This window comes from Pseudomonas sp. R3-57 (assembly GCF_051132065.1).
Taxonomy (GTDB): domain Bacteria; phylum Pseudomonadota; class Gammaproteobacteria; order Pseudomonadales; family Pseudomonadaceae; genus Aquipseudomonas.
The window spans coordinates 2,229,081-2,286,257 of record NZ_CP071655.1; the positions used below are offsets into that span (position 1 = coordinate 2,229,081).

Genomic DNA, 57,177 nt, shown 5'->3' on the forward strand with positions numbered 1-57,177 from the left:
CTGACAGATTTTTAGCGCCTGGCTGTTAAGATGCCGGCTCTTTGCAACAGAGCCGGCATTCATGCTTTCACCCCCCACCAACTGGCTACCCCAAGCCCCTCTCGAACACCTGCGCCTGGACTGGCTGACAACTGCCGGCATCGAAGTGGCGATCCTGCGCCTCGATCAGATCGACCCGCTGATCAGCGGCAACAAATGGTTCAAGCTCACCGAACACCTCAAGGCAGCGGAGCGCGCCGGCGCCGAAGGCATTATTAGCCTCGGCGGTGCGCACTCCAATCATTTGCACGCGCTGGCAGCGGCGGGCAAACGCTTGGGGTTCGCCACGGTGGGCCTGCTGCGCGGGCATGCGCAGCAAACGCCGACGGTGGAGGATCTGCAGGCGTTCGGCATGCAACTGCATTGGTTGGGTTACGGTGGTTATCGCGCTCGCCACAAGCCGGGATTCTGGCAACCGTGGCAAGCGCAATATCCGCAGCTCTACGCGGTGCCGGAGGGCGGCGGAGGATTGGCCGGGGCATGCGGCTGTGCTGACATCCAGACGCAGGCGCTAGCGCAGTTGGCGGCGTTGGGCTGGGGCGATTTTCACGCCTGGTGGCTGGCCTGCGGCACCGGCACGACACTGGCCGGGCTGGTGCTCGCCGAGGCCGGTGCGCGCCATGTCTATGGCGCGCTGGCGGTACCGGAAGATCACGGCGTGGCGGCGCAGGTCGAATCGATTCTGCACCAGGCCGGACAGGGTAGCGCTGGCTACAGCTTGATCGATGCCAGCCGGGGCGGTTTTGCCAAAATCGATCCGGCCTTGCTGGCGTTCATCGAGCAGACCGAGCAGGCCAGCGGTGTGCCGCTGGAGCCGCTGTACACCGGCAAGGCCTTGCTGGCGCTCAAGCAGCAGGTCGAAGCCGGGCGGTTCACGCCGGGCACGCGGCTGCTGTTCGTGCACAGCGGTGGGTTGCAGGGCCGGCGCGCCATGCTTGCCGGCCGCTGACGCTCAGCCGCGCCTGGGCATCATCCGCAGCAGGGTGTTATCGCGCACCACGTAATGGTGATAAACCCCCGCCAGCGCATGCAGGCCGATCAGCCAGTAACCGATGGTCGCGATCAGCACATGCCAGCCTTCGACCTGCTTGGCGAACGCCTTGTCTTCGCCGACCAGCAGCGGCAGGTCGAAGCCGTAGAACATCACTTGATGGCCCTCGGCGCTGGTGATCAGCCAGCCGAGGATCGGCATGCTGATCATGAACAGGTACAACGCCCAGTGCATCAACCGCGCCACCAGCGTTTGCCACGCCGGTGATGCGGGAAAGATTTTCGGTGCCGGGCCGAGGCTGCGCGCCAGCAGGCGAAACCACACCAGCACGAACACGGTCAGGCCGAGCAGGTAATGCATTTCGCGAACCAGCGTGCGGCCACCGCTGCCCTTGGGAAACAGGCCGCGAAACTCCATGCTGGCGTAAACCATCACCAACAGCACCAGCATCAGCCAGTGCAGCAGAACCGAGACGGTGCTGTAGCGCGATTCAGAACTTGTCCACGGCATAGGTGTTTCCTCATGGTGCATGGTTGACTGTGCCATCGATATCCGACGATCTGTATCAACTCTAACCTCAAGCGATGTTTCTTCCGAGCTATTTATGTTTTTTAGCCGGGGACAGGAAATGTCGCGAAAATCATTCTTGGTTGTTTTAGATTATTTCGATTAACAGTTATCGGCGTGTTTGTAATAAATGAATGTAACGGCTCGTTGTTTATATCTTGTGTTTACTGGGTGTTTGAGTTGGTTGAGCAGGCTGGGTACTGTTTGCTCCAGATTCATGAAGGTTTTCAAGAATCATGATTACCAACTTCAATTGCATGAGTTTAATAGCTATGAAGACGAACTTAGTTTCCCGCAAAGCAAACGGATATACCGTAAAAAAAGCGATGGCCAAGGCGCCTGTACCGCGGCCGCGGCCCTCCGTCACCTCACCCAAGCCTGTCACGCCGACCCGCCCGGTAACGCCGACCACGCCTGTCACGCCAACCCGCCCGACAACGCCGACCAAGCCTGTCACGCCGACCCGCCCGGTAAAGCCGACCGCGCCTGTCACGCCGACCCGCCCGGTAAAGCCGACCGCGCCTGTCACGCCAACCCGCCCGGTAAAGCCGACCACGCCTGTAGCGCCAACCCGCCCGGTGACGCCAACCAAACCTGTAGCGCCAACCCGCCCGCAGCCACCGACCAAACCCGAAGCGCCAACCCGGCCGGTGGCACCTACCAAACCTTTGACCCCGACCAGCCCGACTGATCCGGCCAGCACAAAACGACCGCCAATGCCGTGGCCGACAGTCAACGTCAATATTGATCCGGTAGCTTTGATCGCTTTGATCCAGACATTTGGCGCCACGACACATCAGGATGGCTCGACGACATTGTCGGACGGTAGCCTGATCGATGCGGATAAAACGTCGGTTACGCGTCCCGATGGCATCATTCAGCATGAGGATGGTCGGGTGCAGTACCCTGACGGACGAATCGTCTGGCCCGATGACACAATTGAATATGCTGATGGACTTATTGTCTGGGCAGATGGAACAACAAAGTTTCCGGATGGAAGTATCAAATATCCGGATGGACTGGCCTATGACGCCGCAGGAAACCTGATCTCTGAGTAAGTTCGGAAGTTAAAGTTTTTCTCATCGTTGAAATACAAAAACACCGCTGACTACCTAAACAGTCAGCCGGTGTTTTTTCGCGCAATCAATGTTGCTGCGGCATTTCACCCTTGGCCAGCCGCTGATTGATATCGGTGATCACCTCGGGCAGATCGCTGATGGTGTCGATCATGTAATGCGGGCGCGAACCGGCGAACAACGCGTGTATGCGCTTGCGCTCGCTGGCCAGTTCGTCGCTGCCCAAAGCGCGGAAACCGTCGTAATCCAGCCCCAGCTCGTTGCCCGAGCAGATCAGCGCCACGGTCCACATTCCGGCGCGGCGGCCTTCGAGAATGCCCGGCACGGTGTCGTCGATCTTCACGCAGGCCGCGACGTCATCGATGCCCAGCGCAATAACGTTGGCCAAGGCTTGCGCCGGCCATGGGCGACCGTTCGGCACTTCGTCGGTAGCGACCACATGATCGGCGACATAACCGTTGCGCGCGGCCAGTTCGACCACCTTGTCCATCACCTGTTTCGGGTATCCCGAGCAGGAGCCGATCCTGATGCCTTGCGCGCGCAGGCTGGCAATGGTCTCCAGGGCGCCGGGAATCAGCGCCGAGTGCTCGGCGATTTTTTCGATCTGCAGTGGCATGAAGCGGTTGTAGATGGCGGTGACGTCATCGTCGGTCGGCGTGCGCCCGAACGCTTTGCGATAGCGTTCGGCGACCTGCGGCTGATCGCACAGCGTGCGGATGTGGTCCCACTTGCCCATGCCCATCGGGCCTCGGGCTTCTTCGATGGACACCTGCACGTCGAACTCGGCAAAGGCCTCGACGAAAATCTGCGTCGGCGCGAACGAGCCGAAATCGACCACGGTGCCGGCCCAGTCGAGGATCGCGGCTTGCAGCCTGGTTGGTTGGGTGTAGTGCATGGCAACAGAACTCCTGAGTTTAAATGCGCTTCAAATGTAGGAGTGAGCCTGCTCGCGATGAGGTCGTGTCAGTCGACGAAGATGTTTAATGTACGACCGCTATCGCGAGCAGGCTCACTCCTACAGGGGATTTGTGTAGGGTTCAGATATCGAGCACTTCCATCTCGCGCAGCACCTCACCGACAGCCGCGACAGCCAGGCGCATGTCGTCCGGGGTGACGTGGCCGATGCAGCCGACGCGGAAGGTTTCCACCTGGGTCAACTTGCCGGGATAAAGGATGTAACCCTTGGCCTTGACCCGTTCGTAGAAATCCTTGAACTGATAACGCGGGTCATTCGGCGCATGGAACGTGGCAATGATCGGCGCCTGAATGGCTGCCGGTAAAAAGCTGCGCAAACCGAGTTTGGCCATCTCTTCCATCAGCGCCTGGCAGTTGGCGGCATAGCGCGCATGCCGCGCCGGCAGGCCGCCTTCTTCGTGGTATTGCTGCAAGGCTTCGTGCAGCGCCGCGACCACATGGGTCGGCGGGGTGAAGCGCCATTGCCCGGTTTTTTGCATATAGGCGTGCTGGTCGAACAGGTCCATCGCCAATGAATGCGAATTGCCGGCGGCAGCCGCCAGTGATTCTTTGCGCGCGAAGACGAAGCCCATCCCCGGCACGCCTTCCAGGCATTTGCCGGAGGCTGCGATCAGCGCATCGAACGGCACCTTCTGCGCATCCACCGGCAGCGCGCCGAACGAGCTCATGGCGTCGATGATCAGGCGCTTGCCGTGTTGCTCGACGACCTGCGCGATCTGCGCCAGCGGGTTGAGAATACCGGTGCTGGTTTCGCAGTGGATCAGCGCGACGTGGGTGATCGAGCTGTCGGCGCGCAGCAGACGGTCGACGTCGGCGGCTGTGGTCGGCTCGTCCTCGGCAGTTTCGAAGGTGCTGAACGAGCGCCCGAGCACTTCGCAGATTTTTGCCAGCCGTTTGCCGTAGGCACCGTTGATCAGCACCAGGATTTTGCCGTCACGCGGCACCAGCGTGCCGATGGCCGCTTCGACGGCGAAGGTGCCGCTGCCCTGCAACGGCACGCAGTGGTGGGTCGCGGCGCCATTGAGGATTGCCAGCAATTGCTCGCACAGGCTGACGGTCAGTTGATTGAAGCGGTCATCCCAGGAGCCCCAGTCGATCAGCATCGCCTGGCGAGTGCGGGCCGAAGTGGTCAACGGGCCGGGGGTGAGCAGGATGGGGTCGGCGATACTCATGCGGGTGTCCTCGGGTTGCGCTGGGGATGAAGCTACGGGGCATACGTTGCAATTCGCCGTTGCATCAATCAAATTGTTTGTTGTTATGCCAGCCATCAGTGAGGGTTATTCATGAACCTGTTCCAGCTGCGCGCCTTCGACGCCGTCGCCCGTGAAGGCAGCTTCACCCGCGCCGCTGCGCGCTTGTTCATCAGCCAGCCAGCGGTCACCGGGCACATCAAGGCGCTGGAGGAGCACTACCAGATCACCCTGTTGCGGCGCACCGCGCGTCGGGTGGAGCTGACCGAGGAAGGCACCCGACTCGCCGCGATCACCCGTGCGATGTTCGGCCTCGCCGAAGAGGCGCAGACGATGCTCGAAGCCAACCGGCAACTGCTCACCGGTCGGCTTGAGGTGGCAGCGGACGGCCCGCACCTGGTGATGCCGATGCTCGCCAGCCTGCGTGCGCGGTATCCCGGCATCACCGTAAATCTGCGCCTGGGCAACGCTCAGGAAACGTTGGCGGCGCTGTTGTCCGAGCATGCGGATGTCGCGGTGCTGACCGAGGTCGAGCCGCGCAAAGGTGTGCATTTGCAAGGCCTGAGCGAGTCGCGGATCTGCGCCTTGGTGCCGGCCGGGCATCCATGGGCACTGCGCGGCGGGGAGGTGCCGCTCAAAGAACTCGATCAGGTGATCATGGTATTGCGTGAGCCGAGCTCGATTACCCGGCGCACCTTTGACCGGGCCTGCTCGCAGGCGTCGATCCAGCCGCGCGTGCTGCTGGAACTCGACAGTCGCGAAGCGGTGACCGAAGCCGTCGCCGCCGAGTTGGGCGTGGGCGTGGTGTCCTCGGTGGAAGTCAGCCACGACCCACGGGTGGTAGCGGTTCCGATTGGCGGGCCAGGGCTGGTGAACCGGCACATGATCGGCTGCATGGAGCGAAGACGGGAGTTGCGCTTGATTCAGGCGTTTTTCGATCTGGCGCCAGCCTGAGCAGACCGCGGCGATTGCAATCGCCAGCAGGCTGGCTCCCACAGGTTTTGTGAACGACGCAATATCCCTTTGGGCAGCTAGCCTGCGGGCGATGGGGCCGGTGAGCGCGTCAGTCACGGTTCGGCGCGGTTGAGCAGCCAGTCGAGCAACAAGCCGTTGTCGCGGGCCGGCGGTGGCGGGCGGGGCGCCGGGTCGGGTGAATTGCCCAGGCACAGGATCGGCCGATCCGGATCGCCATCGAGGAAACTCACCCACACTTCACTGCCGGCGCAGGGCAGATCGGCCGACGTAAGGCGGCGCTGGGTGCGCGTCATGGCGACGGGCAGCCAGAGCGTGTCGCGATCGTGCATTGGCGCCTGCGCCGCCGGCCACAGGCTGATGGCGACGCGGCCGTATTCGTCCAGTTGCGCCGGTTGCCCGCTGCTGCCCACGACTCGGGCCAGATGAAAACCGGCAATGCTCGGCCGCGGTTGTTTGAGCGCCGGGCGAAAATCGCTCGACCACGGCTGCGCGCAGAAATCGTTGTGGTAGCGGTGCACGCTTGGGCTTGGGTCGAGAATCGAAGGATGCTGCCCGCGATGACGGATCGCAGTGATTCGCCATTGCTCGTTGAAATGGCTGAGCGGATGCGCCGAGACTTGCAGCAGGTCGCCGCTGAACAAACCGCTCTGGTCGCTGCGGCCGTTGATCGTGCGCTGCTGGCCGCGCTGACGTTGCAGATGACGGCGGCTGCGCTGTTCATGGTGGCGCTGTTCAGGTGCAGGTCTGGGCGGTGGATCGGCCATTCGTTGATTGGCCGCGGCGTCGCTGCTGGCCGGTTGGCCGCGATCATGCACCGTTCGCAGCGCGCAGATCGGTGCAGCGTGATGGTGCTGGTACAGGGCGCTGATGCACGGCGAAGGCGTCTGTTCGCCGGCCTTGAAACGCACTGATACCGGCGTTTGCGGCAGGCTCAGGCTGTCATCGGCGAACACCACGACATGGCCGTCGGCGCCATGTTCGAAGTGATAGTGAATGCCTTCTTCTTCGCAGAGCCGGTTGAGCAGCGCCAGATCGCTTTCCTCGTACTGGATGCAAAATGGCCGCAGCGGGTAATGACCGACCGTCATTTCGATCCGGTAATCGTCTGCGACCAAAGCGTTTTCAGCGAGCACCTGCTGAAAAATCTGCGGCACGCTCAATTGCACGAACACCCGCCGTTTTTGCGGTTGTGCCAACCGGTGCAGGTGCGGCACCAGGCTTAGTCGATAACCGATCCGGTGCGTGCCACGATATTCGAAACTGGCACTGTCGATCACGCCATGAATCCCGTGCTGCTCGTCCAGACGCAGAAAGGCCGGTTGCTGCAAAAGCGCGCCCGGTGCCATGGCGGGGGCGAGGCCGATCAGTTCAAGGTCGAAACGATAGGGCTGGTTGAGCGCTTCCTCGCCGTCGAAACCCACCACTGGCAGGCTCAGGCCACTGTCGGTCAGGGTCAGGGTAAAAGGACTTTCCTTGTCATTGAGCATTCGCACAGGCTCTGTCAGGCAATACGGGAGTCAGAGGGTACGAAACCGCAGAGCGGAATGGTCATGTCAAAGACGTTTTTCAGAATCCCCCTACAAGGTCTGATGAAGTTGTCGATTCGGCATTGCGTTTTTTTGGTCGATTGCCGACTTTAGGCCGTATAAACTTGCCGCCACGCGTCGGACAATAGATGTCTCGGCGCCACAGATCAAAGAGAGTGAGTAATGGGCGCACAGTGGAAGGTTAAACACAAAGAAGCGGCTGCCAACGCCAAGGGCAAGATCTTCGGCAAACTGGTGAAGGAAATCACCATCGCTGCCCGCAACGGTGCCGATACCGCCACCAACGCACATTTGCGTCTGGTGGTCGAACAGGCCAAGAAAGCCTCGATGCCAAAAGAAACCCTCGACCGCGCGATCAAGAAAGGCGCAGGTCTGCTGGGTGAGACCGTGCAGTACCATCGCGTGACCTACGAAGGGTTCGCCCCGCACCAGGTGCCGCTGATCGTCGAGTGCGTGACCGATAACATCAACCGCACTGTCGCCGAAATTCGTGTGGCTTTCCGTAAGGGCCAACTGGGCGCTTCCGGTTCGGTGGCGTGGATGTTCAACCACGTCGGCATGATCGAAGCTGCACCGGAGAGTCCGGACGCCGATCCGGAAATGGCCGCGATCGAAGCCGGCGCGCAGGATTTCGAGCCGGGTGAAGACGGCGCTACGTTGTTCCTGACCGATCCGACCGATCTGGATGCGGTGCAGAAAGCGCTGCCGGAGCAAGGTTTCACCGTGCTCTCGGCCAAGCTCGGCTACCAGCCGAAAAACCCGGTCAGCGGTCTGAGCGACGAGCAGATGGCTGAGGTCGAAGCGTTCCTCGAAGGCCTCGACAACCATGACGACGTGCAGGATATGTTTGTCGGTCTGGCAGGCTGATTTTTCTTCATCAGTCATGGCCTCATCGCGAGCAGGCTCACTCCTACAGGGGATTTGCGAACCACACAAATCCTCTGTAGGAGTGAGCCTGCTCGCGATTGACCGCGCAGCGGTCACAGTGTTTCCAGGCTCTCGATCACTTCACCGAACCCCGGCCGCCCCAGCACATCCGCCTGACAGCAACGCTGCTCCAGCGCCTCGAGCGCCAGCCGCTGCCGACCGCTCAACCCGCTATCGATGCGCGCGAGCAATTCCCCGAGCAAAACCCCAAAGGCACGTACCTCGATGCGTTGCAGCGCGCGGGTTTGCCGGTTGTCCTCAACAGCGTGGAACGACGCCGCACCAAAATCGCCGAGCAGGCAATCGCCGTGCTGATTCAACAGAATGTTGTGCCCATACAGGTCGCCATGGGTGATGCCTTGGCGATGCAGATGCTGCGCCGCCGAGGCGATGCCTTTGGCGATGTTCAGCGCGACCTCGGCGCTGAAGCGGCGATCAGCGGCGTAGACGTCGCGCGAGCAGGAATCAAGGCTCGGCAGATCGGCGAGGTTGGCAAACGACGGATCGATCAATTGCATCACCAGACCTTGCTGGCCGTCAGGGTGGCCACTGACGCGCCCCTCGATGCGGATCAGATTGGGATGCTGGCCGGCGGTGATGCAGGCATTCATTTCGTGTAGCGGCGAGCCGTCGCTGGTCATCTCACCTTTGTATAGCTTCACTGCCACCGGGGTCAGCGAACCGTCGTCACGTTGCCAGTCCGCGTGCGAGATCACCCCTGAGGCGCCTTCACCCAGTTGCTGTTGCAGATGCAGCGCCGACCAGTCGATTTTTGGCGTCGCCTCTAGCGCGGCCGCGTCCGCCTCGGTTTCCAGCGGATTGCCGGCGTAGGCCAGCCACGTCAGGCTCGGCAGGCTCAGCAACCACTGCGGCAACTCGGTGAGGCGGTTGGCGGCGATACGGATCAATTCGAGCCGATGGCATTGGCTCAGCGACGGCGGCAGCGCTTGCAAGCGGTTGCCGGCGAGCATGAGTTTCTGCAGGGCAGGGCGCTCACCGAGTTCGCTCGGCAGACGCTCGAGGCAGTTGTCAGTGAGAATCAGCCAGCGCAGCAGCGGCGGCAGGGCGGCGGCCGGTACGCTGGCGATGCGGTTGGCCTTGAAGCCGACCATGGTCAGCGCTGAGCACTGGCCGAGACATGCCGGCAGCTCGGTGAACTGGTTGTCGGAGCAGAACAGCACGCGCAGGTGCTTCAGGCGATGCAAGTCATCCGGCAGACGGCTCAAGGCATTGCCGCTGAGGTTGAGGATTTCGAGGGTGTCGGCAAGAGCGAAAATCTCGCGCGGAAACTCGGTCAGGCCACACGACAGGTCCAGACGAGTAATGCCCGACAGTTCGCCGGCGCGCAATTGAGCAAGGGTGTGCATGGTAGGTGTTCGCTTTCGATAAAGGAGCGGCGCGGGGCGACATGATAACGGCAAAGCGGTTTAGCACCACGAAACCTGTGGGAGCCAGCCTGCTGGCGATAGCTGACTCACTGTCGCTGATGTTCTGCCTGTCCCACCGCCATCGCCAGCAGGCTGGCTCCCACAGGGGATTAGTGGTGTATCAGTGCGGGTCGTGCATTGCTTGCAATTGCCCCAAACGGCTGCGGGTGCGGGCCAGATCGATGGCGTCGCCTTCGAGGCTTTCGCGCAGTGGCAGTCGCCCGATCAGTGTCAGATGCTTGTCCTGGTCGTAAAGCACGTCGATCAGGTTGATGAAGCGCTGTTGCGCGGCGATCGGGCATTCGCCCAGTTCGGGCAGATCCTCGATGACCCAATGATCGAAACGTCGACACAGTTCCAGATAGTCCATGACGGCGGTCGGCTGTTCGCACAGATCGTTGAAGGTGAAACCGATGTGTCGATCCGTGCAGAACCGTGCCTGAAACTGTCGGGTGCCGACGGTCAGCGCAACGGGCTGTGCGTCAGTCGGCGGTAGATCGAGTGCTGCGCATTGCGCGGGCGTGCCGGGCCATACGTAATGCCCGTGGGTAAACACTTGATGTTGAAAATGCCGCTGCTGGCTGCGGTAATCATGCGGCCCGCCGACTTCCATGACGTGCATGCGCGCATGGATCAGCTCGATTACCGGTTTGAAACGCGCGTGATACAGCGGGTTGGGCAGCAGGCCTTCGGGCGGGTAATTGGACGTCACCAGCAGCAGAATCCGCCGTTTGAACAGCGCTTTGAACAGCCGGGAGATGAGCATCGCATCGCCAATGTCATGCACATGGAATTCGTCGAAACACAGCACCCGACAATCTTCCAGCAGTTCATCGAGCGTGACCTCCAGCGCATCGTCCTGGCCGCGATGCCGGAACATGCCCGCGTGCAATTGCGCAAAGAACTGATGGAAATGCAGTCGGCGTTTCTCGCTGATCGGCAACGCCTGAAAGAAACCGTCGAGCAGCCAGCTCTTGCCGCGCCCGACCGCGCCGAACAGATACAGGCTCGGCGGCGTATGCGCGCTGGCGCCGAACAACAGGCTGGCCTGTTGCGCCATGCAATCGATGACGCGCTGCTGGCTGTGGCTGAGGGTGTAGCCCTGTTCATGGGCCTTGTTTCGAAAATGATCCCGGATGACCTGGGCATTGGCGTCATGTCCGGCGCTGGCCGGCACGCCCTTGCCGAGCCAGCGGCGCAATGCCGGCCAGTGCGCCAGCAGTTTTGAACGTTTCGGCGGTGGGGCAGGCACTCGCGGGGTCTCCGTGTTCGTCAAACCGGCGCCCGGAGGCGCGGCGGTTCAGTGTAACCAGAGGGCGGCTTGATCGGCCACGCTTTCGTTGGGGGTGACCGAGTGAGTGCAGGCTGTCGAAATACAACTTGTGGGAGCCATCAGGCTGGCTCCCACAGGAACTCGGTATCCCGTTCAGAAGGGTTGCGACGGTTTGAGCCGTTGCGCTGCCGGCAAATCTGTCGGGCTGACCATCGCATAGTTGTAACCATCACCCGACCAATATTCGGCCTGCAAATCTCCATCGCTGCGCCGGCCGCGCGGCAAAAAGGTGTTTTTCGGTCCCGGCGGGCGCACATAAAAGCTCACCTTGTGGCCGCTGCGATCTTCGTACATCACCATCGCCGCCGGCCCCTCATCGGTGCTCAGCAGACGTCCGCTGACCGGTTCGAACCCGGCCGCCGTCAGATCCGGCAAGCGGCTGGCCTGGGTGAAATAACGATCGAGCCAGCGCTGCATGTCACCGTCATTGTCGACCTGGTAATCGGCCGGAAGCAGGCCTTGCTGGGCAATCAGGCGATAGGCCTGCAAGGCATCGGTCATCGGTAGCACCGAAGAGCGCACGAGGGTCATTTCCCGTGCCTGCCAACCACTGAAACCACCGATGCTGACGGCGATCAGCAGCAGCGCCGCGCTGGCCAGATGGCGCCGTGACTGACGCTGGCGGCGCTGGCGAATCAATGCCGGATCAAGCGCCGGATTGGCCGGCTGCTGCAACGCACCGCTCAGCGCTGCGCGCAGTTGCTGGGCATCGTGTTGCCAGGCGCGAACCTGCGCCGCTTCGTCCGGGTGGCTGGCCAGCCAGGTTTCCAGCACACGCCGGTCGGCGTCGCTGAGCTGATGGTCGACGTAGGCGTGCAGATCACGCTCGTTGGGAGGCAGGCTGATCATTTGAGTATCCGCAAAGAAGGGCTGCTGATTTCGCCGTCGCTCAATTGGCGCAGGGCCTGGCGGGCGCGGGACAGGCGCGACATCACGGTGCCGAGCGGGACGCCGAGAATCTCGGCGACCTCTTTATAGGACAGGCCTTCGACCGAGACCATCAGCAGCAGCGCGCGCTGTTCGGTGGGCAAACGGTCGAAGGCTTGCAGGGTTGATTGAGCGATCACGGTGCGCTCCACCGACGGTTCGGTGTCGTCGCGACCGGTGAAAAACTCGAGCATCCGCGCATAGCGTCGAGAGCGGCGGTGCGCGTCGAGAAACTGCCGGTACAGGATCGCAAACAACCAGGCGCGCAGGTCTCCGTCGGCGCGTTTTTCACCCCAACTCGACAGTGCCCGTTCCAGACTGGCCTGGACCAGATCGTCGGCGCTGCTGCTGTTGCGTGTCAGTGACACGGCGAAGCGGCGCAATCGGGGAATGATTTCTCGCAGCTGTTCATCGAATTCGCTCATCAAGTGCTGCCATTCACTACGCTGTGGACTAGGAAGACGCCCGTCGCTGGAGGTTATTCCACGTTCGGAAAAATAAATACCGACGCGTGGAATAAATCCCGATGGGGTGCGTCTTGCTGATTCTTCCTACTTGCGGCCGCTGGCCCTGGAGCCTTTCATGGTTGATCGCTCTTCTCCCGATACTGCGCCGCCCGGCAAGCCGCGGCGCCCACCCTTGTCTGCCGCGAGCCTGATATTGCGCCTGGGCGGTATTGCCGTGGTTGTCGCCGCTGTGGCCGGGGCGTTTGCCTACGTGCATGGCAACCTTGACCCACAACGGCTAACGCCAAAAGCGCTGGTGGATGTGCTGGAAAAGAACAACGGTGTGCATCCCGGTTTTCGCCGCAACCACGGCAAAGGCGTGTGCGTGATCGGCCATTTCGAGAGCAGTGGCGAGGCGCGTGCGTTCTCCACCGCACAAGTATTCAACGAGGCGCAAACGCCGGTGGTCGGGCGTTTCGCACTACCGTCGGGCAATCCCTACGCGCCGGACAGCAGCGTGCCGATCCGCAGTCTGGCGTTGCGTTTCACCCAAGCCAACGGCCAACAGTGGCGTACCGGCATGAACAGCATGCCGGTGTTTCCGGTCGGCACGCCGGAGGCCTTCTATCAATTGCAGCAGGCGCAGTCGCCGGACCCGGCCACCGGTAAACCGGACCCGACAAAGGTCCCGGCGTTCTTCGCCGCGCACCCGGAAGCAGTGCCCTTTCTGACCTGGATCAAGACGGCCAAACCGTCGGCCAGTTACGCCACCGAAACCTATAACAGCGTCAACGCGTTTTATCTGGTCGACGGTAACGGCAAGAAACAGGCGGTGCGCTGGAGCATGGCCCCCGTTGCGCGCGACGCTGCCGGTGCTACCGCGCCCGAGGGCGGCGATTTCCTCGAAAAGGATCTGGTGCAACGCCTGGCATCGGGGCCACTGCGTTTTCAATTGAATATCACCCTCGCCAATCCTGAGGATCCGGTCAACGACGCCAGCAAGAACTGGCCCGCCGAGCGCAAAGTGTTGAATGCCGGCACGTTGGTGCTGGAGAAAACCCAACCGCAGCTGAGCGGCGAGTGCCGTGACATCAACTACGATCCGCTGGTATTGCCGGCCGGCATTCAAGGTTCCGACGACCCGTTGCTCGCCGCCCGATCGGCCGGCTATGCCGATTCCTACCTGCGCCGGACCAGCGAAGTCAGCCAGTTGCCCGCCGCCAAACAGGAGGCTCGCCCATGAGCACCCAACCGACCCATTTCGTTTTGCTGGCGCGGCTGCTGCACTGGCTGATGGCCGTGATGATCATCGCCATGCTGTTTATCGGTGCCGGCATGGTTACATCGGTGTCCGAGCGGCATGAATGGCTGATCCATCTGCACAAGCCGCTGGGCATTGCCATTCTGGCACTGGTGATCGTCCGTCTGTTGGTGCGCTGGAGCACCCGTCAGCCGCCGCTGCCGGCTGATCTGCCGGACTGGCAAGCGCTGGCGGCCAAGGCTTCACATTGGTTGTTGTATGGATTGATGCTGGTGTTGCCGTTGCTCGGCTGGGCGATGATCAGCGCCTCGGGCGAGCCGGTGATGCTCGGTACGGCGTTGCAATTGCCCGCCATCTTACCCGCCGATGCGCAGTTGTTTGCGCTGCTGCGCAAAGCGCACGGCTATCTGGCCTATCTGCTGTTTCTGACGGTGCTGGTGCATCTGGCGGCAGCGCTGTTTCACGGCTGGATACGGCGCGACGAAGTGCTCGACAGCATGTTGCGCGGTCGCGATCGCGGCTGATCTGCACGACTGGCGCATCGAGTCGATGCGCCTTGTTGCGGTCCCGCGAGGGCAGGGGATCAGCGCAGGATATCGACCATGTCGGCAACGGTCGTCAGCACATCCTTGCCCAATTGTTTCGAGCGCTTGCCCGACCAGCCGGTGATGTTGTCGGGGTGGTCGTCGTGATCCTTGAACGGCATTTCCAGTGTCAGCGACAAGCAGTCGTATTTCTGCCCGACGCTGTTGCAGGCCAGGGTCATGTTGGCCTGGCCCGGTTCGTCGCGGGTGTAGCCGTATTGGGTCTGGAAATCCCTGGTGGTGTGCTTGAGGTGCGTGCGGAAGTGCTCCTCGAGCTTTTCGAGGCGCGGCGTGAAGCCCGGATTGCCTTCGCAACCGGCGGTGAAGACGTGGGGGATTTCCTCGTCGCCGTGTACGTCGATGAACAGATCGACGCCATACTTTTCCATTTGCTGCTGTACGAAAAGTACTTCGGGGCTGATTTCCTGACTGGCGTTCTGCCAGGCGCGATTCAAGTCCTGGCCCATGGCGTTGGTGCGCAGATGACCGTGGAAGGCACCGTCCGGGTTCATGTTTGGCACCAGGTACAGATCGGCGCTGGCCAGCAGTTTGTTCAGCACCGGATCGTCGTGTCTTTCCAGGCGCTCGATCACGCCTTCCATGAACCACTCGGCCATGTGCTCGCCCGGATGCTGCTGAGCGATGATCCAGACCTTGCGCTGGCTTTCGCCGCCGTTGCCTTTGCGCAGTAACTGGATGTCACGGCCTTCGACGCTCTTGCCCGTGGCCAGCAATTGCGTGCCGGCCTTGCTCAGCGCCTGCTCGATCAGCCAGTCGTGGCGGCCGCGGCTGTAAGGTTCGAAATAGGCGAACCAGGCGTGGGTCTGGGTGGCTTCGAGGCAGAAACGCAAGGAGTCGCCTTCGAAAATGCTCGGAATGCGGAACCAGTTGACGTGATCGTAGGACGCCACGGCCTGGTAGCCGGTCCACGCTTTGTTATACGAAGACTGGCTGGCGTTGATCAGCCGGAACCAGTGTTCCTGACCGACATGCAGACCGCTGGCCTTGAAGTGGAACCATTGAAAATGTGCACTGCGGGTATCCGGGCGAATTGCCAGAACCGGGCTGAGCGGATTGCTGAGGTCGATGACTTGAATGTTGCCGCTGTCGAAATTGGCGCTGATGTCGAACGAGGATTTGGCCACGGGCATGATCGATTCCTGAATAGGATTTTTATGGCCGTCACTTTACACGCAGGCTGGGTTGAAACCGAGGGGAATTGCGGGGGGGTGTAGCGGGGGGCGTCCTCCGTGACGCGCAAGCAGCTTAGAGAGTGTGCGAGTGATTCTCAAGTGCTAATTGGCAAAGTTTGCCCCAATGTGGCCGGGCTTGGCTTGTCATCCGATATTCTTTTGATATTATCCGCGCCATCGAATACGCAACACCCACAGACTTCATTAGCCTGAAGCCATAAGCCCGAAAAATGGGCAAAAAAAGACCCGGCAAAAAGCCGGGTCAAAAACCGTGATTAGCCTGATGAGGAGATAGTCCAGAAGACCGACCTAAGGTCTCTGGTCCATCGACTGATCTCGCGACCAGCTGCTTGCAATAATAATCATTATCATTTGCAAGTCAAATGTTTTTATCCGCGCGATTGGAAAATTCTTTCCCGTCCGTCTCAGTCTGCGTTGCTCAGGCTTCTTCGCCATCGAGCGAATGGTCGACCATCGCCCGCGCCATATCCACCATGTGCACCACGGAAAACGCCAGGTCGCGACTCGCGCCTTGCAGGGTTTCTGCGGCCTTGAACGCCGTCGCCGCCGCACAGCGCAACAGGTCCGAAGCATGCACCAGGGCTTCTTCACCGCTGAGGTGACGTTTGACGTCGAAAAAACGCTCATCCGCGTCGGGTTCTGACACAGCCGGTTTCAAGTAATAGTCCAGCGCCCGCTGCGCTGCCGCGTTGCCTTGAGGCGAAGTAAACGTGGTGTCCATTTGCAGATCGGGCAAGTCTTTGCTGCTGATGGTCATGATGACGAGGCACTCCTTGTTCGATTGAGAATCCGTCCTTTCAGCATAGTACTGTGCGTAGTTGTGACTAGAATTTAAATACTACAATTTGTGTTTTGCCGGCCGAAGGCGCGGACAGTAAGGTGCTGCACATGGAAAAATGGATTGAGTTGGTCAAGGCCAAGATGAGTGAACTCAAAATCACTCAAACAGAGCTCGGAGAGCGCGTCGGCATGTCCCAGGGCGGGATCGGTCATTGGCTGAACAAGCGTCGCGAACCCGGTGTCACCGAGATGAACCGCGTGCTGCAGGCGCTGGGTCTGGATTTTCTCGAAGTGGTGCTGGTGATTCGTGAGCCGCAAGTCATGCCGGAGGACGAGATGCCGCTGGCGCAGAAGTACAACCCGTACTTCCGTTATCCGGTCAGCGACTGGCAGACGACATGCGAGGTGCGCGAAGGCGACCCGGCGTCCTACACGCAGGCGTCCGCTAAACAGCGCTTCGAACTCACCGATTACCACGCACGCGGCGCGGCGTTCTGGTTGACGGTAGCGGGGGATTCGATGACCGCGCCGACCGGCCAGAGCGTTGCCGAAGGCATGCTGATTCTGGTCGATCCGGCGGTTGAGGCGGTGCCGGGCAAACTGGTGATTGCCCAATGGCCCGACAGCCCGGAAGCGATTTTTCGCAAACTCGACGAACAGGGCGGCCAGCGTTACCTGGTACCGCTCAACCCGACGTGGCCAAAAGCCGTGTTGACCGACGAATGTCGAATCATCGGCGTCGTGGTGCAGGCCACGGCGCGTTACTAGTCAGATCGATCCTCGCCAGGCGTAGGATCGATCCTTTATTTACACAGCTTCAAGTTCCACCAGCGTGCTGCCTTCGCCGACCATTTCGCCTTCCTGGCAATACAGCGCTTTGATCACCCCGGCATGCGGCGCGCGAATGCTGTGTTCCATTTTCATCGCTTCGAGTACCACCAGTTGCGCGCCAGCTTCAACCGCTTGCCCGGCCTCGACCAGCACGCGGACGATGCTGCCGTTCATCGGCGCAGTCAGACCGCCCTGATGGCTGTGACTGGCGTCGACGGCGCTGATCGGGTCGTAGGTTTCGACACGTCGTAACTCGCCGTCCCAATGCAGGTACAGCGCATCACCTTGGCGAATGGCGCGCAATGCGCGGCGCACGCCAGCGTCGTCGATGATGAGTGCTTCGCCGCTCAGTCTGGCGTTGCCCGTGCCATCCAGCGTCACGGCTCGATCCTGACCTTCGCAACTCAGATGCAGGGTCGTTTCCGGTGGCAAGCCTGCGCGCAAACCGCTGTTGATTGACCACGGCGAAGCCAGGTCATCCTCACGCGTACGCTGCGGCAGACTCTGCGCCAGCGCTTGCGCGGCCGCGCTCCAGAACGCATCGCTCAACGGTTGCGGCGCTGGCAGCAGTTGCTCCTGGTAACGCGGAATAAACCCGGTATCCAGTTCAGCCGCAGCAAACGCCGGATGCGCAATGATCCGCCGCAAGAAGTTGATGTTGGTCTTCAAACCGCCGATGGCAAATTCGTCGAGCATACTCAACAAGCGCAATCTGGCCTGTTCGCGGTCCTCGCCCCAGGCGATCAGTTTGCCGAGCATCGGGTCGTAGAACGGCGATATTTCATCGCCTTCCTCGACCCCGCTGTCAACGCGACGTCCCGGTCCGGCGGCGGATTCGCGATACAGCGCCAAACGGCCGGTCGCGGGCAGAAAACCATTCGCCGGATCTTCTGCATACAGGCGAACTTCAATCGCATGGCCGTTGAGCGGCACCTGCTCCTGAGTGATCGGCAGTGCCTCGCCACGGGCGACGCGAATCTGCCAGGCCACCAGATCCAGACCGGTGATGGCTTCGGTAACAGGATGTTCGACCTGCAAACGCGTGTTCATCTCCATGAAGAAGAATTCGCCGCGCGCATCCAGCAAAAACTCCACGGTGCCCGCGCCGACATAACCGATCGCCTGCGCCGAGCGCACGGCCGCTTCGCCCATTGCCCGCCGCAGTTCCGCGGACAGACCGGGTGCCGGGGCTTCCTCGACGACTTTCTGGTGACGTCGTTGAATCGAGCAATCGCGCTCATTCAGATACAGGCAATGGCCATGCTGATCGGCGAAAATCTGGATTTCCACATGCCGCGGCTTGAGCAGGTATTTCTCCACCAGCATCCGTGAGTCGCCGAACGACGACTGCGCCTCACGCTGCGCCGAGGCCAGCGCCTCGGCCAGTTGACTGACGTCCTCGACCACTTTCATGCCTTTGCCGCCACCGCCGGCGGTGGCTTTGAGCAGCACCGGATAACCGATGCGCTCGCAGGCTGCGCGGAAAGTCTCGAGGTCCTGCGCTTCGCCGTGGTAACCCGGCACCAAGGGCACACCGGCCGTTTCCATCAGCGCCTTGGCGGCGGATTTGCTGCCCATGGCGTCGATGGCCGAGGCGGGTGGGCCGAGGAACATCAGCCCGGCCGCTTCGATGGCGCGGGCGAAACCGGCATTCTCGGAGAGAAATCCGTACCCTGGGTGAATCGCCTGCGCGCCGCTGGCCTTGGCCGCCGCGATCAGCTTATCGATCTGCAGATAACTGTCGGCCGCTTTGCTGCCGCCCAGATCGACGCGGATGCCCGCTTCACGGCTGTGCCGCGCTTCGCGATCGGTGGCGCTGTGCACCGCGACCGTGGTCAGGCCCAAGGCTTTGGCGGTGCGCATGACGCGGCAGGCAATTTCGCCACGGTTGGCCACCAACAGAGTGGTGAGAACGGGTGCGCTCATCAACGCGGCTCCTCGGTGGTGGTAATGGCTTGCCAGCTCGGCGGACGTTTTTGCAGGAAGGCGCGCAAGCCTTCCTGACCCTCGGGACTGACGCGAATGCGGGCGATGGCGTTTTCGGTATAGCGGCGCAGCGCCGGGGTCAGCGCGCCATGGCCGACTTCACGCAGCAAGTCCTTGCTGGCGCGCATGGCCGCCGGGCTGTTAAGAAGCAGGTTGTCGACCCACTGTTCAACCTGCTGCTCAAGCTCGGCTGCCGGATAACTTTCCGACAGCAAACCAATTTCCCGCGCCCGCTGCCCGCCGAAGCGTTCGGCCGTCAGCGCATAACGCCGCGCCGCGCGTTCGCCGATCGCCTGGACCACGAACGGGCTTATCACCGCCGGCGCCAGACCGATGCGCACTTCCGACAGACAGAACTGCGCATCATCGGCACCGATCGCCATGTCACAGCAGCTGATCAGTCCCAGCGCGCCACCGAATGCGGCACCTTGCACCACGGCCAAGGTGGGGATTTTCAGCTTGGCGAGGTTGTACATCAGCTCGGCCAGCTCGCGCGCGTCGTCGAGGTTGGTGTGGTAATCGAGCTCGGCCGATTGCTGCATCCACGCCAGATCAGCGCCGGCGCTGAAATGCTTGCCACGCCCGCGAACCAGCAGAAAACGCAGGCTGGCGTCGCTGGCAACTTTGTCCAGAGCGAGGATCAGCTCGCGGATCATCTCGGCGTTGAACGCGTTGTTTTTCTCGGCGCGGTCGAGCCACAGGGTGGCGAAACCACGCGGGTCGCTTTGCAATTCGAGGGTGTTGAAGTCGCTCATATTCATCCGTCTCCACGGCTTCTTGTAGGAGTGAGCCTGCTCGCGAAAGCGATGTATCAGGCGATGCATTCGCTACCTGATAAACCTGATTCGCGAGCAGGCTCGCTCCCACAAAAAAAGCATTACATCCGGAACACGCCGAAGCGGCTCGGTTCGATTGGCGCGTTCAGCGACGCGCAAAGGGCCAGGGCCAGCACATCGCGGGTCTGCGCCGGGTCGATGACGCCGTCGTCCCACAGCCGTGCGCTGGAATAGTAGGGGTGACCCTGCTCTTCGTACTGGTCGAGAATCGGCTGCTTGATCGCGCTTTCCTGCTCGGCACTGAAGGCCTGACCACTGCGTTCCGCCTGCTCACGCTTGACCTGCACCAGCACACCGGCGGCCTGTTCGGCACCCATCACGCCGATGCGCGCGTTCGGCCACATCCACAGGAAACGCGGGTCGTACGCACGCCCGCACATGCCGTAGTTACCGGCGCCGAAGCTGCCACCGATGATCACCGTGAATTTCGGCACCTTGGCGCAGGCCACCGCGGTCACCAGTTTGGCGCCGTGCTTGGCGATGCCACCGGCCTCGTATTTTTGCCCGACCATGAAACCAGTGATGTTCTGCAAAAACAGCAAGGGAATGCCGCGCTGACAGGCCAGCTCGATGAAGTGCGCGCCTTTCTGCGCGGCTTCGGCGAAAAGAATGCCATTGTTCGCCAGAATCGCGATCGGGTAACCGTGCAGATGGGCGAAGCCGCAGACCAGGGTGGTGCCAAACAGCGCCTTGAATTCATCGAACACCGAACCGTCGACCAACCGTGCAATCACTTCGCGCACCTCAAACGGCTGCTTGGCGTCGGCCGAGACCACGCCGTACAACTCATCGCTGGCGTACAGCGGCGCGATCGGCGTGCGCTGCTGCACTTCGCCGAGCTTGCGCCAGTTGAGGTTGGCGACGCTGCGGCGGGCGAGGGCGAGGGCGTGTTCGTCGCTCTCGGCATAATGGTCAGCCACGCCGGAGGTCTTGCAATGCACATCGGCGCCGCCGAGATCTTCGGCGCTGACCACTTCACCGGTGGCGGCTTTAACCAGCGGCGGGCCGGCGAGGAAAATTGTCGCCTGGTTGCGCACCATAATCGCTTCATCCGCCATCGCCGGCACGTACGCACCGCCTGCGGTGCACGAGCCCATGACCACGGCGATCTGCGGGATGCCCATTGCGCTCATGTTGGCCTGATTGAAGAAGATCCGGCCGAAATGCTCGCGGTCAGGAAACACTTCATCCTGACGCGGCAGGTTGGCGCCACCCGAGTCCACCAGGTAGATGCACGGCAGACGATTCTGCTGGGCGATGGTCTGTGCGCGCAGGTGTTTCTTCACGGTCAGCGGGTAGTACGAACCGCCTTTTACCGTGGCATCGTTGGCGACAATCATGCACTCGACGCCTTCGACCCGGCCGATCCCGGCAATCACCCCCGCCGCCGGCACGTCCTCGCCATACACCGCGTGAGCGGCCAACTGGCTGATTTCCAGAAACGGCGAGCCCGGATCGAGCAAACGGTTGATGCGCTCACGCGGCAGCAATTTGCCCCGCGAAGTATGCCGTTCCTGGGCCTTGGCGCCGCCACCCTGTGCGACTTGGGCGAGCAACGTGTGCAGGGCGTCGACCTGTTTGAGCATCGCCGCGCTGTTGGCGGCGAACTCGGCTGAACGTGGATTGAGCTGAGTGTGCAGGATAGCCATGATCAGCTCCGGTTAGCGGGTTTCATTGAACAGTTCGCGGCCGATCAGCATGCGTCGGATCTCGCTGGTGCCAGCGCCGATCTCGTACAGCTTGGCGTCGCGAAGCAGGCGGCCTGCCGGGAATTCGTTGATGTAGCCGTTGCCGCCGAGAATCTGGATCGCGTCCAAAGCCATTTGTGTGGCGCGTTCGGCGGTGTAGAGGATCACCCCGGCGGCGTCCTTGCGCGTGGTTTCGCCGCGCTCGCAGGCCTGCGCCACCGCATAGAGGTAGGCGCGGCTGGCGTTGAGCTGGGTGTACATGTCGGCGACTTTGCCCTGGATCAGCTGGAACTCGCCGATGCTCTGGCCGAACTGCTTGCGGTCATGGATGTACGGCACGATCAGGTCCATGCACGACTGCATGATCCCGGTCGGCCCGCCGGAGAGCACCACGCGTTCGTAATCGAGGCCGCTCATCAACACTTTCACGCCGCCGTTGAGCACGCCGAGAATGTTCTCTTCCGGCACTTCGACATCATCGAAAAACAGCTCGCAGGTGTTGGAGCCGCGCATGCCCAGCTTGTCGAACTTGTTGCTGCGGCTGAAGCCTTTCCAGTCGCGCTCGACGATGAAGGCAGTGATGCCGTGCGGGCCTTTTTCAAGATCGGTCTTGGCATAAATCACGTAGGTGTTGGCGTCAGGACCGTTGGTGATCCAGGTTTTGCTGCCGTTGAGGACGAAACGATCGCCGCGCTTGTCGGCGCGCAGTTTCATCGAAACCACGTCGGAACCGGCGTTCGGCTCGCTCATCGCCAGCGCACCGACGTGTTCGCCGCTGATCAGTTGCGGCAGGTATTTGCTTTTCTGTTCGTGGTTGCCGTTGCGGTTGATCTGGTTGACGCAGAGGTTGGAATGCGCGCCGTAGGACAACGCCACCGAAGCCGAGCCGCGGCTGATTTCTTCCATCGCCACCACGTGTGCGAGGTACCCCAGGCCAGCGCCGCCATATTCTTCCGGGACGGTGACACCGAGCAGGCCCATGTCACCGAACTTGCGCCACAGGTCGGCGGGGAACAGGTTGTCGCTGTCGATTTGCGCCGCACGCGGGGCGATCTGGTCTGCGACGAAAGACTGAACCTGATCGCGCAGCATATCGATGGTTTCACCGAGGGCGAAGTTCAGGGATGGATAGCTCATGCGGCACCTTTTGGCTTTTTTGTAGTGGCAGTGAAAACGGTCGGTCAGTTATCACCTTTACGTTAACGTAAGCCTGCGACGAATGACTGTCAATCACACTTTACGTTAACGTCAACTTGGGCGAGAGTAGGGCCATTCACGATTGAAAAGCGGAGTGCTTTCTGTAGGAGTGAGCCTGCCCGCGATGGCGTCAGAACAGTCATCATCACCGTCGACTGATAAATCGCCATCGCGAGCAGGCTCACTCCTACAGGGGTAACTTCGGTACACCCACTAATAAAGACAAGAAGGGGTCATCATGGATCAACCCATTGCCGCACCGCAGCGCAGCTACACCCGTGGTTCGCAGGACAAGGCCTTGCTCGCGCTGACCATCGGTCAGCAGTTCGACGCAACCGTCGCGCAACACCCGGACGGTGAAGCGCTGGTGGTCCGCCACCAGCAGTTGCGCTACTCCTGGCGGCAACTGGCCGAGGCAGTGGATGTGCATGCCCGGGCGTTGCTCGCGTTGGGCCTGCAAGCCGGCGACCGGCTCGGTATCTGGGCGCCGAACTGCGCGCAATGGTGCATCACCCAGGTGGCCACGGCGAAAATCGGCGTGATTCTGGTCAACATCAACCCGGCCTATCGCAGCGCCGAGCTCGAATACGTGCTCAAGCAATCCGGTTGCCAGTGGCTGGTTTGCGCCGGGGCGTTCAAGACATCCGACTACCACGGCATGTTGCAAGGGCTGCTGCCGGAACTGGCGGGGCACGCCACCGGCCAATTGCGCAGCGAGCGCCTGCCGGATCTGCGCGGGGTGATCAGCCTCGATGCGCAGCCGCCGCGAGGTTTTCTGCCATGGTCGCAATTACCTGATCTCGCACAGCGCGTCTCGCCCGAGCAACTGCGCGAACGCGGTAACAGCCTGCACTTCGATCAACCGGTGAACATTCAGTACACCTCCGGCACCACCGGTTTTCCCAAGGGCGCGACCCTCAGTCACTACAACATTCTCAATAACGGTTACATGGTCGGCGAAAGCATCGGCCTGACCCCGCGTGATCGGCTGGTCATCCCGGTGCCGCTCTATCACTGCTTCGGCATGGTCATGGGCAACCTCGGCTGCATCACCCACGGCAGCACGATGATCTACCCTAACGACGCCTTCGATCCGCTGCCGACCCTGCAAACCGTCGCCGAAGAACACGCCACCGGCCTCTACGGCGTACCGACGATGTTCATCGCCATGCTCGATCAGCCGCAACGCCGCGAATTTGATCTGTCGAGCCTGCGCACCGGGATCATGGCCGGCGCAACGTGCCCGATCGAAGTGATGCGCCGGGTCATCAGCGAGATGCACATGAGCGAAGTGCAGATCGCCTATGGCATGACCGAAACCAGCCCGGTGTCGCTGCAGACCGGGCCGAACGACGAGCTGGAATTGCGCGTGACCACCGTCGGCCGCACCCAGCCGCAACTGGAAAGCAAGATCATCGACGAGGCCGGCAACCTCGTGCCGCGCGGCACCATCGGCGAACTCTGCACCCGCGGTTACAGCGTGATGCTCGGCTATTGGAACAACCCGCAAGCCACCGCCGAAGCCATCGACGAGGCCGGCTGGATGCACACCGGTGATCTGGCGAGCATGAACGAGGCCGGCTACGTCAACATCGCCGGGCGTAACAAGGACATGATCATTCGTGGCGGCGAGAACATTTATCCGCGTGAGCTCGAGGAGTTTTTCTTCACTCATCCAGCGGTGGCCGACGTGCAAGTGATCGGCATTCCCTGCTCGCGCTACGGCGAAGAGATTGTCGCGTGGATCAAATTCCACCCCGGCCACAGTGCGTCCGAGCTGGAGTTGCAGGCCTGGTGCAAGGAACGCATCGCGCACTTCAAGACGCCGCGGCACTTCAAATTCGTCGAGGAGTTTCCGATGACGGTGACGGGGAAGATTCAGAAATTCAGGATGCGTGAGATCAGTATCGAAGAGCTGCGCGAACAGCAGCCCTGACACAAATCCCTGTAGGAGTGAGCCTGCTCGCGATAGCGGTGTGTCAGTCGATGCACTTATTGACTGACACACCGCTATCGCGAGCAGGCTCACTCCTACAAGGGATTTGGGGTGAATTCAGGAATCACAGAAAGCACAAAGGGGAGCCAAAGCTCCCCTTTAATTTGTCGTTGCGTGCTCTTTTTTATTATTGAGGGTCGGTCTGTTGTTGTTTTTGGCAACCGTGGCCCTTTACCGCTGTTTTTGGCGACCCCCATCCGGGGTCAAGAGCAAACGTATTTTTTTGAGCGCTGATCTGCTTTCTCGTTTAACGATCCAACCGATTCGGGAGCTACCTGAAGGTAGTTTTATTGTTCTCTGCCCGGTTGCGGGTCACTCCTGAGAGCACCCTGAAAAGCACACCTTCTCCAAAAAAATCTGTTAGCTGCGTCTCTGCCGTGTTGTTTTTGTTATGTCAGAGTCGTTTCGTCTTGTTTTTATTGGTTTGCGGCTTTTTATTCTTGTTATGCAATAGAGATAGCAGGTGTCGTGCCAACTTTTAAAAAACCTTTAAAATCAACAGCTTGAAATTTTCAGGTTTTTTCAGCGAGGGCAAAGCCAGACAATTTGTTTCCGTGTTACTCGCTTTTCCCCACACCAGGAACTCAGCGGTAACACCTCACTGTGCGCTGCGCGCCTTGGCCACGCGCGAACCACTCGGGCGGCCGAGTACCGTGCTGATCTGCCGGCCCGCGACAATCAAGGCGTCCAGGTCGATACCGGTCTCGATGCCCAGGCCGTTGAGCAAGTACACCACGTCTTCGCTGGCAACGTTACCGCTCGCGCCTTTGGCGTACGGGCAGCCGCCGAGGCCGGCGATCGAGCTGTCGAACACCGCGATGCCTTCGAGCAGGCTGGCGTAGATATTGGCCATGGCCTGGCCGTAAGTGTCGTGGAAGTGCCCGGCGAGTTTTTCTCGTGGCACCTGCGCCGACACCACTTCGAACAGGCGGCGAGTCGCGCCTGCGGTGCCGGTGCCGATGGTGTCGCCCAGCGAAACTTCGTAGCAGCCCATCGCGTACAGCTCGCGCGCGACCATCGCTACTTGCTCCGGCGCGACCGTGCCTTCGTACGGGCAGCCGAGCACGCAGGAAACGTAACCGCGCACGGTAACGCCGTGCTGCTGCGCCGCTTGCATGATCGGCGCAAACCGCGCCAGGCTTTCGCTGATCGAGCAATTGATGTTGCGCTGCGAGAACGCTTCGGACGCGGCGGCAAACACCGCGACCTCCTTGACCCCGGCTGCCAGCGCATCTTCGAAACCGCGCAGATTCGGCGCCAGCGCACCGTAGGTCACGCCGGGCTTGCGCTGAATCTGCGCGAACACCTCGGCAGAGCCGGCCATCTGCGGTACCCACTTCGGTGAGACGAAACTGCCGACTTCTATATAGCCAACGCCAGCGGCGCTCAAGGCATCAACCAGCTGCACCTTGTCGGCGACGCTGATCGGTTGGGCTTCGTTCTGCAGGCCATCGCGCGGGCCGACTTCGATCAAGCGTACTTGGGAGGGGAGGGACATGGACTCACCTGTTCTTTTGAATTCGAGGAGATTCCTGTAGGAGTGAGCCTGCTCGCGATAGCGGTGTGTCAGTCGGTATATTTTTTCACTGATACACCGCTATCGCGAGCAGGCTCACTCCTACAGGGGGATGTGGTGTTTGTCAGATCGCCTGCTGGCTCTTGAGTGTCTGCTCCAATGCCTGCACGCAGCGCTCTTCAGCGGTATCGAGTTCGAGCTTCATCTGTTCGATGTCCAGCAATTGCTGCTCGAGCTGTTCGCGGCGTTCGGCAATTTTTGCCAGCATGCTGTTGAGCTGTCTGGTGTTACCGCTGGACGGGTCGTACAGCTCGATCAGCTCGCGGCATTCGGCGAGGGAGAAACCGATGCGCTTGCCACGCAGAATCAGCTTCAGGCTGACCTTGTCGCGCGGCGAGTAGATGCGTTCCTGGCCACGGCGCTCGGGGCGCAGCAGGCCTTGTTCTTCATAAAAACGGATGGCCCGCGTGGTAATGTCCAGCTCGCGGGCGAGGTCGGAAATGCTGTAGGTCTGGCTGCTCATGAAAGCGCTCGGAGAAGGGGCATGGCGCTAAGCTAATGGCGTGTTGACGTTTACGTCAAGCGGGATAAGTTTGTGGTGGGGTTGATAGCCTCTTCGCGAGCAGGCTCGCTCCCACAGGGCCTGCGACATGCACAAAACCAATGTGGGAGCGAGCCTGCTCGCGAAGAACGATAACGCGGTCTAAAGCCCTACACCTTATCCAGCTTCTTCTCCTGCGCCGTGACCTGTTGGCATAACTCGATCATCTGCTCGCGCATCCAGCGATTCGCCGGGTCCTGATCGGTGCTCTCATGCCAATAAAGGTGCGTTTCCACCGACGGCACATCATTCACCGGCAAATTGAACGATTGCAGGTCATGGCGTCGGGCAAAGCGTTCCGGCACGGTCATGACCATGTCGGTCTGCTGCATCACTTGCGAGGCCATCAGATAGTGCTGCGAGCGCAGGGCGATCTTGCGTTGAATGCCCATTTTGCCCAGCGCCAGATCGACATAACCCAGCCCGCTGCGGCGGCTGGAAATGTGAATGTGGGTCAGCGACAGATAATCATCCAGCGAGAGTTTTTCCTTGCTCGCCATGGGGTGGCCCTTGCGCATCGCGCAGACGTAACGGTCGTCCATCAGCTTGACGTGGCGCACCTGCGGGTCAGTGTTGAGCGGTGCGTCGACGGCGAAATCCAGACGCCCGGCGGCCAGTTCCTTGGTGGTTTCCCGGCGTTTGGACAGAAAGCTTTCAATGATCACCGTCGGCGCCAGTCGGCGTAAGCGCTGAAACAAGGGCGGCAGAATGATCGCTTCTGTGAGGTCGGTCATGCTGATGCGGTAGGTCTTCACCGCTTGCGCCGGGTTGAAAATGCGGCTTTCCTGCACCGATACGCGCAACAGCGACAGGGCGTTGCGCACCGGGCCAATGATGTTCTGCGCCATCGGCGTCGGCACCATGCCCTGCGCCGTGCGCACGAACAACGGATCGTTGAAGGTTTCGCGCAACCGTGCCAACGCGTTGGACACCGCCGGTTGGGTGATACCGACAATCTGCCCGGCGCGGGTCAGGTTGGCTTCGGTGTAGATCGCGTCAAAGACGATGAAAAGGTTGAGGTCGACCTTGCTCAGATTCATAACGCGGCATCTCTTGTTATTTGGGCGATGTGAGGGCTGGCTATCAGCCGATCATATATCGGTGATGAATGTTTATACACGCCGAGAATAGGCTAGGTAAATTATCAGCGCTGTTCTAGCATCGATTGCATGACCTGAACAACCTCCACCAGAGAAGGTGCTGCCCATGGATTTCGCTTATTCGCCCAAGGTTCAACAACTGCGTGAGCGCGTGACCGCGTTCATGGACACTTACGTTTACCCGGCCGAAGCCGTGTTCGAGCGCCAGGTTGCCGAGGGCGATCGCTGGCAGCCAACGGCAATCATGGAGGAGCTCAAAGCCAAGGCCAAAGCCGAAGGCCTGTGGAACCTGTTCCTGCCGGAATCGGAACTGGGCGCCGGCCTGACCAACCTTGAGTACGCACCGCTGGCGGAAATCATGGGCCGTTCGTTGCTCGGGCCGGAGCCGTTCAACTGCTCGGCACCGGACACCGGCAACATGGAAGTGCTGGTGCGTTACGCCAACGAAGAGCAGAAACAGCGCTGGCTCGAACCGTTGCTGCGCGGCGAGATCCGCTCGGCGTTCGCCATGACCGAACCCGACGTTGCCTCTTCCGACGCGACCAACATGGCCGCCCGTGCGGTGCGCGATGGCGACGAGTGGGTGATCAACGGCAAGAAGTGGTGGACTTCCGGCGCCTGCGACCCACGCTGCAAAATCCTGATCTTCATGGGCCTGAGCAACCCCGATGCACCGCGTCATGCGCAGCACTCGATGATCCTCGTGCCGGTCGACACCCCCGGGGTAAAAATCGTCCGCCCGCTGCCGGTGTTCGGTTACGACGATGCGCCGCACGGTCACGCCGAAGTGCTGTTCGACAATGTGCGCGTGCCCTATGAAAACGTTCTGCTCGGTGAAGGTCGCGGTTTCGAAATCGCCCAGGGGCGTCTCGGCCCGGGACGGATTCACCACTGCATGCGTTCGATCGGCATGGCTGAGCGTGCGCTGGAATTGATGTGCAAACGTTCAGTCAGCCGTACCGCGTTCGGCAAACCGCTGGCGCGTCTGGGGGGCAACATCGACAAGATCGCCGACTCGCGGATGGAAATCGACATGGCGCGCCTGCTGACGCTGAAAGCGGCGTACATGATGGATACCGTCGGCAACAAGATCGCCAAAAGCGAGATCGCGCAGATCAAGGTGGTCGCGCCGAACGTCGCTTTGCGGGTGATCGACCGCGCGATCCAGATGCATGGCGGCGCCGGGGTCTCGAACGATTTCCCGCTGGCCTACATGTACGCCATGCAACGCACCCTGCGCCTGGCCGACGGCCCGGACGAAGTGCACCGCGCGGCAATCGGCAAGTTCGAAATCGGCAAATATGTGCCGAAGGAAATGCTGCGCAGCGAGCGCTGATCCGGGACCGCACCCGATCGTTCCCACGCTCTGCGTGGGAATGCATCCCGTGACGCTCTGCGTCACAGTGGACGCGGAGCGTCCATGGCGGCGTTACCACGCAGAGCGTGGGAACGATCAGTGCTGGTCAGTACACCCAAACCTCAACCCGCCGATTCCGGATCCGCCCCTGATCCGCATCATTCGCCGCCACCGGCATCAACGCACCGAAGCCGCGCACCTCGCGCAACACCACGCCGTTCTTGACCAGCTCGCGACGCACCGCCATCGCCCGCAGCTTGGACAGCAGGTCCGCACGCGCCGGGTCATCCTTGGCATCGCCGAAGCCGACCAACGTCACCGCACGCTCGCTCTTGTCGTGGCGCTTTATATAGTCGAGCACCCGCGCCATATCCTGGCGGGCCTTGTTGTCCAGGCTCGCGCTGCCTTCCTCGAAACGAAAATTCACCGTCAGACGCTGGGCATGCCGGCTCAGTGCCTGATAGCCCTCGGGCATCAGCGCATTCGGCGCCACGCTCATGGCGTGCACGGTCTGGCTGACAAAACCATTGGCCGCGACAATCTGCTGACCCTGACGACTTTGCGCAAAAATGACCAAGGCTTTCCCCCAGGGATTCTGGCTCTGTGGCGGCAGATAGAAGAACAATCGCCGCGACAACGGATAATCCTCCGTGGCAATCAGGCTGCCGAGGGGCAGCATCGGCAGTGATGCGCCGTCGCTGATGGCCACGGCTTTGGCCTGGCGCACATAAGGCAGACCGATAAAACCGATGGCCTGCGGATCGCTGCTGACCGCATCGGATAATTGCTCGCTGGATTCGAAACGTTTCGCTGCGCTGTTCAGACTTTTCCCACTATGGCTGAGGACCAGTTCCTTAAACGTGTCGTAGGTGCCGGACTGGTCATCGCGCGCATACAGATGTATCGCGCCGCCACGCCCGCCGAGCGCTTCCCAGGTTTTCACTTCGCCGGCAAAGATCCGCGCCAGTTGCTCGGTGTCCAGTTGCTGCAATGGATTGTCGGGATGAACGATGATTGCCAGGCCATCAATGGCGATGACCTGCTCGGCGCCCGGGCTTTTCAGATCGCCCAGTGCTTGCAGGGCCTGCAACTCGCTGTCCTTGATCTCGCGGGAAGCGGCGGCGAGGTCGGCGCTGGCGTTTTTCAGGGCGACGAAACCGGTGCTGGAGCCGTGCGCGGCCACTTCGATCACCACGCGCTGACCTTCGGCGGTCTGGCCGACGATGCGTAGTTCATTGGCGGCGTCCGGGGTTTCGCGGTGGATTTTCAACAGGCCTTGTTCCTGCAACAGACCTTCCACCAATGCCGGGCCGAGTTCGGCGCCGATGGTATTGGACCCCTGAATGCGCAGGGCCGGGCCGTTTTCCGGCAAGGGCAGGGCAGCGGCGCAGACCGGAAGCCAGGCGCTCAAGAGAAAAACGCACAGAACACGCAGGATCATGCCGGCACCGAATCAAGCCAAGGGGATTGCCGGGGAGATTAAGTCAGGCGCATGACCAAAAGATGACAGCGGACCCCTGTAGGAGTGAGCCTGCTCGCGATAGCGGTGAATCAGTCGACATAGATGTTGACCGGTACACCGCTATCGCGAGCAGGCTCACTCCTACAGGTATTGCGTAAGGCTTGGGATCAGGCCAGCTCGAGCCAGATCGGCGCGTGGTCCGAGGGCTTTTCCATGCCGCGCAGTTCGTAGTCCACGCCGGCATCCTTCACCCGCGGGAGCAAACCCTGGGAGGCGAGAATCACGTCGATGCGCAGGCCACGCTTGGGTTCATCCTCAAAACCACGGCTGCGGTAGTCGAACCAGCTGAACATGTCGGTCACGTCCGGGTTCAGGTGCCGGTAGCTGTCGGTCAGGCCCCAGTTTTTCAGGCGCGCCATCCACTCGCGTTCTTCCGGCAGGAAGCTGCATTTACCGGTTTTCAGCCAGCGCTTCATGTTGTCCGGGCCGATGCCGATGTCGCAGTCTTCCGGGGAAATGTTCACATCGCCCATCACCACCAGCGGCAGTTCGTTGTGAAACTGGCTTTCCAGCAACGCTTGCAGATCGCTGTAGAAACGCTGCTTGGCGGGGAATTTCGTCGGGTGGTCGCGACTTTCGCCCTGGGGGAAATAGCCGTTCATGATCGTCACCGGTACGCCATTGGCGTCGGCGAAAGTGCCCCAGATAAAACGCCGTTGGGCATCTTCTTCGTCGGTGGCGAAACCTTTGTGAATAGCGATCGGCTCTTGGCGCGAAAGCAGGGCGACACCGTAATGGCCTTTCTGTCCGTGGAAGTACACGTGGTAGCCGAGCGCGCGCACTTCTTCCAGCGGGAACTGGTCGTCGTGGACCTTGGTTTCCTGCAGGCCGATCACGTCCGGTTGATGTTTTTCGATCAGCGCCGCCAGCTGATGCGGACGGGCCCGCAGTCCGTTGATGTTGAAGGAAACAATCTTCATGGTCGGCAGTCCTGGCAAAAGGGCGATGCTAGCTGACATGGGGGATGGGGGCCAGTGTGGGAGAAATCATTTTGACCTGTGGGATTTGTAGCGCCTGTTCCGGCCTCATCGCTGGCAAGCCAGCTCCCACAGGTTTCTGTGTTGTGGGGGAATGTTGTGAACGGCACGGACATTGTGGGAGCTGGCTTGCCAGCGATGAGGCCGGAACAGTCGATGAAGATCCAGAGCTGGTCTAACCTGTCAGGGGAACCACACCACCCGCCCAAGGTTCGTACCAACAAGCGCGCCATCCTTCGAGCGCGTCCCGGGGAGAATCACCACCATGCCTGACACCCAGAACGCCATCGCCGACATCCACATGCTCGACCGCGGTTATTCCCGCGAAGCGCGTTCGCTGCTGTATCAGGCCTACCGTCACGAGCCGACCTTCGGCTACCTGTTCGAAGCCGAACGCCCCGGTTATGAGCAACGCGTGCGCGCGACGGTGCGCGAGCTGGTCAAGCAGCATTTTCTCCAGGACCTGCCGGCGATCGGTCTGCTGGTCAACGATCGGCTGATCGGCATCGCCCTGATCGCGCCACCACAACGGCGCCTGGGCGTGACGGAAAGCTGGGCGTGGCGCCTGCGCATGGTGCTCAGCACCGGTTTTCGCTGCACCCGGCGCTATCTGGAATATCACGATGCCGTCGCCGCGTGCGTGCCCGGTGACTCGGTGCACATGCTGCCGTTGCTCGGCGTGCATCCGCAATTTCAGGGCAAGCACTACGGCGAACAATTGCTCACCGCCGTGCACAACTGGTGCGCGGTGGATGAAACCTCGCAAGGCGTGGTGCTCGACACCGGTAACCCGCGCTACCTGGAATTCTATAAAAGGCAGGGTTATCAGGAGATCGGCGAGGTTGCCGTCGGGCCGGTGCGCGAGCACGTGTTTTTCCACGCCAATCCGCAGGTGTTACAAACAGCAACAGGGTAATAATCGAACTTCTTGGGAAATTTCCTGTTCTATCACGCTCCCCAGCCCTGATAGCATCCGCGCCTATGAAGTTTCCAGGAAGATTTACCAGTGGCGTGCTCATGCTGTTATCCAGCTGCGCGGCGCTGGCGCAAAGTGAATTGGATGTACGGATCAAACCGTCCAACGATGAACTCAAGGCCAATATAGAAGGCTATATCGGCAGCCTCGGCGATCGTGACGAAGAAGCCTTGCAGCGCTTCAGTCGCGGTGCCGAAGAACAGGCGCGCAAGGCCGCCCAGGCGTTGGGCTACTACCAGCCGCAGATCGACAGCGACGTCAAGGGCGGGGAAAAACCGCGTCTGGTGCTCAACATCGATCCCGGCGAGCCGATCCGCCTGCGCAACGTCACCGTGCGAGTCGACGGCCCGGCAGCCTCTCTCAAATCCTTTCGTGTGCCGAAAAGCGACCTGCTCAAATCCGGCGCGGTGCTCAATCACGGCCACTACGAAGACGCGAAAAGAGTTATTCAGAATCAGGCCTCGCGCTTCGGCTTCTTCAGCGGCCATTTCACCAGCCAGAAGCTGCTGGTCGACCCGCGCGCCGGCGTCGCCGATGTCGAGCTGATCTATGACAGCGGCCCGCGTTATGCGCTGGGCAAGGTGAAATTCGAGGGCGACACGCCGTTCGACGAAGACCTGCTGCAACGCATGGTGCCGTTCAAGGCCGGCGAGCCGTACGACTCCGAGCTGATCGCCGAGCTCAACCGCGACCTGCAGTCGAGCGGCTATTTCGAAGGCGTGCGCGTCGACGCGGCACCGACGGCGGCCAAAGATCAGGTGATCCCGGTCGACGTCAAACTCGACACGCGCAAACCGCGCACCATGGGCTTGGGCCTCGGTTATTCGACTGACGTCGGCCCACGCATCAAAGCCAACTGGACCCGTCATTGGGTCAATCCGCAAGGCGACAGCTATGGCTGGGAAGCCGAGCTTTCGGCGCCACGGCAAAACGTCGGGCTGTTTTACGACATTCCGCTCGACCCGCCGCTGACCGACAAACTGCGCTGGGCCGGTGGTTATCAATTCGAAGACATCGAAGGCTCCGACACGCGCAGCAAACTGCTCACCTTCGGCCCGGAATGGCACAGCAAGTTGCCCAGCGGCTGGCAGCGGGTGATCTCGCTGAAATGGCAGCGCGAGGAATACGAACTCGGCGACGACTCCGGCCTGAGCACCTTGCTGATGCCCGGCATCAGTTATTCCTACCTGAAAAGCGACAACCGCATCGACCCGCACAACGGTTATCGCCTGAGTTTCGAAAGCAAAGTGGCGAAGGAAGGCCTCGGTTCCGACAACAACCTGTTATATGGCACGGCGCTGGTCAAAGGCCTGACCACGGTGTTCGACAAGCACCGTTTGCTCGGGCGTGTGCAGGTCGGCGGCAGCGCCACCAACGGCTACAATTCGATCCCGCCGTCGCTGCGCTTCTTCGCCGGTGGCGATCAGAGTGTGCGCGGTTACGACTATCAGAGCCTGTCGCCGAAAAACTCCGACAATAAACGTATCGGTGGCCGCTATATGGTCGCCGGCAGCGTTGAATATCAATATTCAGTCGCGGAGAAATGGCGCGTGGCGACCTTCGTCGACCAAGGCAACTCCTTCAACAAACTTGAACTGCCGAACCTCAAGACCGGGGTCGGGATTGGCGTGCGCTGGGTCTCGCCGGTCGGGCCGATCCGCCTCGACCTCGCCCATGCGCTGGACGACGACGGCGGCATCCGGCTGCATTTTTCCATGGGGCCTGAGCTGTGAAGCGTGGTTTGAAAATAACGGCACTGACGCTGCTGGCGTTGCTGCTGTTGATTGTATTGACGCTCAGCGCCGTGCTCGGCACTCAGGCCGGCAGTCGCTGGGCGCTGGGGCTCATTCCGGGCTTGAGCGCGGAGAATTTCCAGGGTCGCCTCGGCGGGCAGTGGAGCGCCGATCATCTTCTGTGGCAGCAGGGCACTGGCCGTGTCGAGCTGAACAAGGCGATCTTCGCCTGGTCGCCGCTGTGCCTGACGCGCATGACCCTGTGCATCGATCAGCTCAAGGCCGATCAGGTCATCCTGCAATTTCCGCCAAGTGAAGAAACCACTGAGAGCGGCCCGATCAAACTGCCGGATTTGCAGTTGCCGGTGGCCATCGAACTGGGCGACGTGCGGGTCGGCAGCCTGCTGTTCAACGGCAGCGAGCAGCTTAAAGGCTTGCAACTGGCCGCGCACTGGAGTGCTCAAGGTCTGCAGATCGACAGCGTGAAATTGCAGCGTGACGAACTCAGCCTGAACCTGTCCGGCCTGCTGCAACCGACCGGCAACTGGCCGCTGACGATTCAGGGTGATTTGACGTTACCTGCGCCGGGCACTGAACCATGGACTCTGGCCCTGAAAGCCGAGGGTGATCTGCTCAAGACCCTCAACCTGCACGCCGAAAGTCGTGGCTACCTCGACGGCCAATTGACCGGCGAGTTGCAGCCGCTGGTGGAAAACCTGCCGGCCAAGGTGCGTATCACCAGTGAAGCATTCAAACCCAGCGCCGAACTGCCGGACACCCTCCAATTCAATCAGTTAGTGCTGACTGGCGAGGGCGATCTGCAAAACGGTTATCAGCTCAACGGCACCGCCACATTGCCCGCCGACACAGCCCCGGTGACGCTGCTGCTCAAGGGCAAAGTCGACGCCAACGGTGCGCAAATCGCCGGCCTTGATCTGACGGCCAACGACAAACAAAGCCTCAAACTCAACGGTAACGTCGACTGGAGCAAAGGGCTCAGCGCGCAAGCCAACATCAACTGGCAGGACTTCCCCTGGCATCGGCTCTACAACGAAATCGACGAGCCACAAGTCGCTTTGCGTACCTTCACGGGTGAAGTTTCCTACACCGACGGTCAGTACCTCGGCAACTTCGCCGCCGCACTGGATGGCCCGGCCGGCGCGTTCACCCTGAGCAGTCCGTTCAGCGGCAGCCTCGAACAGATCGCCTTGCCGCAACTGGTGATGGAAGCGGGGCAGGGCAAGGCCGAAGGCCACGTCAAGGTCAAATTCGCCGACGGCATCGCCTGGGACACCGCGCTGCAACTGTCGGCACTGAATCCGGCGTACTGGGTCGCCGAACTGCCGGGCACGTTGGCCGGGCCGCTGAAAAGCTCTGGCGAAATGAAAAACGAGCGCCTGAGCCTCAACGCCGATCTGGATCTCAAAGGCAAACTGCGCGGGCAACCGGCGATCTTGCAAGCCAAGGCTGATGGTGCTGGCGAGCAGTGGAATCTCAACGCCCTGCAAATCCGTCTCGGCGACAACAGCATCAGCGGCAAGGGCAGCCTGCAACAGAAGCTCGCCGGGCAGATCGACATCAAGCTGCCGCGTCTGGCCCAGCTCTGGCCGCAGTTGCGCGGGCAGGTCAACGGCCAGGTCAACGTCGCCGGCACGTTGAAGGCGCCACAGGGCAAACTCGACTTGCAGGGCTCGCAACTGGTGTTCCAGGACAATCGCCTGCAAAGCCTCAACCTCGACGCCCATCTCGACAGTGGGCAACGGGCGAAGATCGATCTGAAGGGCAGCGGCATTCAGGTCGGCGACACGTCGCTGGGCACGCTGACCGCCAGCGCCCAAGGGGATATCAAAAGCCAGAAGCTTAACCTTGATCTGCTCGGACCCAAGTTGAAACTGGCGCTGGGGCTGGACGGCAATCTGGATCAGGGCAACTGGCGCGGGCGTCTGGCCAGCGGCGATATTCAGGCCGGCGGGCAGGACTGGAAGTTGCAGAGTCCGGCGAAACTGGAACGCCTCGCCGACGGCAAGATCAACTTTGGCGCGCATTGCTGGACCTCCGGCAGTGCCAGCCTGTGCGGCGAAGATCAACGGCTGGTGCCCGAGCCGAAACTGCGTTATCACCTCAAGCAGTTTCCGCTGGAAAGTCTGGCGCAGTGGTTGCCGAAAGACTTCGCCTGGCAGGGCCGGCTCAATGCCGATCTACAACTCGACCTGCCGGCCAGCGGCCCCAACGGCGTGGTCAGCATCGACGCCAGCGGCGGTACCTTGCGCATGCGCGACCAGCAGCAATGGCTGGATTTCCCGTACCAGACGCTCAGGCTCACCAGCAAACTGACGCCGAAACGCGTCGACACCGAACTGAATTTCGTCGGCGGCAAGCTCGGCGAACTGCTGGTGCAGGCGCAGCTCAATCCGTTGCCAAAAAACAAACCGTTGAGCGGCTCGTTCCGCCTCTCCGGCCTCGACCTGTCGGTGGCGCGACCGTTTGTGCCAATGGTGGAAAAACTCACCGGCCGCCTCAACGGCAGCGGCACGATTTCCGGCGGCCTGCTGGCGCCGCTGGTCAACGGCACGGTGCAACTGAGCGACGGCGAAGTGTCCGGCGCCGAATTGCCGATGGAGCTGCAGAACCTGCAACTGACTGCGGCGATTGCCGGTGAATCGGTGCGCCTCGATGGCGGCTGGAACAGCGGCAAGAGCGGGCGCGGCAGTCTCAACGGTAATGTCGGCTGGGGCCAGGCGCTGGTGGTCGATCTGGCGTTGAAAGGCACGCAGTTGCTGGTCACCGTCGAGCCGTACGCCAAGCTTGAAGTGGCGCCGGACCTGAAGATTTCCATGGCCGGCGACGAGCTGAAAATCGCCGGCAAGGTGCTGGTGCCCAACGGTGAAATCACCGTGCGCGAACTGCCGCCGTCTACCGTGAAAGTCTCGGACGACACGATCATCGTCGGCGCACAGACCGAAGAGGGCAAAGCGCCGCTCGCGATGAAGATGGACATCGACGTGATCGTCGGCCAGAACAAGCTGAGCTTCGCCGGTTTTGGCCTGACCGCCAACCTGCAAGGTCAGGTGCACATCGGCGACAACATGGACACCCGTGGCGAGCTGTGGCTCAACGACGGCCGCTACCGCGCCTACGGCCAGCGCCTGACGGTACGGCGTGCGCGTCTGTTGTTCGCCGGCCCCATCGATCAGCCCTATCTGGACATCGAAGCGATCCGCCAGACCGACGACGTGATCGCCGGCATCCGCCTCAGCGGCAGCGCGGAACAGCCGACCACGCAGATCTTCTCGGAACCTGCGATGAGTCAGGAGCAGGCCTTGTCCTATCTGGTTCTCGGCCGTCCACTGAGCACCAACGGCGAAGACAACAACATGCTCGCCCAAGCCGCGCTGGGCTTGGGCCTGATGGGAAGCGCCGGGGTCACCAGTGGCCTGGCCAAGGATCTGGGGATTCAGGATTTCCAGCTCGACACCCAGGGCAGCGGCAACGACACCAGCGTCGTCGCCAGCGGCAACATCTCCGAAACACTCAGCCTGCGCTACGGCGTCGGCGTGTTCGAACCGGCCAGCACGATTGCCCTGCGCTATAAGCTGAGCAAGAAGGTGTATGTCGAAGCGGCCAGTGGTGTCGCCAGTTCGCTGGATATTTTCTACAAACGCGATTTTTAGATCGCGCTTGCGTTATTGATCGTTCCCACGCTCCGCGTGGGAATGCCTCAAGGGACGCTCTGCGTTCCAGCTCCCCGACAGGGACGCAGAGCGTCCCAAGCTGCATTCCCACGCGGAGCGTGGGAACGATCCCGTGTGCTCGGTCAGTGACTAATTACCAAGCCCCCTAACTATTACGTTGACATTCGCTGCCTAGGCAGTAACATCTCGACATACATTCACTGCCTAGGCAGTTATCAGGTGGACCGATGAAGCATTTCACCCCCGACGAATTCAAGCATTGCCATCTCGGCCTGTTGCTCGGCCGTGCCGCGCTGCTCAAGGACCGGATCATCGATACGCACATGGAACCCCACGGCATCACCGCCGCGCAGTTCAAGGTGTTGATCATCATGGCCCAGTTCGGCGTCGACACCCCGGCCGAGCTGTGCCGGCACCTGTCGCTGGACAGCGGGTCGATGACGCGCATGCTCGATCGTCTGGAGCAGAAAGGTTTTCTGCTGCGCCAACGCAGCGAAGATGACCGCCGGCAGGTGCAGTTGAAACTGACGGGACAGGGCCAGCAACTGACCGATCGCCTGCCGCAGATTGGTGCCGATGCGATGAACGAACTGGCCGGTGCCATCTCCCGCGAAGAGTTGAAAACTCTGGAATACATCCTCAAGAAAATCCTGCTGGCGGCCGGTGATCCGATCACCCTCCAGCGCTTAGGTGACCACAATGAGCGGTAAAACCTTGCGCAGCAGCCTGACGCTGCTGCTGTCGGCGATGATCCTCGCCGGTTGCGCCAACTACGGCGGCCTCGATACCGAAGGTCAGCGTCTTGACGCCGCGAACCTGAAGACAGCGCAATCTCTGGACGGCGTCAGCCTGTCGCCAGCGGCATGGCCGAAGAGCGATTGGTGGACCAGTCTCGGCGATCCGCAGCTCGACGGCCTGATCCGCGAAGCGCTGCACGACAGCCCCGACATGCAGATCGCCGCCGCCCGTGCCCATCAGGCCAGCGCCGCAGCGTATGCCGCCGATGCCGAGCGCTATCCGACCCTCGACGCCAGCGCCGGCATCAGCCGTTCGCGGCTGGCCCGTGATCAGGATCCGCTGGGGCAGGGCGGCGCCTATTCGACGGTGCGCAATGTCAGCGCCGGCTTCAATTACAACTTCGACCTGTGGGGCGGCCAGCGCGATGCCTGGGAAGCTGCACTCGGTGAGGCGCGCGCCGCCGAAGTCGATCGTCAGGCTGCGCAACTGACGCTGGCTGCCGACGTCGCCCGCGCTTACAGCGATCTTGGTCAGGCGCATATCGTTTACGACCTGGCCAACGAAGACCTAAAGCGCACCCGGCAGATGCTCGACCTGAGCCAGCGTCGCCTGAGTTCCGGGATCGACAGTCAGTACCAGTTTCAGCAAACGCAAAGTCTGGAAGCCAGTTCCCAGGCCAGCCTGATCGACGCAGAGAAACGCCTGCACAGCGCCAAAGTCGCGCTGGCGGTATTGCTCGGCAAAGGCCCGGATCGCGGCAACGAAATCGCTCGGCCAAAACTCTTGCAAGCCAGTGCCGTTGCCGTGCCGTCGGTATTGCCTGCCGAACTGCTCGGGCGGCGTCCCGATCTGGTCGCGGCGCGCTGGCGTGTCGAGGCGGCGAGCAAGGATATCGACGCCGCCAGGACGCGTTTTTATCCGAATCTCAACCTGAGCGCGTCGGCGGGTGCCGAATCGTTGCTGGGTGATGCGATGTTCGGTTCCGCCAGTCGCTTCTTCAACATCGCGCCAACCGTGTCGCTGCCGATTTTCGATGGTGGGCGCCTGCGCGCCAACCTCGATGCGCGTGATGCCGATTACGACCTCGCGGTGGCGCAGTACAACAAAAGTCTGGTGAAAGCCCTCGGCGATGTCGGCGACACGATCAACCAGTTGCGTGATATCGGCCGGCAGATCGCCGCGCAGCAGCACGCCACCGACATTGCTCAGGATTCTTACAACACCGCGGTCCAGCGTTACGGTTCCGGCATCGGCAACTACCTGGACGTGCTCAGCATCGAGCAGCAATTGCTCCAGGCCCAGCGTCAGCTGGCCACGCTCAATGCCGAGCAGATCGACCTGTCGATTCAACTGATGCAAGCGCTGGGCGGCGGCTTCCAGGGTGAAAACCTGACCGCGGCCAACGCCAGCCCAGCCCCGTCGCACCACTAATTCAAGGTATTTGTCATGGCCACTGCCGAAAACACTCAAGCTCAAGACAACACCCCGGACACCGGCAACCCGCGCAAACGCAAGGTGATGCTGCTGACGCTGGCCGTGGTCGTCCTGCTCGCCATTACTGGCGTGTGGGCGTATCACGAATTCATCGGGCGCTGGAGCGAAAGCACCGACGACGCCTACGTCAACGGCAACGTCGTGGAAATCACCCCGCTGGTGACCGGCACCGTGGTCAGCATCGGTGCCGACGACGGTGATCTGGTTCAGGAGGGCCAGGTGCTGGTCAACTTCGACCCCAACGACGCCGAAGTCGGCCTGCAAAGTGCCGAGGCCAAACTGGCGCGCACCGTGCGTCAGGTGCGCGGCTTGTACAGCAACGTCGACGGCATGAAAGCCCAGGTCAACGCGCAACAGGCCGAAGTGCAGAAGGCGCAGGACAACTACAACCGCCGCAAGAATCTGGCGCAGGGCGGGGCGATTTCCCAGGAAGAACTGTCCCACGCTCGCGACGACCTGACCTCGGCGCAGAACGCCCTGGCCAATGCCAAACAGCAACTGAAGACCACCAGCGCACTGGTCGATGACACCGTGGTGTCGTCGCACCCGGATGTGATGTCGGCGGCTGCCGATTTGCGTCAGGCCTACCTGACCAATGCGCGCAGCACCTTGATCGCGCCAGTCACCGGTTACGTCGCCAAGCGCACCGTGCAGCTCGGTCAGCGCGTACAGCCGGGCACCGCGCTGATGGCGGTGATTCCGCTGAATCAACTGTGGATCGACGCCAACTTCAAGGAAACCCAACTGCGTGACATGCGCATCGGTCAGCCGGTGGACATCGAAGCCGACCTGTACGGCAGCGACGTCAAGTACAGCGGCACCGTCGACAGCCTCGGCGCCGGCACCGGTAGCGCGTTTGCCTTGCTGCCAGCGCAGAACGCCACCGGTAACTGGATCAAGATCGTCCAGCGGGTGCCGGTGCGTATTCACATCAATGCCGAAGAGCTGGCCAAACATCCGCTGCGCGTCGGTCTGTCGACCAATGTCGAAGTGAACCTGCACGACCAGAGCGGCCCGGTGCTGGCGCAGCAGCCGCCGCAAAAAGCCTCGTTCAGCACCAACGTGTATGAGCGCCAACTGGCTGAAGCGGACGCGATGATTGCCCAGCTGATCCACGACAACAGCGCCGTGGCGAGCAAGACCGCACAGCGCTGATCCGCACGGACCCTGTAGGCCTTCGCCTGCTCGCGATAGTGGTGAGTCAGTCACCGACGATGTCGACTGTTACACCGCTATCGCGAGCAGGCGAAGGCCTACAGGGGTGCGGTGTCCATTAGGTTTCAAGGGATCCACCATGAGCAATAACGCTTCTTTCACGCCGCCCAGCCTGTTGCTCAGCACCATTGGCCTGTCGCTGGCGACGTTCATGCAGGTGCTCGACACCACCATCGCCAACGTGGCGTTGCCGACGATTTCCGGCAACCTGGGGGTGAGTTCGGAGCAGGGCACCTGGGTGATCACTTCGTTCGCCGTGAGCAACGCCATTGCGCTGCCGCTGACCGGCTGGCTCAGCCGCCGTTTCGGCGAGGTGAAACTGTTTCTGTGGGCGACGATGCTGTTTGTGCTGGCGTCGTTTCTCTGTGGTATTTCCACCTCGATGCCCGAGCTGATCGGCTTTCGCGTCCTGCAAGGTCTGGTCGCCGGGCCGTTGTATCCGATGACCCAAACCCTGTTGATCGCGGTGTATCCGCCGGCGAAACGCGGGATGGCCCTGGCGTTATTGGCGATGGTCACGGTGGTCGCGCCGATTGCCGGGCCGATTCTCGGCGGCTGGATCACCGACAGTTACAGCTGGCCGTGGATCTTCTTCATCAACGTGCCGATCGGGATTTTTGCGGTGATGGTGGTGCGTTCGCAACTGGCCAAGCGGCCGGTGGTCACCAGCCGCCAGCCGATGGATTACGTCGGTCTGATCACGCTGATCATTGGCGTCGGCGCGCTGCAGGTGATCCTCGACAAGGGCAATGACCTGGACTGGTTCGAGTCGAACTTCATCATCATTGGCGCGGCGATTTCCGTGGTCGCGCTGGCGGTGTTCGTGATCTGGGAAATGACCGACCAGCATCCCGTCGTCAACCTGCGCCTGTTCGCCTATCGCAACTTTCGCATCGGCACGCTGGTGCTGGTCTTGGGTTACGCCGGCTTCTTCGGCATCAACCTGATCCTGCCGCAATGGCTGCAGACGCAAATGGGTTACACCGCGACCTGGGCCGGGCTGGCCGTGGCGCCGATCGGTATTCTGCCGGTGCTGCTATCGCCGTTTGTTGGCAAATATGCGCACAAGTTCGACCTGCGCCTGCTCGCCGGGCTGGCGTTTCTGGCGATCGGCCTGAGCTGCTTCATGCGCGCCGAGTTCACCAACGAGGTCGACTTCCAGTCCATCGCGCTGGTGCAGTTGTTCATGGGTATTGGCGTGGCGCTGTTCTTCATGCCGACGCTGAGCATCCTGATGTCGGATCTGCCGCCGAGCCAGATTGCCGATGGCGCTGGCCTAGCGACATTCCTGCGGACCTTGGGCGGCAGCTTCGCGGCGTCGCTGACCACATGGATCTGGATTCGCCGGGCGAATCAGCATCACGCCTACATGAGCGAGAGCATCAGTACCTTCGAACCGGCCACGCGCGAAACCTTGCATGCGCTGGGCGGGGCGAGTCAGCCGGCATATGCGCAGATGGACCAGATCCTTTCCAGTCAGGCGTACATGTTGTCGACCGTGGATTACTTCACGCTGCTGGGGTGGGGGTTTATGGGGTTGATTCTGATTGTGTGGCTGGCGAAGCCGCCGTTTGCTGCCAAAGCAGGGCCTGCCGCCAGCGGTCACTGATCCGAAGCGCGATCAACTGTAGGAGTGAGCCTGCTCGCGATAGCGGTGGATCAGTCACAAAGATGTTGAATGTGATATCGCTATCGCGAGCAGGCTCACTCCTACAATTGTTTTGTATTTGCCTTTAAATCGTTGGGGCGGGCAGGGCTGGTGGCGGTGCGAAATCGAACGGTGCCAACGCATACCCGCTCTCATCCACCTGCAACGCCCAACCCTGACGATCCCAATCGCCCAGCACAATGCGCTTCGCTGCTTGCTCGCCCAGTTGCAGCTTATGGATGGCGGGGCGGTGGGTGTGGCCGTGGATCAGGGTGTTCACGCCGAACTGCTGCATGATCCGCGGAATCTCTTCCGGCGTGACATCAACAATGTCATTGGCCTTCATCCGCACCTGCGCGCGGCTTTCGCTGCGCAGCTTGCGCGCCAGTTTATGGCGCGTGCGCAGCGGCAGATTGCGCAGGATGAACAAGGTGATCGGGTTGCGCAGATAACGGCGCAGCTTCATATAGCCGACGTCGCGGGTACACAGGCTGTCGCCGTGCATCAGCAGCACCGGCTCGCCGTAGAACTGCACGACACTCGGGTCCTTCAACAGCGTGCAGCCGGCCTGTTTGCAAAAAGCCTTGCCGAGCATGAAGTCGCGATTGCCGTGCATGAGGAAAATGGCCGTGCCGCTGTCGCTCAAGTTGCGCAGGGCTTGGCAGATGGAACGCTGGAAGGGCGTCATGGCGTCGTCGCCGATCCATGCCTCGAAGAAGTCGCCGAGGATGTACAAGGCACTCGCCGAGCGGGCGCGTCCGGCGAGCAAATCCAGAAACGCCCGGGTAATGTCCGGGCGCTCCTCTTCCAGATGCAAGTCTGAAATCAGCAATATCACTCAATGATCTCGGCTTTCTCGATGATCACGTCGTCTGCTGGCACGTCCTGGTGGCCGGCCTTGGAAGTGGTCGACACGCCTTTGATCTTGTCGACAACGTCGGTGCCTGCGGTGACTTTACCGAATACCGCGTAGCCCCAGCCCTGCACGTTCTTGCCGCTGTGGTTGAGGAAAGTGTTGTCGGCGACGTTGATGAAGAACTGTGCCGAAGCCGAATGCGGCTCCATGGTGCGGGCCATGGCGACGGTGTACTTGTCGTTGGAAAGACCGTTGTCCGCTTCGTTCTGGATGCTTGGACGCTTGTCTTTCTTCTCTTTCATGCCTGGCTCGAAACCGCCGCCCTGGATCATGAAGTTACCGATGACGCGGTGGAACACGGTGTTGGTGTAGTGACCGGCGTTAACGTATTCGATGAAGTTGGCGACGGTGATCGGCGCCTTTTCAGCGTTCAGTTCGATGACGATGTCGCCATGGTTGGTGGTCAGTTTGACTTGAGTCATGATCGCTACTCTTCTGAGGAATTCGTGGTTTTGGGACCTTCAGCCCCGCAACCGGTTCAGCCTGCTTCGGCCAAGGTGCGCAGTTTAGCGTGACAGGCGCGAATTTCGAGGCGGTTTTTCATTTCCGCGCGATTAAATGCGCCGCTTTATGGAGCCTGCTCTGTCAGCCCCTTGACGGCATCGGCTATGATAGCGGCTTTGTTTTGTCTGGCCCGTTCTGCGGCCGCGCACATGTAAGTCAAGGATCCTATGAGCAAGCCCACTGTCGACCCTACCTCGAATGCCAAGTCCGGCCCTGCCGTGCCGGTCAATTTCCTGCGGCCGATCATCCAGGCAGACCTGGACTCGGGCAAGCACACCCAGATCGTCACGCGTTTTCCGCCCGAGCCCAACGGCTACCTGCACATCGGCCACGCCAAGTCGATCTGCGTGAATTTCGGTCTGGCCCAGGAGTTCGGCGGCGTCACGCACTTGCGTTTCGACGACACCAACCCGGCCAAGGAAGACCAGGAATACATCGACGCGATCGAAAGCGACGTCAAATGGCTGGGCTTCGAGTGGTCCGGTGAAGTGCGCTACGCCTCGCAGTATTTCGACCAGCTGCACGACTGGGCGGTCGAGCTGATCAAGGCCGGCAAGGCCTACGTCGACGACCTGACCCCGGAGCAGGCCAAGGAATACCGTGGCAGCCTGACCGAACCGGGCAAGAACAGCCCGTTCCGTGACCGCTCGGTAGAGGAAAACCTCGACCTGTTCGCGCGCATGAAGGCCGGTGAATTCCCGGACGGCGCGCGCGTGCTGCGAGCGAAGATCGACATGGCCTCGCCGAACATGAACCTGCGCGACCCGATCATGTACCGCATCCGCCACGCTCATCACCACCAGACCGGCGACAAGTGGTGCATCTACCCGAACTACGATTTCACCCACGGTCAGTCGGACGCCATCGAAGGCATCACCCATTCGATCTGCACCCTGGAATTCGAAAGCCATCGTCCGCTGTACGAGTGGTTCCTCGAGCACTTGCCCGTGCCGGCGCAGCCGCGTCAGTACGAGTTCAGCCGCCTGAACCTCAACTACACCATCACCAGCAAGCGCAAGCTCAAGCAACTGGTCGATGAAAAGCACGTCAACGGCTGGGACGACCCGCGCATGTCCACGCTGTCGGGCTTCCGCCGTCGTGGCTACACGCCGAAATCGATCCGCAACTTCTGCGAAATGATCGGCACCAACCGCTCCGACGGCGTGGTCGACTTCGGCATGCTCGAATTCAGCATCCGCGACGACCTCGACCACAGCGCACCGCGCGCCATGTGCGTGCTGCGTCCGCTGAAAGTGGTCATCACCAACTACCCGGAAGGCCAGGTCGAAAACCTCGAACTGCCACGCCACCCGAAAGAGGACATGGGCGTGCGCGCCTTGCCGTTCGCCCGGGAAATCTACATCGACCGTGACGACTTCATGGAAGAGCCGCCAAAAGGCTACAAGCGCCTGGAGCCGGCCGGTGAAGTGCGTCTGCGCGGCAGCTATGTGATCCGTGCCGACGAAGCGATCAAGGACGCCGACGGCAACATCGTCGAACTGCGTTGCTCGTACGATCCGGAAACCCTCGGCAAGAACCCGGAAGGGCGCAAGGTCAAAGGCGTGATCCACTGGGTTCCGGCCGCCGCCAGCGTCGAGTGCGAAGTGCGTCTGTACGATCGCCTGTTCCGTTCGCCGAACCCGGAGAAGGCCGAAGACAGCGCGAGTTTCCTCGACAACATCAACCCTGACTCACTGCAAGTGCTGACCGGTTGTCGCGCCGAGCCATCGCTCGGCAATGCACAGCCGGAAGACCGTTTCCAGTTCGAGCGCGAAGGCTACTTCGTCGCGGATCTGAAGGACTCGAAACCCGGTCAGCCGGTATTCAACCGTACCGTGACCCTGCGTGATTCGTGGGGCCAGTGAGACAGCGTCAAGGAAATTAACGTGCTGACGATCTACAACACGCTCACCAAGAGCAAAGAAGTCTTCAAGCCGCTGGATGGCAACAAGGTGCGCATGTACGTCTGCGGGATGACCGTGTACGACTACTGCCACCTTGGCCACGGCCGCAGCATGGTCGCGTTCGACCTGGTGACGCGCTGGCTGCGCTTCAGCGGCTACGACCTGACCTACGTACGCAACATCACCGACATCGACGACAAGATCATCAACCGCGCCAACGAGAACGGTGAATCGTTCGAAGCGTTGACCGAGCGCATGATCGCCGCGATGCACGAAGACGAAGCGCGCCTGAACATCAAGAAGCCGGACATGGAACCGCGCGCCACGGATCACATTCCGGGCATGCACGCGATGATCCAGACCTTGATCGACAAGGGTTACGCCTACGCCCCGGGCAATGGCGACGTGTACTACCGCGTCGCCAAATTCATGGGCTACGGCAAGCTGTCGCGCAAGAAGATTGAAGACCTGCGCATCGGCGCACGCATCGAAGTCGACGAGTCGAAACAGGACCCGCTCGACTTCGTCCTGTGGAAAGCCGCCAAGCCAGGCGAGCCGAGCTGGGAATCGCCGTGGGGCGCCGGGCGTCCGGGCTGGCACATTGAGTGCTCGGTGATGTCGACCTGCTGCCTCGGCGAGACGTTCGACATTCATGGCGGCGGCAGCGACCTCGAGTTTCCGCACCACGAGAACGAAATCGCCCAGAGCGAAGCGGCCACCGGCAAGACCTACGCCAACGCGTGGATGCATTGCGGGATGATTCGCATCAACGGCGAGAAGATGTCCAAGTCGTTGAACAACTTCTTCACCATCCGCGACGTGCTGGAAAAGTACCACCCGGAAGTCGTGCGTTACCTGCTGGTGTCGAGCCACTACCGCAGCGCGATCAACTACTCGGAGGACAACCTCAAGGACGCCAAAGGCGCACTGGAGCGTTTCTACCACGCGTTGAAGGGCCTGCCGAACGTGGCACCGGCCGGCGGCGAAGCGTTCGTCGAGCGTTTCACTGCGGTGATGAACGATGACTTTGGCACGCCGGAAGCCTGCGCTGTGTTGTTTGAGATGGTGCGTGAGATCAACCGCCTGCGTGAGAGCGATCTCGATGCAGCGGCCGGTCTGGCGGCGCGTCTCAAAGAGCTGGCGAGTGTGCTGGGTGTGTTGCAGCTCGAAGCCGATGACTTTCTGCAGGCGGGCGCCGAAGGGCGTGTCGATGCGGCTGAGGTCGATGCGCTGATTGCTGCGCGTCTGGCGGCTCGGGCCGCGAAGGACTGGGCCGAGTCGGACCGCATTCGTGATCAGCTCACGGCGATGGGCGTGGTGCTGGAAGATGGCAAGGGTGGCACGACCTGGCGGTTGGCTGACTGATTGCTTGATCCACTTCTTCATTTGATCGTTCCCACGCTCTGCGTGGGAATGCCTCAACGGACGCTCCGCGTTCGGCTCTGCAGGGACGCAGAGCGTCCCGGGCTGCATCCCCACGCAGAGCGTGGGAACGATCAATCTCTCGAATATCCTGCGGTCGGCCCCCTCTCCTGCGGGAGAGGGCTGGGGTGAGGGCAAGGGTTGTACTCAGTCGCCAATCTGCCGCAACCGCTTGTAAAGCGTATTCCGACTCACCCCCAACCGCCGCGCCAGATGCGAGATATTCCCCCCGGCCGCCTTCAACTCGCGATTCAACGCGTCAACATCATTCAAATCCAGCCCCAACGGCGCCGCCGTCTCCACCGGTTCCATCTCCAGATCGACAAAAAAATCATCCGGCAAGTGCTCCGGTCGTACCGGTTGCTCCTCGGCCATGGCCAGCGCCACCTGCATCACGCTGCTGACCTGGCGCAGATTCCCCGGCCATGGATGCCTTTCAAACAACTCCAGCACCTCCGAGCTCAAACCGGCCCATTGCGTCGGCTCACGATGCTGTTCCCACAGCCGCTTGAACAACGCCTGTTTATCACTGCGCTCGCGCAGCGGCGGCAATTCCAGGGTCAGCCCGCCAATGCGGTAATACAGATCCTCACGAAACCGCCCCAACTGCACCTGCTCGCGCAACGAGCGGTTGGTCGCCGAAATGATCCGCAGATCCACCGGGAACAACTCACTGCTGCCCACCGGCTGCACGCAACGCTCCTGCAATACCCGCAACAGGCGCGCCTGGGTTGGCAGCGGCATATCGCCAATCTCGTCAAGAAACAGCGTGCCTTTGTCCGCCTTGCGAATCAGGCCGATGCTGCCTTTCTGGTTGGCGCCGGTGAACGCGCCTTTCTCGTATCCAAATAGCTCGGACTCAACCAGTTCGGCGGGGATCGCCGCGCAGTTCACGGCGATGAACGCCTGTCTGCTCCGTGAGCTGGCCTGATGCAGGGCTTTGACGAACACCTCTTTGCCGACCCCGGTCTCGCCGTGGATCAGCAGCGGAATGTCTTTTTCCAGCAAGCGTTCGGCTTGGCGCACGGCTTTTTCCACGCGGCTGTCGCCGAAATGCAGGCTGTTGAGGCTGATCGCGCTGGATGGCGTGGGCTTGTCTTCCGTGACAAATACCCGGGCTTGAACCGGCGCCTGTTTCGGCCGTTTCAACAGACACTGAAAACGGTTGCGCCCGGAGGTCTGCAAGGCGAACGGCAAACCGTCCGGCTGATTGATCAGCTCCAGCAGAGAGACCTTGAACAGACTTTCAACACTGACCCGCGACAAGCGCACACCCAGCAAATTGTCCGCGCGACGATTGGCCGACAGCACCTGACCGCTCTCATCGAAGATCAACAACCCGGCCCACTGGCTGTCGAGGTTGTTCAACCCGGTGTTGAAAGTCAGTTGAAAGTGCTGACCGTGGAACAGATTGAGGATCAGCCGGTTCTCCACGGTCTGGCTCATCATCTTGACCATGCCCAAGGTGTGCGAGGGCGGCAGGTAGCTGTCGCTGGACACGTCGAGCACGGCGATGACCTTGCGCTCGGCGTCGAAAATCGGCGCGGCGGAGCCGGTCATGAAGCGGTTGGCCTTGAGGAAGTGCTCGTCATGTTCGATGTGCACGGCCTGTTCGCAGGCCAGCGCGGTGCCGATCGCATTGGTGCCGCTGCAGCGCTCCATCCAGCTCGCCCCGGCCTGAAAGCCGCGCGCCAGGTTCGGTTCGATAAAACGCTGGGTGCCCCACGAAGTCAGCACCTGGCCCTGATTGTCAGCGAGCATGATCAGGCAGTTCGAGTTGCTGAGGATGTTTTCGTAATAAGGCAGGACTTCCTGATGCGTGGTCTGCACTAGTGAATGATGGCGGTCGAGCAGTTGCGCAATGCCGGCGGCGGGCAGTTGATCGAAGGCCGGGGTGCTCTGGTGGTCGAGACCGAACGCGCGACAACGTTGCCAGGAGGTCTGGATGATCGCATCGTGGGACAGCGGCGAAGCAGGTGCGGCCATGGGGGCGAGCCTCTGAGTGCAGCGATTTTATTATTGTTATGAGCCCAATCTTTGAAACCAACACAGATCCCCTGTAGGCCTTCGCTTGCTCGCGATAGCGGTGTGTCAGTCAATGCAAATATGTCTGATAGACCGCTATCGCGAGCAGGCTCACTCCTACAGGGATCTTCGGCGTCCATGAGATCCGGGCAAAAAGCGTTCATAGAGTGTTGTTCACTATTGTTCATTGTCAATCACTCGATTGTTCAAAAGTGTTCAGCTGTGAACGGCGCTTGCCCCCGTAAACATTGGTTCTCGAGGCAAATCAAACACTTGCCATTTCTGGCACGAATGTCGCTCTGTTGCTCCGGTCGCTTGACTCAAAAAATAAAAAAGGCCGAGCCATGTCACTCACCCTGGAGCACGTCAGCCGTACCGTCGAGGGCCAGATCTGGATCGACGATGCGTGCCTGAAATTCGAACCCGGTTCCTTCAACGTTTTGCTCGGCCGCACGCTGTCCGGCAAGACCAGTCTGATGCGCTTGATGGCCGGGCTCGACAAGCCCGACAGCGGGCGCATCCTGATGAACGGCGTCGACGTCACCCAGCGCCCGGTGCGCCTGCGCAATGTGTCGATGGTCTATCAGCAGTTCATCAATTACCCGACCATGACCGTGTTTGAGAACATCGCCTCGCCACTGCGCCAGGCCGGTATTTCGAAAGAGATCATCCACAGCAAGGTGCAGGAAACCGCACGCATGCTGCGCATCGAGAAGTTCTTGCAGCGTTATCCGCTGGAGCTGTCCGGCGGGCAGCAGCAGCGCACGGCCATGGCCCGCGCGCTGGTCAAGGATGCTGAGCTGATCCTGTTCGACGAGCCGCTGGTCAACCTCGACTACAAGCTGCGCGAAGAGCTGCGTCAGGAAATGCGCGAGCTGTTCAAGGCCCGCCACACCATCGCCATCTACGCCACCACCGAACCCAACGAAGCGCTGGCGCTGGGCGGCACCACGACGATCTTGCATGAAGGCCGGGTGATTCAGAGCGGGCCGTCGACTTCGGTGTATCACCAGCCGCAAACCGTGCTGGCGGCGGAATTGTTCTCCGAACCGCCGATCAACCTGATGCCCGGGCGCATTGCCGGCAACGAAGTCAGCTTCGCCAATTTCGTCCACTTCCCGTTGAACGTCGATCTGCGGCCGGTGGGTGAGGGCGAATACCGTTTCGGCGTGCGCCCCAGCCATATCTCGCTGGTGCCGAGCAACGACGATGATCTGGAACTGGCGGTGACCGTCGAAGTCGCCGAGATCAGTGGCTCGGAAACCTTCCTGCATGTGCGCAACGAGCATTTCCTGCTGGTGCTGCACCTGCCGGGCGTTCACGAATACGACGTCGATGCGCCGATCCGCATTTACATCCCGACCCACAAACTGTTCGTTTTCGATGCGCAGGGCCGTCTGGTGCAAGCACCGGGCCGGCGTGTCGCGAGGGTTGCCTGATGGCCGAAATCCGTTTGCAGCACCTCGCCCACAGCTACAGCAAAACCCCGAGCGGCGCTGAGGACTACGCGATCCGCGAGATGGATCACATCTGGGAGCAGGGCGGCGCCTACGCGTTGCTCGGCCCGTCCGGTTGCGGCAAGTCGACCTTGCTCAACATCATTTCTGGCCTGCTCAGCCCGTCCCAGGGCCATGTGCTGTTCGATGGCAAAGCGGTCAACGACCTGACGCCGGAGAAACGCAACATCGCCCAGGTGTTCCAGTTCCCGGTGGTCTACGACACCATGACCGTGTTCGATAACCTCGCATTCCCCTTGAGAAATCAGGGCATGGCCGAGGCGAAAGTGCACAGCAAGGTGCAGGAAATCGCCGAAGTCCTCGACCTGCAAAACCTGCTGAGCAAGAAGGCGCGCAACCTCACCGCCGACGAAAAACAGAAAGTCTCGATGGGCCGAGGGCTGGTGCGCGACGACGTCTCGGCGATTCTATTCGATGAACCGTTGACGGTGATCGACCCGCACCTGAAGTGGAAACTGCGGCGCAAGCTCAAGCAGATCCACGAACAGTTCAACATCACCATGGTCTACGTCACCCACGATCAGCTCGAAGCTTCGACCTTCGCTGACAAGATCGCGGTGATGTACGGCGGCCAGATCGTCCAGTTCGGCACGCCACGGCAATTGTTCGAGCGGCCGAGCCACACCTTTGTCGGCTACTTCATCGGCAGCCCCGGCATGAACCTGATCGAGGTGCAGCCGCAACCGGGTGGCGTCGGTTTTTCTTCGACACACTTGCCGTTGTCCGACGCCTTGCAGCGCCATATCGAGCACGGTCAGTGGAAGAATCTCAAGGTCGGCATTCGTCCCGAGTTCATTCATGTCTGGGACGAGCCGTTCGATGACGCGATGCAGGCCGACGTCGTACACGTTGAAGACCTCGGCACCTACAAGATCATGACCCTCAACCTCGACGGTGCGCCGTTGAAAGTGCGCCTGGCCGAAGACAAACCGGTGCCCCAGGGCACGGCGTACATCAGTTTCCCGGCGCAGTGGCTGATGGTCTATGCCGATGAGTTCTTGCTGGAAGTCAGCGACGATGAGGTGCAGCCATGAACAAGGTGCAGAACAACAAGGCCTGGTGGCTGGTGTTGCCAGTGTTTCTGCTGGTGGCGTTCAGTGCGGTGATACCGATGATGACCGTGGTCAACTATTCGGTGCAGGACATCTTCGACCAGTCCAGCCGCTACTTCGTCGGCGCCGACTGGTACAAGCAAGTGCTGCTCGATCCGCGCCTGCACGACTCGCTGCTGCGCCAGTTCATCTATTCGGCCTGCGTGCTACTGATCGAAATCCCGCTGGGCATCGCCGTCGCCCTGACTATGCCGACCAAGGGCCGCTGGTCGTCGGTGGTGCTGATCATTCTGGCGATTCCGCTGCTGATTCCGTGGAACGTGGTCGGCACCATCTGGCAGATCTTCGGCCGCGCCGACATCGGTCTGCTCGGTTCCAGCCTCAACGCCATGGGCATCAGCTACAACTATGCGGCCAATACGATGGACGCCTGGGTCACGGTGCTGGTGATGGATGTCTGGCACTGGACTTCATTGGTGGCGCTGCTGTGTTTCTCCGGTTTGCGCGCGATTCCCGACGTCTATTACCAGGCCGCGCGCATCGATCGAGCCTCGGCCTGGGCGGTGTTCAGGCATATTCAACTGCCCAAGCTGAAAAGCGTGCTGCTGATCGCGGTGATGCTGCGCTTCATGGACAGTTTCATGATCTACACCGAGCCGTTCGTGCTCACCGGCGGCGGTCCGGGTAATGCCACGACCTTCCTCAGTCAGACGTTGACGCAGATGGCCGTAGGGCAATTCGACCTCGGTCCGGCAGCGGCGTTTTCGCTGGTGTACTTCCTGATCATTCTGTTGGTGTCGTGGCTGTTCTATACCGCCATGACGCACTCCGACGCCAACCGCTGAGGCCCGGCCATGAGCAAAAGAAAGCTTGTCCCGTTGCTGGTGTACATCCTGTTCCTGCTGGTGCCGATCTACTGGCTGCTGAACATGTCGTTCAAGAGCAACACCGAAATCCTCGGCGGCCTGACGCTTTTCCCACAAGCCTTCACGCTGGCGAACTACAAGGTGATCTTCACCGATCCGAGCTGGTACACCGGTTATCTCAACTCGCTGTATTACGTCAGCCTCAACACGGTGATCTCGTTGAGCGTGGCGTTGCCGGCGGCCTACGCGTTTTCACGCTATCGTTTCCTCGGCGACAAGCACCTGTTCTTCTGGCTGCTGACCAACCGCATGGCGCCGCCGGCGGTGTTTTTGCTGCCGTTTTTTCAGTTGTATTCGTCGATCGGCCTGTTCGACACACACATCGCTGTGGCGCTGGCGCACTGCCTGTTCAACGTGCCGTTGGCGGTGTGGATTCTCGAAGGTTTCATGTCCGGTGTACCCAAGGAGATCGACGAAACGGCCTACATCGACGGCTACAGTTTCCCCAAGTTCTTCGTGAAGATTTTCATCCCGCTGATCGGCTCCGGCATCGGTGTCACGGCGTTTTTCTGCTTCATGTTTTCCTGGGTCGAACTGCTGCTGGCGCGCACGCTGACCTCGGTCAACGCCAAGCCGATCGCGGCGGTGATGACCCGCACCGTGTCGGCGTCGGGTATCGACTGGGGCGTGCTGGCAGCGGCGGGGGTGTTGACCATCCTGCCGGGGATGCTGGTGATCTGGTTTGTGCGCAACCACGTGGCCAAGGGCTTTGCCCTCGGTCGAGTCTGAGGAGCTGATGATGGAATGGATGAGCTGGACGACACCGACCGCCGCGTTCTTCATCGGCATCGGTTTGATTCTGGTGGGCATGACCACCTGGGAATTGCGCTCGCCGAGCATTCTGCGGCGAGGGTTTCTGCCGATTGCCACCACCCGTGGCGATCGCTTGTTTATCGGTCTTCTCGGCAGCGCCTACCTGCACTTGCTGGTAATCGGCGTCACCGACTGGAGCATCTGGGTCGCGTCCGCGTTGTCCCTGGTGTGGCTGTTGGCTGTGATGCGTTGGGGCTAGTCGAATCGTTCGGCAACGCGGCTCCACAACTTAAACAGGAGGTCTCTATGTTCGATAAAAACAATAAGCTGCGACATAGCATTTCATTGGCAGCCATGCTGGCACTCAGCGGTTTGAGCGCATCCGCCTGGGCCGACGCCTACGAAGATGCTGCGAAAAAATGGATCGGCAGCGAGTTCAAGCCCTCGACCCTGACGGCCGAGCAGCAGCTGGAAGAACTGAAGTGGTTCATCAAGGCCGCCGAGCCGTTTCGCGGCATGGACATCAAGGTCGTTTCCGAAACCCTGACCACCCACGAATACGAGTCGAAAGTGCTGGCCAAGGCGTTCAGCGAAATCACCGGGATCAAGCTCACCCACGACCTGCTGCAGGAAGGCGACGTGGTCGAGAAAATGCAGACGGTGATGCAGTCGGACAAGAACATCTATGACGGCTGGGTCAACGACTCCGACCTGATCGGTACGCACTTTCGCTACGGCAAGACCGAATCGATCACCGACCTGATGGCCAACGAAGGCAAGAACTTTACCTCGCCGACCCTCGACATCAAGGACTTCATCGGCATCTCGTTCACCACTGCGCCGGATGGCAAGATCTATCAACTGCCCGACCAGCAGTTCGCCAACCTGTACTGGTTCCGCGCCGACTGGTTCGAACGCGCCGATCTGAAGGCCAAGTTCAAGGAAAAATACGGCTACGAATTGGGCGTGCCGGTGAACTGGTCCGCCTATGAAGACATCGCCAAATTCTTCAGCGAAGACGTCAAGGAAATCGACGGCAAACGCGTTTACGGGCACATGGACTACGGCAAGAAAGATCCGTCGCTGGGCTGGCGTTTCACCGACGCCTGGTTCTCCATGGCCGGCGGCGGCGACAAGGGCATTCCCAACGGGTTGCCGGTGGACGAGTGGGGCATTCGCGTCGAGGATTGCCACCCGGTCGGCTCCAGCGTGACCCGTGGCGGCGACACCAACGGCCCGGCGGCGGTGTTTGCCACCACCAAATACGTCGACTGGCTGAAGAAATACGCGCCACCGGAAGCAGCGGGCATGACCTTCTCCGAGTCCGGCCCGGTGCCGTCGCAGGGCAACATTGCCCAACAGATTTTCTGGTACACCGCGTTCACCGCCGACATGACCAAGCCGGGCCTGCCGGTGGTCAACGCCGACGGCACGCCGAAATGGCGTATGGCGCCGTCGCCGCGCGGGCCGTATTGGGAGGAGGGCATGAAGCTCGGCTATCAGGACGTGGGTTCGTGGACGTTCATGAAATCCACGCCTGAGAAACAGAAACTCGCGGCGTGGCTGTACGCGCAATTCGTCACCTCGAAAACCGTGTCGCTGAAGAAAACCATCGTCGGCCTGACGCCGATTCGTGAGTCGGACATCAACTCGCAGGCGATGACCGATATGGCGCCGAAACTCGGCGGTCTGGTCGAGTTCTACCGCAGCCCGGCCCGCGTGCAATGGACCCCGACCGGGACCAACGTGCCGGACTACCCGCGTCTGGCGCAACTGTGGTGGAGCCACATCGCCGAAGCGGCCAGCGGCGAGAAGACCCCGCAACAGGCACTCGATGGCCTGGCCAAGGATCAGGACCGCATCATGGAACGCCTCGAACGCTCCAAGGCCCAGGCCGTGTGCGCACCGAAAATGAACCCGGAACGCGACGCGCAATACTGGTTTGACCAACCGGGCGCACCGAAGCCGAAACTGGCGAACGAGAAGCCGAAGGGTGAAACCGTGAGCTACACCGAACTGCTGAAATCCTGGGCGGATGCGCGTAAGTAACAGCTGAAAATGCAGGAAGCGAACGGCACCGGAAGGTGCCGTTTTCTTTGCTGTCTGATTTACCGAGTCGTCAACAGGCTCCTGATTTTTCAGGTCAGCGATTCTGACTTTCAGCTCAGAGCCGCCAACTGTTCCATCGTCTGTGGAAAGCGTTCGACCAGACGAATCAGTGTCGTCGCCTGGGCATTGGGCGTAGCGCGTCCCTGCTCCCAGTTTTCGAGCGTGCGGGTGTTGGTGCGCAGGTACATCGCAAACACCGATCGGGAGAGGTTGAGCTGTTGACGGATGGCGACCACTTCTTCGGCGGTGATCGGCACCAGTTTGGGCAACTGGACCTTGTGGGTGCGCAGCGTGATTTTGCCTTGGCGCTCATCGGCCAGGGCGTCCAGGCCATCCATCAGTTCGGAAAAAATGTCACGTTTCATAGTGGGGTTCTCGTGTTGAGTTCTCGATCCAGCGTTTGCCTGAACAGTTTCTTTTGTGCGGGCGTCAGGTCGTCTTGATCGCTTTTGCTGTAGACGGTGAACAGCCAGAACTGATCGAAGCCTGACCACCAGTAATAAATGATGCGTAATCCGCTGCGCTTGCCTTTGCCTCTTCGTTGATCGCAGAAGCGGATTTTTCGTAGCCCTCCAGTTTCTTCGATGAGATCGCCTGCTTCGGGGTTTTTCAGCAATTCCAGCTGGAAGCTGAGAAAGAGGTCTTCGTCGAGGTAATCGTCGCGGTGCTTCTGAAACGCAGGAAGTT

Annotated in this window: 48 protein-coding genes and 1 pseudogene (1 of these 49 cut by a window edge); 24 read left to right on the forward strand and 25 right to left on the reverse strand. The window is 60.9% G+C overall.

All coding sequences use genetic code 11. From position 1 onward, the window contains the following. Window positions 1–61 precede the first annotated feature (61 nt). A complete protein-coding gene (locus tag J3P93_RS10210) occupies window positions 62–988 on the forward strand; it encodes a 1-aminocyclopropane-1-carboxylate deaminase/D-cysteine desulfhydrase (protein ID WP_434597068.1) in 927 nt (308 codons plus the stop codon). A 3-nt stretch (window positions 989–991) separates the two neighbouring features. Here the strand turns inward: J3P93_RS10210 and J3P93_RS10215 are convergent, their stop codons facing one another. Further along, a complete protein-coding gene (locus tag J3P93_RS10215) occupies window positions 992–1,540 on the reverse strand; it encodes a cytochrome b (RefSeq protein WP_434597070.1) in 549 nt (182 codons plus the stop codon). A 208-nt stretch (window positions 1,541–1,748) separates the two neighbouring features. Next, window positions 1,749–2,339 carry a hypothetical protein gene (locus J3P93_RS10220; protein ID WP_434597072.1) on the reverse strand — a complete coding sequence of 197 codons (591 nt, stop codon included), beginning with the start codon at window positions 2,337–2,339 and terminating at the stop codon, window positions 1,749–1,751. Here J3P93_RS10220 and J3P93_RS10225 point away from each other — a divergent pair. Next, window positions 2,314–2,655, forward strand: coding sequence for a hypothetical protein (locus J3P93_RS10225; RefSeq protein WP_434597074.1), 342 nt, complete (start codon window positions 2,314–2,316; stop codon window positions 2,653–2,655). The genes J3P93_RS10220 and J3P93_RS10225 overlap by 26 nt on opposite strands. 85 nt (window positions 2,656–2,740) lie before the next feature. On the opposite strand, the gene phnX is transcribed toward J3P93_RS10225, so the two are convergent. Together phnX and J3P93_RS10235 are read right to left on the reverse strand one after the other, a co-directional pair. Beyond that, window positions 2,741–3,568 (reverse strand): phosphonoacetaldehyde hydrolase, encoded by an 828-nt coding sequence (gene phnX / locus J3P93_RS10230; protein WP_434597076.1) that lies wholly within the window; start codon window positions 3,566–3,568, stop codon window positions 2,741–2,743. A 142-nt stretch (window positions 3,569–3,710) separates the two neighbouring features. Beyond that, window positions 3,711–4,820: a 2-aminoethylphosphonate--pyruvate transaminase gene (locus J3P93_RS10235; RefSeq protein ID WP_434597077.1), complete on the reverse strand. Its 1,110-nt coding sequence runs from the start codon at window positions 4,818–4,820 to the stop codon at window positions 3,711–3,713. Window positions 4,821–4,931: 111 nt separating this feature from the next. Here J3P93_RS10235 and J3P93_RS10240 point away from each other — a divergent pair, with 111 nt between their 5' ends. Next, entirely contained in the window at window positions 4,932–5,792 is an 861-nt protein-coding gene (locus J3P93_RS10240) for a LysR substrate-binding domain-containing protein (RefSeq protein WP_434597079.1), read from the forward strand. Window positions 5,793–5,905: 113 nt separating this feature from the next. On the opposite strand, the gene J3P93_RS10245 is transcribed toward J3P93_RS10240, so the two are convergent. Beyond that, on the reverse strand, window positions 5,906–7,300 hold the full coding sequence (locus J3P93_RS10245) for a type VI secretion system Vgr family protein (RefSeq protein WP_434597081.1): 1,395 nt from the start codon (window positions 7,298–7,300) through the stop codon (window positions 5,906–5,908). 222 nt (window positions 7,301–7,522) lie between these two features. Here J3P93_RS10245 and J3P93_RS10250 point away from each other — a divergent pair, with 222 nt between their 5' ends. Further along, a complete protein-coding gene (locus tag J3P93_RS10250) occupies window positions 7,523–8,227 on the forward strand; it encodes a YebC/PmpR family DNA-binding transcriptional regulator (RefSeq protein ID WP_203418660.1) in 705 nt (234 codons plus the stop codon). A gap of 113 nt (window positions 8,228–8,340) precedes the next feature. Here J3P93_RS10250 and J3P93_RS10255 read toward each other — a convergent pair whose 3' ends face one another. From J3P93_RS10255 to J3P93_RS10270, 4 genes are all read right to left on the reverse strand, one after another. Beyond that, window positions 8,341–9,654, reverse strand: coding sequence for a leucine-rich repeat-containing protein kinase family protein (locus J3P93_RS10255; protein ID WP_434597084.1), 1,314 nt, complete (start codon window positions 9,652–9,654; stop codon window positions 8,341–8,343). 181 nt (window positions 9,655–9,835) lie between these two features. Continuing rightward, window positions 9,836–10,966, reverse strand: a complete 1,131-nt coding sequence (zapE, locus tag J3P93_RS10260; RefSeq protein ID WP_434597085.1) for a cell division protein ZapE — start codon at window positions 10,964–10,966, stop codon at window positions 9,836–9,838. Between the two features lie 174 nt (window positions 10,967–11,140). After that, complete coding sequence (locus tag J3P93_RS10265; protein WP_434597086.1) at window positions 11,141–11,896, reverse strand: anti-sigma factor family protein; 756 nt, start codon at window positions 11,894–11,896, stop codon at window positions 11,141–11,143. Continuing rightward, window positions 11,893–12,399: an RNA polymerase sigma factor gene (locus J3P93_RS10270; RefSeq protein WP_434597087.1), complete on the reverse strand. Its 507-nt coding sequence runs from the start codon at window positions 12,397–12,399 to the stop codon at window positions 11,893–11,895. Before J3P93_RS10270 ends, J3P93_RS10265 begins: the two co-directional genes overlap by 4 nt. 157 nt (window positions 12,400–12,556) lie before the next feature. Here J3P93_RS10270 and J3P93_RS10275 point away from each other — a divergent pair, with 157 nt between their 5' ends. After that, a complete protein-coding gene (locus J3P93_RS10275) occupies window positions 12,557–13,663 on the forward strand; it encodes a catalase family peroxidase (protein WP_434597088.1) in 1,107 nt (368 codons plus the stop codon). Next, window positions 13,660–14,205 carry a cytochrome b gene (locus tag J3P93_RS10280; RefSeq protein WP_434597089.1) on the forward strand — a complete coding sequence of 182 codons (546 nt, stop codon included), beginning with the start codon at window positions 13,660–13,662 and terminating at the stop codon, window positions 14,203–14,205. The genes J3P93_RS10275 and J3P93_RS10280 overlap by 4 nt, the downstream gene beginning before the upstream one ends. Window positions 14,206–14,264: 59 nt before the next feature. Here the strand turns inward: J3P93_RS10280 and J3P93_RS10285 are convergent, their stop codons facing one another. Beyond that, the gene (locus J3P93_RS10285; protein WP_434597090.1) at window positions 14,265–15,416 is read right to left on the reverse strand and encodes a M14 family metallopeptidase; all 1,152 of its coding nucleotides are present in this window, start codon (window positions 15,414–15,416) and stop codon (window positions 14,265–14,267) included. Between the two features lie 481 nt (window positions 15,417–15,897). Beyond that, entirely contained in the window at window positions 15,898–16,236 is a 339-nt protein-coding gene (locus tag J3P93_RS10290; protein ID WP_434597091.1) for a DUF6124 family protein, read from the reverse strand. A gap of 131 nt (window positions 16,237–16,367) precedes the next feature. Between J3P93_RS10290 and J3P93_RS10295 the strand changes: the two genes are divergently transcribed. Beyond that, the gene (locus tag J3P93_RS10295) at window positions 16,368–17,027 is read left to right on the forward strand and encodes a LexA family protein (protein WP_434597092.1); all 660 of its coding nucleotides are present in this window, start codon (window positions 16,368–16,370) and stop codon (window positions 17,025–17,027) included. Window positions 17,028–17,066: 39 nt separating this feature from the next. On the opposite strand, the gene J3P93_RS10300 is transcribed toward J3P93_RS10295, so the two are convergent. From J3P93_RS10300 to J3P93_RS10315, 4 genes are all read right to left on the reverse strand, one after another. Beyond that, on the reverse strand, window positions 17,067–19,016 hold the full coding sequence (locus tag J3P93_RS10300; protein ID WP_434597093.1) for a biotin carboxylase N-terminal domain-containing protein: 1,950 nt from the start codon (window positions 19,014–19,016) through the stop codon (window positions 17,067–17,069). After that, window positions 19,016–19,831 (reverse strand): gamma-carboxygeranoyl-CoA hydratase, encoded by an 816-nt coding sequence (locus J3P93_RS10305; protein ID WP_434597095.1) that lies wholly within the window; start codon window positions 19,829–19,831, stop codon window positions 19,016–19,018. The genes J3P93_RS10300 and J3P93_RS10305 overlap by 1 nt, the downstream gene beginning before the upstream one ends. Before the next feature lie 122 nt (window positions 19,832–19,953). Then, window positions 19,954–21,561: a carboxyl transferase domain-containing protein gene (locus J3P93_RS10310; protein WP_434597097.1), complete on the reverse strand. Its 1,608-nt coding sequence runs from the start codon at window positions 21,559–21,561 to the stop codon at window positions 19,954–19,956. Between the two features lie 12 nt (window positions 21,562–21,573). After that, window positions 21,574–22,737: an isovaleryl-CoA dehydrogenase gene (locus tag J3P93_RS10315; RefSeq protein ID WP_434597099.1), complete on the reverse strand. Its 1,164-nt coding sequence runs from the start codon at window positions 22,735–22,737 to the stop codon at window positions 21,574–21,576. Between the two features lie 298 nt (window positions 22,738–23,035). Here J3P93_RS10315 and J3P93_RS10320 point away from each other — a divergent pair, with 298 nt between their 5' ends. Further along, window positions 23,036–24,733: an AMP-binding protein gene (locus J3P93_RS10320; protein ID WP_434597101.1), complete on the forward strand. Its 1,698-nt coding sequence runs from the start codon at window positions 23,036–23,038 to the stop codon at window positions 24,731–24,733. 658 nt (window positions 24,734–25,391) lie between these two features. Here J3P93_RS10320 and J3P93_RS10325 read toward each other — a convergent pair. The 3 genes from J3P93_RS10325 to J3P93_RS10335 form a co-directional block, all read right to left on the reverse strand. Continuing rightward, window positions 25,392–26,291 (reverse strand): hydroxymethylglutaryl-CoA lyase, encoded by a 900-nt coding sequence (locus J3P93_RS10325; RefSeq protein ID WP_434597103.1) that lies wholly within the window; start codon window positions 26,289–26,291, stop codon window positions 25,392–25,394. A gap of 142 nt (window positions 26,292–26,433) precedes the next feature. After that, window positions 26,434–26,832 carry a MerR family transcriptional regulator gene (locus J3P93_RS10330; protein WP_434597105.1) on the reverse strand — a complete coding sequence of 133 codons (399 nt, stop codon included), beginning with the start codon at window positions 26,830–26,832 and terminating at the stop codon, window positions 26,434–26,436. Window positions 26,833–27,020: 188 nt separating this feature from the next. Beyond that, the gene (locus J3P93_RS10335) at window positions 27,021–27,950 is read right to left on the reverse strand and encodes a LysR family transcriptional regulator (RefSeq protein WP_434597108.1); all 930 of its coding nucleotides are present in this window, start codon (window positions 27,948–27,950) and stop codon (window positions 27,021–27,023) included. Between the two features lie 166 nt (window positions 27,951–28,116). Here J3P93_RS10335 and J3P93_RS10340 point away from each other — a divergent pair, with 166 nt between their 5' ends. Then, window positions 28,117–29,346: an acyl-CoA dehydrogenase gene (locus tag J3P93_RS10340; protein WP_434597111.1), complete on the forward strand. Its 1,230-nt coding sequence runs from the start codon at window positions 28,117–28,119 to the stop codon at window positions 29,344–29,346. 127 nt (window positions 29,347–29,473) lie between these two features. Here the strand turns inward: J3P93_RS10340 and J3P93_RS10345 are convergent, their stop codons facing one another. Continuing rightward, window positions 29,474–30,808 carry a substrate-binding domain-containing protein gene (locus J3P93_RS10345; RefSeq protein ID WP_434597113.1) on the reverse strand — a complete coding sequence of 445 codons (1,335 nt, stop codon included), beginning with the start codon at window positions 30,806–30,808 and terminating at the stop codon, window positions 29,474–29,476. Between the two features lie 188 nt (window positions 30,809–30,996). Beyond that, window positions 30,997–31,809 (reverse strand): exodeoxyribonuclease III, encoded by an 813-nt coding sequence (gene xthA / locus J3P93_RS10350; RefSeq protein ID WP_434597116.1) that lies wholly within the window; start codon window positions 31,807–31,809, stop codon window positions 30,997–30,999. 322 nt (window positions 31,810–32,131) lie between these two features. Between xthA and J3P93_RS10355 the strand changes: the two genes are divergently transcribed. From J3P93_RS10355 to J3P93_RS10385, 7 genes are all read left to right on the forward strand, one after another. Then, entirely contained in the window at window positions 32,132–32,782 is a 651-nt protein-coding gene (locus J3P93_RS10355) for a GNAT family N-acetyltransferase (protein ID WP_434597119.1), read from the forward strand. Between the two features lie 65 nt (window positions 32,783–32,847). Beyond that, window positions 32,848–34,575, forward strand: a complete 1,728-nt coding sequence (locus J3P93_RS10360) for an autotransporter assembly complex protein TamA (protein WP_434597122.1) — start codon at window positions 32,848–32,850, stop codon at window positions 34,573–34,575. Continuing rightward, complete coding sequence (locus J3P93_RS10365; protein WP_434597124.1) at window positions 34,572–38,246, forward strand: translocation/assembly module TamB domain-containing protein; 3,675 nt, start codon at window positions 34,572–34,574, stop codon at window positions 38,244–38,246. Before J3P93_RS10360 ends, J3P93_RS10365 begins: the two co-directional genes overlap by 4 nt. 248 nt (window positions 38,247–38,494) lie before the next feature. Next, window positions 38,495–38,977 carry a MarR family winged helix-turn-helix transcriptional regulator gene (locus J3P93_RS10370; RefSeq protein WP_426159737.1) on the forward strand — a complete coding sequence of 161 codons (483 nt, stop codon included), beginning with the start codon at window positions 38,495–38,497 and terminating at the stop codon, window positions 38,975–38,977. Beyond that, window positions 38,967–40,436, forward strand: a complete 1,470-nt coding sequence (locus J3P93_RS10375; protein ID WP_434597127.1) for an efflux transporter outer membrane subunit — start codon at window positions 38,967–38,969, stop codon at window positions 40,434–40,436. Before J3P93_RS10370 ends, J3P93_RS10375 begins: the two co-directional genes overlap by 11 nt. 15 nt (window positions 40,437–40,451) lie before the next feature. Next, window positions 40,452–41,654 (forward strand): HlyD family efflux transporter periplasmic adaptor subunit, encoded by a 1,203-nt coding sequence (locus J3P93_RS10380; RefSeq protein WP_434597129.1) that lies wholly within the window; start codon window positions 40,452–40,454, stop codon window positions 41,652–41,654. A 139-nt stretch (window positions 41,655–41,793) separates the two neighbouring features. Beyond that, complete coding sequence (locus tag J3P93_RS10385; RefSeq protein WP_090284406.1) at window positions 41,794–43,323, forward strand: DHA2 family efflux MFS transporter permease subunit; 1,530 nt, start codon at window positions 41,794–41,796, stop codon at window positions 43,321–43,323. Window positions 43,324–43,447: 124 nt separating this feature from the next. Here the strand turns inward: J3P93_RS10385 and lpxH are convergent, their stop codons facing one another. Together lpxH and J3P93_RS10395 are read right to left on the reverse strand one after the other, a co-directional pair. Beyond that, window positions 43,448–44,200, reverse strand: a complete 753-nt coding sequence (gene lpxH, locus J3P93_RS10390; protein WP_434597132.1) for a UDP-2,3-diacylglucosamine diphosphatase — start codon at window positions 44,198–44,200, stop codon at window positions 43,448–43,450. After that, window positions 44,197–44,700 carry a peptidylprolyl isomerase gene (locus tag J3P93_RS10395; RefSeq protein ID WP_093100536.1) on the reverse strand — a complete coding sequence of 168 codons (504 nt, stop codon included), beginning with the start codon at window positions 44,698–44,700 and terminating at the stop codon, window positions 44,197–44,199. Before J3P93_RS10395 ends, lpxH begins: the two co-directional genes overlap by 4 nt. Window positions 44,701–44,949: 249 nt before the next feature. Here J3P93_RS10395 and J3P93_RS10400 point away from each other — a divergent pair, with 249 nt between their 5' ends. Together J3P93_RS10400 and cysS are read left to right on the forward strand one after the other, a co-directional pair. Then, entirely contained in the window at window positions 44,950–46,647 is a 1,698-nt protein-coding gene (locus J3P93_RS10400; protein ID WP_426159732.1) for a glutamine--tRNA ligase/YqeY domain fusion protein, read from the forward strand. 21 nt (window positions 46,648–46,668) lie between these two features. Continuing rightward, the gene (cysS, locus tag J3P93_RS10405; RefSeq protein WP_434597135.1) at window positions 46,669–48,051 is read left to right on the forward strand and encodes a cysteine--tRNA ligase; all 1,383 of its coding nucleotides are present in this window, start codon (window positions 46,669–46,671) and stop codon (window positions 48,049–48,051) included. A gap of 204 nt (window positions 48,052–48,255) precedes the next feature. On the opposite strand, the gene J3P93_RS10410 is transcribed toward cysS, so the two are convergent. After that, window positions 48,256–50,094, reverse strand: coding sequence for a sigma-54-dependent Fis family transcriptional regulator (locus tag J3P93_RS10410; RefSeq protein ID WP_434597137.1), 1,839 nt, complete (start codon window positions 50,092–50,094; stop codon window positions 48,256–48,258). Window positions 50,095–50,477: 383 nt separating this feature from the next. Here J3P93_RS10410 and J3P93_RS10415 point away from each other — a divergent pair, with 383 nt between their 5' ends. Genes J3P93_RS10415 through J3P93_RS10440 form a run of 6 tightly spaced genes read left to right on the forward strand, consistent with a single transcriptional unit; the run spans window position 50,478 to window position 56,430 of the window. Continuing rightward, window positions 50,478–51,572, forward strand: a complete 1,095-nt coding sequence (locus tag J3P93_RS10415) for an ABC transporter ATP-binding protein (RefSeq protein WP_434597140.1) — start codon at window positions 50,478–50,480, stop codon at window positions 51,570–51,572. Continuing rightward, window positions 51,572–52,684 (forward strand): ABC transporter ATP-binding protein, encoded by a 1,113-nt coding sequence (locus J3P93_RS10420; protein ID WP_434597142.1) that lies wholly within the window; start codon window positions 51,572–51,574, stop codon window positions 52,682–52,684. The genes J3P93_RS10415 and J3P93_RS10420 overlap by 1 nt, the downstream gene beginning before the upstream one ends. Next, entirely contained in the window at window positions 52,681–53,547 is an 867-nt protein-coding gene (locus J3P93_RS10425; protein WP_007912484.1) for a carbohydrate ABC transporter permease, read from the forward strand. Before J3P93_RS10420 ends, J3P93_RS10425 begins: the two co-directional genes overlap by 4 nt. A gap of 9 nt (window positions 53,548–53,556) precedes the next feature. Then, window positions 53,557–54,357: a carbohydrate ABC transporter permease gene (locus J3P93_RS10430; protein ID WP_208940615.1), complete on the forward strand. Its 801-nt coding sequence runs from the start codon at window positions 53,557–53,559 to the stop codon at window positions 54,355–54,357. Window positions 54,358–54,367: 10 nt separating this feature from the next. After that, a complete protein-coding gene (locus J3P93_RS10435) occupies window positions 54,368–54,640 on the forward strand; it encodes a DUF2160 domain-containing protein (protein WP_038861868.1) in 273 nt (90 codons plus the stop codon). A gap of 47 nt (window positions 54,641–54,687) precedes the next feature. Beyond that, window positions 54,688–56,430: an ABC transporter substrate-binding protein gene (locus tag J3P93_RS10440; RefSeq protein ID WP_434597145.1), complete on the forward strand. Its 1,743-nt coding sequence runs from the start codon at window positions 54,688–54,690 to the stop codon at window positions 56,428–56,430. A 110-nt stretch (window positions 56,431–56,540) separates the two neighbouring features. On the opposite strand, the gene J3P93_RS10445 is transcribed toward J3P93_RS10440, so the two are convergent. Beyond that, window positions 56,541–56,855, reverse strand: a complete 315-nt coding sequence (locus J3P93_RS10445; RefSeq protein ID WP_434597146.1) for a helix-turn-helix domain-containing protein — start codon at window positions 56,853–56,855, stop codon at window positions 56,541–56,543. Next, a pseudogene (locus tag J3P93_RS10450) lies at window positions 56,845–57,177 on the reverse strand (toxin) (it continues 19 nt past the right edge of the window). Before J3P93_RS10450 ends, J3P93_RS10445 begins: the two are co-directional and overlap by 11 nt.

Excerpts from the sequence above, each read along its gene's own strand:
- J3P93_RS10210 (WP_434597068.1), top strand. The coding sequence starts at position 62 with ATGCTTTCACCCCCCACCAACTGGCTACCCCAAGCCCCTCTCGAACAC.
- J3P93_RS10215 (WP_434597070.1), bottom strand. The coding sequence starts at position 1,540 with ATGCCGTGGACAAGTTCTGAATCGCGCTACAGCACCGTCTCGGTTCTG.
- J3P93_RS10225 (WP_434597074.1), top strand. The coding sequence starts at position 2,314 with ATGCCGTGGCCGACAGTCAACGTCAATATTGATCCGGTAGCTTTGATC.
- phnX (WP_434597076.1), bottom strand. The coding sequence starts at position 3,568 with ATGCACTACACCCAACCAACCAGGCTGCAAGCCGCGATCCTCGACTGG.
- J3P93_RS10235 (WP_434597077.1), bottom strand. The coding sequence starts at position 4,820 with ATGAGTATCGCCGACCCCATCCTGCTCACCCCCGGCCCGTTGACCACT.
- J3P93_RS10240 (WP_434597079.1), top strand. The coding sequence starts at position 4,932 with ATGAACCTGTTCCAGCTGCGCGCCTTCGACGCCGTCGCCCGTGAAGGC.
- J3P93_RS10245 (WP_434597081.1), bottom strand. The coding sequence starts at position 7,300 with ATGCTCAATGACAAGGAAAGTCCTTTTACCCTGACCCTGACCGACAGT.
- J3P93_RS10250 (WP_203418660.1), top strand. The coding sequence starts at position 7,523 with ATGGGCGCACAGTGGAAGGTTAAACACAAAGAAGCGGCTGCCAACGCC.
- J3P93_RS10255 (WP_434597084.1), bottom strand. The coding sequence starts at position 9,654 with ATGCACACCCTTGCTCAATTGCGCGCCGGCGAACTGTCGGGCATTACT.
- J3P93_RS10265 (WP_434597086.1), bottom strand. The coding sequence starts at position 11,896 with ATGATCAGCCTGCCTCCCAACGAGCGTGATCTGCACGCCTACGTCGAC.
- J3P93_RS10270 (WP_434597087.1), bottom strand. The coding sequence starts at position 12,399 with ATGAGCGAATTCGATGAACAGCTGCGAGAAATCATTCCCCGATTGCGC.
- J3P93_RS10275 (WP_434597088.1), top strand. The coding sequence starts at position 12,557 with ATGGTTGATCGCTCTTCTCCCGATACTGCGCCGCCCGGCAAGCCGCGG.
- J3P93_RS10280 (WP_434597089.1), top strand. The coding sequence starts at position 13,660 with ATGAGCACCCAACCGACCCATTTCGTTTTGCTGGCGCGGCTGCTGCAC.
- J3P93_RS10285 (WP_434597090.1), bottom strand. The coding sequence starts at position 15,416 with ATGCCCGTGGCCAAATCCTCGTTCGACATCAGCGCCAATTTCGACAGC.
- J3P93_RS10290 (WP_434597091.1), bottom strand. The coding sequence starts at position 16,236 with ATGACCATCAGCAGCAAAGACTTGCCCGATCTGCAAATGGACACCACG.
- J3P93_RS10295 (WP_434597092.1), top strand. The coding sequence starts at position 16,368 with ATGGAAAAATGGATTGAGTTGGTCAAGGCCAAGATGAGTGAACTCAAA.
- J3P93_RS10300 (WP_434597093.1), bottom strand. The coding sequence starts at position 19,016 with ATGAGCGCACCCGTTCTCACCACTCTGTTGGTGGCCAACCGTGGCGAA.
- J3P93_RS10305 (WP_434597095.1), bottom strand. The coding sequence starts at position 19,831 with ATGAGCGACTTCAACACCCTCGAATTGCAAAGCGACCCGCGTGGTTTC.
- J3P93_RS10310 (WP_434597097.1), bottom strand. The coding sequence starts at position 21,561 with ATGGCTATCCTGCACACTCAGCTCAATCCACGTTCAGCCGAGTTCGCC.
- J3P93_RS10315 (WP_434597099.1), bottom strand. The coding sequence starts at position 22,737 with ATGAGCTATCCATCCCTGAACTTCGCCCTCGGTGAAACCATCGATATG.
- J3P93_RS10320 (WP_434597101.1), top strand. The coding sequence starts at position 23,036 with ATGGATCAACCCATTGCCGCACCGCAGCGCAGCTACACCCGTGGTTCG.
- J3P93_RS10325 (WP_434597103.1), bottom strand. The coding sequence starts at position 26,291 with ATGTCCCTCCCCTCCCAAGTACGCTTGATCGAAGTCGGCCCGCGCGAT.
- J3P93_RS10330 (WP_434597105.1), bottom strand. The coding sequence starts at position 26,832 with ATGAGCAGCCAGACCTACAGCATTTCCGACCTCGCCCGCGAGCTGGAC.
- J3P93_RS10335 (WP_434597108.1), bottom strand. The coding sequence starts at position 27,950 with ATGAATCTGAGCAAGGTCGACCTCAACCTTTTCATCGTCTTTGACGCG.
- J3P93_RS10340 (WP_434597111.1), top strand. The coding sequence starts at position 28,117 with ATGGATTTCGCTTATTCGCCCAAGGTTCAACAACTGCGTGAGCGCGTG.
- J3P93_RS10345 (WP_434597113.1), bottom strand. The coding sequence starts at position 30,808 with ATGATCCTGCGTGTTCTGTGCGTTTTTCTCTTGAGCGCCTGGCTTCCG.
- xthA (WP_434597116.1), bottom strand. The coding sequence starts at position 31,809 with ATGAAGATTGTTTCCTTCAACATCAACGGACTGCGGGCCCGTCCGCAT.
- J3P93_RS10355 (WP_434597119.1), top strand. The coding sequence starts at position 32,132 with ATGCCTGACACCCAGAACGCCATCGCCGACATCCACATGCTCGACCGC.
- J3P93_RS10360 (WP_434597122.1), top strand. The coding sequence starts at position 32,848 with ATGAAGTTTCCAGGAAGATTTACCAGTGGCGTGCTCATGCTGTTATCC.
- J3P93_RS10370 (WP_426159737.1), top strand. The coding sequence starts at position 38,495 with ATGAAGCATTTCACCCCCGACGAATTCAAGCATTGCCATCTCGGCCTG.
- J3P93_RS10375 (WP_434597127.1), top strand. The coding sequence starts at position 38,967 with ATGAGCGGTAAAACCTTGCGCAGCAGCCTGACGCTGCTGCTGTCGGCG.
- J3P93_RS10380 (WP_434597129.1), top strand. The coding sequence starts at position 40,452 with ATGGCCACTGCCGAAAACACTCAAGCTCAAGACAACACCCCGGACACC.
- J3P93_RS10385 (WP_090284406.1), top strand. The coding sequence starts at position 41,794 with ATGAGCAATAACGCTTCTTTCACGCCGCCCAGCCTGTTGCTCAGCACC.
- J3P93_RS10395 (WP_093100536.1), bottom strand. The coding sequence starts at position 44,700 with ATGACTCAAGTCAAACTGACCACCAACCATGGCGACATCGTCATCGAA.
- J3P93_RS10400 (WP_426159732.1), top strand. The coding sequence starts at position 44,950 with ATGAGCAAGCCCACTGTCGACCCTACCTCGAATGCCAAGTCCGGCCCT.
- J3P93_RS10410 (WP_434597137.1), bottom strand. The coding sequence starts at position 50,094 with ATGGCCGCACCTGCTTCGCCGCTGTCCCACGATGCGATCATCCAGACC.
- J3P93_RS10415 (WP_434597140.1), top strand. The coding sequence starts at position 50,478 with ATGTCACTCACCCTGGAGCACGTCAGCCGTACCGTCGAGGGCCAGATC.
- J3P93_RS10420 (WP_434597142.1), top strand. The coding sequence starts at position 51,572 with ATGGCCGAAATCCGTTTGCAGCACCTCGCCCACAGCTACAGCAAAACC.
- J3P93_RS10425 (WP_007912484.1), top strand. The coding sequence starts at position 52,681 with ATGAACAAGGTGCAGAACAACAAGGCCTGGTGGCTGGTGTTGCCAGTG.
- J3P93_RS10430 (WP_208940615.1), top strand. The coding sequence starts at position 53,557 with ATGAGCAAAAGAAAGCTTGTCCCGTTGCTGGTGTACATCCTGTTCCTG.
- J3P93_RS10435 (WP_038861868.1), top strand. The coding sequence starts at position 54,368 with ATGGAATGGATGAGCTGGACGACACCGACCGCCGCGTTCTTCATCGGC.
- J3P93_RS10440 (WP_434597145.1), top strand. The coding sequence starts at position 54,688 with ATGTTCGATAAAAACAATAAGCTGCGACATAGCATTTCATTGGCAGCC.
- J3P93_RS10445 (WP_434597146.1), bottom strand. The coding sequence starts at position 56,855 with ATGAAACGTGACATTTTTTCCGAACTGATGGATGGCCTGGACGCCCTG.